Origin of the sequence: Legionella fairfieldensis ATCC 49588, assembly GCF_000621525.1 — a bacterium.
Classification (GTDB): domain Bacteria; phylum Pseudomonadota; class Gammaproteobacteria; order Legionellales; family Legionellaceae; genus Tatlockia; species Tatlockia fairfieldensis.
On sequence record NZ_JHYC01000004.1, the window covers coordinates 57,672 to 115,342 of the forward strand.

Below are 57,671 nucleotides of genomic sequence, written 5' to 3' on the forward strand. Positions count from 1 at the left end.
ACTGGGCAATGCTTTAACAATCGCTTTTAATACACTGGCTTTATTCCCTACAATAACCGAACCAATCGCCGCTCCGGCAATGATGAGTAATTCAACAGGCTGAATAATGGCTGCCAGATGACCACCAGCTAATGCAAACCCCCCAAAGACTGACAGTAAAATTACCGTATACCCAAGCAAAATGAGCATTTATCATCCCTAAATTAACTATCTAATTGATTTTGAAACATAAATTTAAACAATTCAACCTAAGCTAACCTATTTTCTCTGATTTATGGAAAATTTTTTCACTTTAAATAGTCGTGTACCACATGGCCATAGGGTAAAGTCAAGTCGGTCAAAATATGCGCCGAACTCACTATTTTCTTTACTGGCAGCTGGGCAACAGGGGCCAGGGCGTGATGAAATAGTTGTAATTGAGCCGGCCCCGTCCATGCTCCCTTGATCGTTACATCCTCTAATTTATATTCGACCAGTTCACAAATCCGAGTACTGCCATCAACGTGAGGAATTATTTTTAATAAATAATTAGAGCTTAACATCGATTCAGTAATCGTCTTTTTATCAAGCGTATCAAATTTATAGCCCATTGTGGCTGTGGCAATGCGGCTATCGCCATAATCCAGAGTGCCTACCAGGGTATCTTTCTCGATAGCCAGGCGAGGTTGCGCCAGTTTTTTGGGAAACCCCCAGATTTCCCGGCCACCAAAGATAGGAGGTTGATCATCAAGATACATCGCGTGAGTATAACTGCCTTTTTTACCTTTATAATAAACGGAAATAACCTGACCTGACTCGGTATAGTCACCAAAACCTGTAGAGTCTGGCATCCTTATTACCTCAAAATGAACCAGCGGTTCGGCGACCTCCAGAGGAGCAGGCACAACGTCTCGAAGAAGCTCCATATCCGTTTCATAAGTGATAATAAAATATTCCCGATTAACAAAGCGGTAGGGTCCGCGTGGATAAGAAGGGCTATTTATAGGCATCGCAAATGCTTTTTTTCTTACTTGCGCCTCATCCATGGCAAATATCTCCTCTATGATGTGCTTTTGTTTAATAATTGGTTATTATTGAGACTCTTACTCCATAAACCAGCCATGACTTACAACAAGCGATTGCCCTGTTAAGGCATTGGAGCCGAACGATGCAAAAAATAGTGCGGTTTGAGCAACGTCATCGACCGTTGTAAATTTGCCGTCTACGGTGTCTTTAAGCATGACTTTCTGGATGACATCATTTTCGCTTATCCCCAGTTCTTTTGCTTGCTCCGGAATCTGTTTATCTACTAAAGGAGTACGGACAAAACCCGGGCATATTACGTTGGCGTGAACGCCATAGGCCGCACCTTCTTTAGCGACCACCTTACATAAACCCAATAAGCCGTGTTTGGCGGTGACATAAGGGGCTTTCAGTTTGGACGCTTCTTTGGAGTGAACAGACCCCATATAAATAATGCTACCTCCTTTTCCTGCCGCGTACATGTATTTCAGGCAGGCTTTGGTAGTAAGAAAAGCGCCGTCCAAATGAATGGAAAGTAATTTTTTCCAATCGGCATAGGCAAGTTTATCAATAGGTTCGATAATTTGTATGCCCGCATTACTTACGAGCACATCAATACCCCCAAACTGGTTGACTACGGCGTCTACACCTTGATTAACTTGCGATTCATCAATAACATTCATTTCAACAGCCATTGCCTGGCCTTTCATTTCATTAATATCATTCGCAACCTGTTGCGCCTGTTCAAGATTAAGATCGGCAATAGCAACTTTTGCTCCTTCTTTTGCGAAAACGAGAGCGATTTCTTTTCCAATTCCACTGGCGGCTCCCGTTACGATGGCAACCTTATCTTTTAATCGCATGACTCACGTCCTTGTCAGATATTGTTTTACCAGTATAGCAGTGAGTTTTCGATTTTGCCTGATATAAAAAAACCCTGACGGTCATCAGGGTTTGAAGTGTTTTAAGCAAGGTATTATTAGTAATAATAGCCACCGCGATAATAACTATTACGATAATACCCTTTGCGGTATCCAGGCGTGTTATAGCTATTGTAATAACGTTTATAACCATTGCGATAATATCTGCGATCTTGTTTTCCGGCTTGATAGCCCACAAGAGCACCCACGCCCCCTCCAAGAACAGAGCCTACAGCGCTACCACCTGTAGCCACGTAACCTAAACCAGCTCCTGCCGCACCGCCCACTCCTGTACCAACCTGAGTGGAAGTACAAGCACTGAGAGTTAAAGTGGTTAAACCAGCAAAACATAAAGTAGCAATTGTTTTTTTCATGATTGTTTCCTTTTTTTGTTTGTTGTTCCCTCAAACAGTATATTAGTACAAAATAAACAATATGCTTAATATTGAATCATTTTTTTTTGTGAATTATTTAATGCCAAGAAGCGATGCATTGACAAGGGCTGAAAATTTGGAGAGAGTGGGGGCCTATTGGTAAATAGATTTAAACGTCATTGTATTTGATAATTTTTTGATTGCAGGTGAAAGGCTTTATACCGAACAAAAAGTAGCTATTAACGCAAATTGCCAACTTTCATGGGCAATCGGTACTCTTTGAATTTTTTGCCCGGTACAAAGGGATAAAGGATTTACAGTGGTTCAGCTAAGGATAGATTATGAATAAACCGATTTTTTTAACGGGTTATCTTTTAGGGGCTTTTATTTTTTTAAATGGCTATATTCATGCCGGGACCAATGTGTGGGGTTTAAGTAATATTCATAAGGTTAACAGTAAATCGCCAGCGCCCTATACTGTGTACATTGGAGCTTATGTAAATTATAACAATGCACAGAGGATGAAACTCACGCTTGATGCTAAAGGGTATAAAGCCAGAATTAAAAGAAAAAGAAATTTATACCTTGTATATATTGGTCCAATTACCACCCTTCGAGTACTCCATAAATTGACCACTCATACGCATAATCGTTCACAAGTAATGGTGTTTAAACCTACAAAACCCCATCATGACAAGATAACTACTTCAGTACACAGTAAACAAGTTGAGCAAATTCAATCAACCGCACAGCATTTTAAAAATGACAGCAGGTGTAAAGATTGTCGCTTGGATGGCAGCAAGTGGTTTGTTCAGTTACAGGGCGGTGTGTTCTTCCCTTTAATGGATAGGCAAATCTTAATCGATAATGGAGCAGATGTTCCAGCGCCTGGAAATGTAGATATTTATTCAGTGAAACAGTCAAATCCGGGAACTATTGCATTAACAGTGGGGCATCGAATGACCACTCAATTGTCCACGATAGACCATTATACTTTCAGTGGACGATTACAATATGTATTGCCTGCTAATGTAGGTAAGACCATCATGCAGTATAGTATCCCGGAGTTTCTAAATTACAATTATAATTGGAAACTTTCTGCTTTGGCATTGACTGCGGATACTAAATTAAATTTATTTAATTTTTCAAATTTTTTACCCTATATAAATGGTGGGCTAGGTGTTTCTTTTAATCAGGCTCGTTCTTACAGGGAAACTGCTTTGCCGGAGGTGACACCACGAGTCAGCCCTGCTTACGCAAATCACACATTAACTCATTTTACCTATCATGTTGGAGCAGGTTTGGATTTCTTCTATGCCCGGCATTGGTTACTTTCTGTAGGCTATGAGTTTGAATCGTTAGGTGATTTCTCCTCAGGAAAAGGCCAGAGTACATGGTTTCCAGAATCGCTATACCTGGGTACTTATCAGGCAAATACTCTTTTATTTAGCGTCACTTATCTCATTGACTAAAGGAAGCAGGATGAGTAAAAATAACTTTAGAAGCCTAATCTTTTTTTGTGGTGTTTCTTTTCTATCTACAGGCTTTGCCGGATTAGATCCGGTTGCGTGGAGATTAACCCCTTCGACTAATTTCGTTAATATTCAAGCCGGTGAACAGGCATCAGCTATTTATACGTTAACCAATCAATTACCTTGGCCAACGAGAATCACCACTATGATTCGAGCGTCAGGTCTCTCGCTGACCTATTTTGATCAATGTAACCAAAATACTTTAAAGCCAGGTGGCAGTTGCAATATTAATGTATTTTTTAATCCAATAGTGGCAGGAAGCGCAACATTTCAACTCACCTATCAATATAATCGGGATGTTATTCCTTTACCGGTCTGGACTGCAATAGCATCCCCATCAAGTCATTTTTCAATAACAGGGCAGTTTTCTGAACCAGCTCCTTTTCCCAGTTTATTCTATACTAATCAGGCGCCATTTATTACCGCTCAATTCAGCAACACGGGAAATAGGCCGCTCACTCATTGTAGAGCGGGAACAGCGCCTGGACAGAATCAATTAACCATCAATCCATTGTCTGCAGCTATCGTGACAACGGATGTTCCTGCTATGGGAACCTGCGGAACGGTGAGCTCTCCTGTAACTCTTAATCCTGGTGATCCACCATGCACTATTTATGGTCAGTTAAGCAGTTTGCAAAATACAAATAATGCCACATTAACCGCGCAAGTGACTTGTGATCAAGCAACTGCCGCAATCCAAAAATCATTTGCAATTCAAACTCAATCTGGCTGTACCTCTGCAAGTGTGAACGCCCTGTTACCTTTACCAACAAGCACATACTTGTATGCGGATAATATGGTAAAATTTCAGATCACAAATACATGCGCTACTGATAATATCAGTTTAGGCACAGTAGCAATTACGGCAACAACAGGGAGTGCCACTATTACCGGTACAGTTGCCCAACCCCCTGCAACGTATGATAATTGTTCAAATGAAACATTACTACCCGGTCAAAGTTGCACCATCACTGCATCGGTTATTCCTGCACCACCGATTAATGCAGCCGGTTTGACAGTGACTGCAAGCGTGCCAACAGGAGGCTCCTCTCCTGCAACAGGTAATACCACTGCAACCACTGTGAATTCTAATAATCAACCGACTCATCACGTTGTATTTGTCAATCAATGTCCTTTTGACGTTTGGTATGGTGTGGCAAATGGTGGTAATAGTAGTTGTCCAGGACCAGCTTGTGAATCACAAGATCCTAATTTAACGACCTACCCAAGCGGTGCGCCTGCCAGCGCTTATTACCTTGCCGCACAAACTTCAAATGTCGCACCTTCTACCATTGATGTCTCCATGACAAGCTATCAAAATGGCGCATTTTGGCCGAGAACGGGGTGTACTATGCAAAGTGGCCAATTTAATTGTGCAACTGGAACCTGTCAAACAATGGCTAATAGCGCAACTTGTCTTTCACCGCCAGATGGAGGAAGTGGGCCAGTACAGCCTCAAAGTCCTTTCACCAAGTTTGAGGCAACTATTGTCAGTACACCTGGCGGAGACGGAGTCTATGATGTTTCAGTGATCAACGGGATGACTGTTCCTGTAGAAGTCAAAGCATTTGGACCAAGCACTGGTAATACACCAAGTACCGTGTATAACTGTTCTGGCGCAGGTGCTTTGCTTCAACCTGCATCCAATAATACGCTTGGAAATTGTTCTTGGGATTTAAATCCTGAATCGACTATCCCAATTTCTTCAATTAATAGTGACTTTTACTGGGTAATCCCCGGAGCCGATGACGGGTGTACTGACGGGATCAATTGTGGCATGTCCTATAGCCAATTTCCTCAATCCAATGGAAATTCACCGGGGCCGATTAATCGACGCCAAGGTGGTTTTCTGGGCTATAATCCCTTAGTTAATGATGCAGCCTACATTAACCTTGCTCAATGGGGAAGTAGAAACTTATTTACACTCTATGGCATGGGGATTGAAATTGCAGGTCAAACCGGTGGAAATAATTATGGTACACAATTAGTAAGTGGGACCAATATTGTTTTACCAGGGAACACCTATCCGGCATACAATGTGTTATTGTCTATCCCTGGTATAACTAACAATGGATCGCTCAATTCATGTTACCAAATTGGGAATTCCTTTTTTGCACACTGTGGAGGATGTGTCGATTGGAATATTACTTTACCTGCTGAACAATGTGGAAATGGTAGTCCAAATTATCAGCCTGATTGGAATTTAGACTGGACAACTAATCAAATCGCAGCACCTATTGGTAACTATACGCCACTCCAAGCGATTCAATGGTTAAAACAGGCTTGCCCCACCGCTTATTCTTATCAATTTGATGATCCATCCTCATCTTTTCAATGCACTGAAGATAATGGCACTCCCTTGTTAACCAGTTACCAGGTCACATTTTGTCCAGGTGGTGTCACGAGCTTACCCTCAGGGGCAACCGAAGGACGTAGTACCTCACCCTGATTAAAAAGGAATGATTACAAGAAGTGAATAGTATAATAGTGACTATTCACCATTATGAGGCTAAAGTTTTTAAAAAAGTCTTATAGAAAAAGTGGGTATAAAATTCATAGAGTATTCAAAATTACTCCACTTTTCGCGATAGCAACATGCGTAGAAGAAAAGTGACTTAAATAATGCAGAATTTTTTATCTTGAGAAAATAGTTATCCCCCAGTAGTATTGGCAAATCATTTTTAGAAAAAGAGGGCATTATGTTTCGAGGGAGTATCGTCGCTTTAGTAACACCGATGCTTGATGATAAAGTGGATGTGTCTCGTTTACAGGAGCTGGTTGAATTTCATATCGCAGCAGGAACACATGCGCTTGTTGCAGCGGGAACAACGGGTGAAGCGGGAACATTATCCCATCAGGAAAAAATACTGGTCATAAAAACCGTAATAGAACAGGCTCGTGAACGAATTCCAGTTATTGCAGGTACGGCAGCAAATGCTACCCGAGAATGTATTGCCTTAACTCAAGAAGCCATGGAGTGCGGTGCCCATGCTGCATTAATTATGACGCCGGCTTATATTAAGCCTACGCAGGAAGGACTTTATCAGCATTATAGTCACATTGCCAATTCAGTACCGATACCTGTTATACTCTACAATGTTCCAAGTCGTACGGCCTGTGATTTGTTACCTGAAACGGTAGTAAGACTTGCCAAAATATCCAATATTGTGGGAATAAAGGACGCTACGGGACAGATGACACGTTTGCAGCAACTAATGCGCGGTTGTGAAAACAGTCTGGATGTATTTAGCGGTGATGATTTAACTGCAGCGCAATGGATGTTGGCAGGGGCGAAAGGTGTGATCTCGGTAACAGCCAACGTAGCACCCCGGCAAATGGCCAAATTGTGCGATGCGGCTTTGGATGACGACCACGCGGCTTGTTTGCGAATTAATGAACAGTTAATGCCGTTGCATCAATTATTGTTTATCGAACCCAATCCCGTTCCTGCAAAATGGGCTTTAAGCAGAATGGGTTTGATGAGTGGAGAGCTGCGTTTGCCTTTGACAAGGTTATCAAAAGAACATCATCCTGCGTTAGAACAGACGCTTCGCTCACTACAGCTTATTTAAATGAGGAATCGTTGTGAAAAAAAAGGTATCCTTTCTTGTAGTCACCCTGTGTTTAACGTCTTGTTCTCAGTATATCAGCAATGGGGAAAGGCGATATTTGCAAAGTAAAAATGGCGTTAATATTATAGTACCACCGCCTTTAACTGATACTAATATCAGTCATTTTTATGATCTGCCACCACAAAATCAAAATGCGCTGATAAGTATTGTACCGCCGGCAGATCAGGCTTTAAAAGCAAAAGCTGACTAATACGAAAGGTTGGAGAATGTCGACAGAATCAAACGAGTTGAGAGTCATTCAGGAATTGTCCCGGCGTATTGTAGAGGCGCAAAGCAAGATACGCATTCTGGATAGTATTAAATGGGATGATTCCATCAAGCAGGATTTTTTTCGCCATCAAGGGCAGCGTATGCCTGCTGTGGACAAAACGTATTACGACAATAAACCATTACCTTTCGATGCAGTAACCAAGCAGGAAGAGTTTCGTTTAATTTTACGGGATGCCCATAATGAATTGGGACAGTATTCGGCAATTACGCGACTGATTAAGCGTCAATGTGAAGAGTATTCACGTGCAGCACAAATGTTAGCGGCTCGTGGAACACCTGCTTTTAGCGATCTGGCTAAAGAATTATATGGTAGTCCTGATGATGCATTTTATTCTGGTGGTCCTCGTTTGTCGGAGTTAGGGACGCTTCTTTTTGATGTGCTGACTGCTTTGGATGTGCAACTTCAATCGGATGCAGATATCAAGCGCTATACGCCTGCCCAGGCGCAACACCTGTTACAGGAGCGTTTAAGTCATTTTTTTGATAAACATCCTGGTAAAATTACTGTGATGGTTAGTGACGATATGGTAGCCGATGCAGCAGCCGGTGCCGATAATATCAAATTGAGCCAGCAAGCGAGATTTAGTGATCGCGATCTTCGATATTTGGAAGTTCATGAAGGATGGGTTCATGTAGGCACGACGTTGAATGGTGCTACACAACCCTATTGTTTCTTTTTATCAAAAGGTTCTCCCTCCAGCAGTGTGATTCAGGAGGGTTTGGCAGTCATAACAGAGATAGTAACGCTGTCCTCCTATCCGGGTCGAGTGAGACGAATAACCAATCGTGTCATTGCTCTTGATATGGTAAGGCAGGGTGCCAATTTTATTGATGTTTATCGCTATTTTATCGAGTGCGGCTTGAGCGAAGAAGACAGTTACAACCATACTGTTCGTATTTTTCGGGGGAGTACGCCGGAGGGTGGGCCATTTACCAAAGATTTATCTTATGCAAAAGGATTTTTATTGATATATAATTTCATGCGTTTTGCAATTAGTCAGCATCGTATTGATGCCATTCCCTTGCTATTTACCGGCAAATTAGTCCTTGATGATCTACCCTTGTTAACCGAATTGCGTGATCGTGAATTACTTATATCCCCTGTTTATTTACCGCTGCCATTTCGTGATCTTGCTGCTCTTGGTGCGTGGATGAGTTTTTCTCTTTTTTTGAATAAATTCAGTTTAAATGAGATTCAGAAGAGCTTTCGTTTTCTTTTAGTCTAAGATAAATAAAAAGGGGTGCTGTCAAGGAGATATCATGGGACTTTTGATAGAGGGTCAATGGCACGATAACTGGTATGACACCAGTAAAACAAAAGGTACCTTTAAAAGAGAATCTGCTCAATTCAGAGAAGCTATTTTACCCGATAAAAAGGCCAGATTTCCGGCGGAAAAAGATCGTTATCATTTGTATGTTTCATTGGCTTGTCCCTGGGCGCATCGCACCCTTATTTTTAGAACATTAAAGCAGCTGGAACCTTATATCAGTCTTTCCATTGTTCATCCTCATATGTTGGAAAATGGCTGGGAATTCAAGGCTGAACGAGGTGCAACAGGGGATAACCTGTATGGATTGCGTTATCTTTACGAGCTTTATTGCAAGGCTAATCGGCATTATACGGGACGAGTTACGGTGCCGGTATTGTGGGATAAAAAAGAACAAACTATCATCTCTAATGAATCAGCAGAAATTATTCGTCAATTTAATCAGGCATTCAATCATTTAACCGGCGATAAACAGGATTTTTATCCACAAGCGTTTGCCGGGGAAATTGATGCAATGAATGATAAAATTTACAATGCGGTTAATAACGGGGTATATAAATGTGGTTTTGCGACCACTCAGGAAGCCTACGAAAAAGCGTATTATGAGCTTTTTACGGTGCTGGACGAATTGGAAAAACATTTAAGCAAACATGATTATTTAGTCGCTGGACGAATCACTGAAGCGGATTGGCGTTTTTTTACAACGTTAATTCGCTTTGATGCGGTTTATTTTAGTCATTTCAAGGCTAATCAACAACGAATCAGCGATTATCCTGCTTTACAAGCCTATTTGCTGAAGCTTTATCATCATCCCGGTGTTCGTGAAACTGTGGATTTCTGGCACATCAAGCAACATTATTATTTTAGTCATAAAACAATCAACCCTACGCAGATTGTCCCTGTGGGTCCAAAATTACCTATCAATTAATTTTAAATACAGTTTGTTTAAATATTGACTTAAAAGCGGATTTGATTAATAATTTACCTATCAAAACTAATTAAAATGGTTCATTTATGAATGAGGGTCTGCTGAAAGCGGCAATTAGTGCAATAGAAAATAAAGATTATGAAGCTCTTTACCAGGTATTGAGTGAAGAAGATCTGGATATTAACAGTTTCGTACCTGGCAAGATCCCGACTTTGTTATTTTACGCTATTGAGAAGGAAGATAGTAAATTAGTGGAAGTGTTTTTAGAGATGGGAGCAAATCCTAATATTCAGTTCCATTGGTTTTTCAAAGAGAATGATGAGGCACGTAAGACTTCTCCTTTAATGTTAGCTGTGGAAAAACAGAATATTGATATTGTAAAGATTCTTCTAAGCGATCCACGCACTAGAGATTTTACTTCGAAAAGAGGGCCCTTGAGTATAGCAGCTAATTTGGGTAATAAAGAAATTGTCGAAGTACTGCTAGAAAATGGATCTAATTTAGGTTACCGCCGAGCAGGATCCAGGAAAAAACTCTCAGAAATAGCGATGGAAAATGGTCATAAAGAATTAGGGGCTTTGTTAAGGACCCATGAAGTGTTATCTTTAAAAAGTCAATTAATCAATAAAATGAATAGAGATACTGTAGATAAAAAGTTTCTATCAGATTTTTTCACTCCCGAACGAGAAAAAGAGATATCTCATTTAAATCAAGATATTATTGACTTATTAGAGCAAAAGAAAAATAGAGAAGCTATCAGGCATGATGAGGATGGAGCTTTGATGGTTAAAGCCATCAAGAATGGTGACTCATCGGCGCTCGTGAAGTTGTTTAATGACGGGGCTGTTTATACGGATAAGGTGGGTGATTTTGAAATGTCCGGTTTTTTTATGGCTGCTATAGAGGGCAACTTTGAGATAGTGAAGATGCTCGCAGAAGAGGGGGCCTCTTTAACGGTGACGGATAAAGTTGGTCTTACTGCGGCCCAAACAGCGAGGAAGAATGGGCATGAAGAGATTGCTTCCTGGCTGGATGAGTTAAAGATCAAGCAAACCGCTATATTTAAATCGCATTTGGAGGAGTTACAGGCGGATGCTCATGTAAATTCTAAACATTTCAGATAATAGCCTTATGGATTCATCAATTATTTCTCAAAAATAACATTAATTTGATCGAATATTTTTATAAATTCGCATCAACACCAGGAAGTCTGGTAAAATCGGCCCTGTTTATGCTTTAATAGTGTTATTTTTAAGGCTCAGGGTTTTTATTATGACCTTTGTTATTACTGAAAGCTGTATTAAATGCAAATACACAGATTGTGTGGAAGTGTGTCCTGTTGATTGTTTTTATGAAGGTCCTAACTTTCTGGTTATTCATCCTGATGAATGCATTGATTGTGCGTTATGTGAGCCAGAGTGCCCTGTGCAGGCGATTGTTTCTGAGGACGATTTAACGCCTGACCAACAACAGTTTCGCGAACTTAATGAAGAACTTGCCAAAGTCTGGCCCAATATCACCTCTAAAAAAGAAGCGCCCGAGGATGCGAAAGAATGGGAAGGCGTTAAAGATAAACTCGGCTATTTGCAAAAAGAGTGGGAGAAGTAAGTGGAGGTTGTTGATGATGTGGTCGCGCATTGTCAACGGGTATTAAGTGAGAAAGGCAGACTTACTACAGCGCTTCCTGGTTTTGTGGCTCGTAAGGCGCAAATTGAATTAGCCTCAGCTATCGCTCAGACTATTGCTGATCGCGCCATGCTGGTGGCGGAAGCCGGAACGGGTACGGGAAAAACGTTCGCTTATTTGATACCCTGTCTTCTCAGTCGTAAAAAAGCCTTGATTTCTACGGCAACCAAGACATTACAGGATCAATTATTTCATAAAGATTTACCCATGCTTGTTCGTGCGATGGGTTTATCCTTACGGGTACAAAATCTTAAAGGCCGATCGAATTATCTTTGTCGCTATCGCATTGCTTTGCATGCAGAGGAAGGTCATTTTTCCAGCCCACAATCGGCGCACGAGGTGTTGCACATACGTGAAAAACTGGCACAACTTACCGAAGGGGAGCGCTCTGAATTACCGGAAATTAGTGAGGACTCACCGGTTTGGCCTTATGTGACTTCGATGACTGACAATTGTTTGGGTAGTGAATGTGAACATTACCAGAATTGTTTTTTGGTTAAAGCGCGAAAACGGGCATTGGATGCGGACGTTGTAGTCATTAATCACCATTTGTTTTTTGCTGATTCACGATTAAAAGAAGACGGATTTGGTGAATTACTGCCCGGCGTCGATGTTGTTATTTTTGATGAAGCGCATCAACTTGCAGAAATTGCTGCTAATTTTAACGGTGAACGATTAAGTACACGCCAACTTCGGGATTTAGTGAACGATTTATTGCGTGAATGGCCTGTTCTTGATTTGGCTAACCGGCCTTTAAAACAATTAAGTCATCAAACTGATCAGATTATTTCCCAATTGATACTGGCGTTGCCTTTGCGTGAAGAACGTGTTGCCTGGCAGGAACTTCAACGTAATACCTCTTTTATTGAGACATGGGAGTCTTTGGCAGCCTTAGTTGACGATTTTTTGAAATGCATCAATGAAGCAGGTATTGTCGATCATCCGGGTTTAACCCGCTGTATGAAACGGTTAGAGGCGTTCAGGGAAGGTTTATCCCATTTTACTCAAACCGATAAGGCTTATATCCGTTGGTTAGAACGTTTTAAACACAGCCTGACTTTTCATGCCACGCCGTTTGATATCGCTGATTTATTCAGCGGACTTTTAACACGACAGCAATGTGCTTTTATTTTTACTTCAGCGACCCTGACTATGGCTGATTCTTTTGATTGTTTTACCAAACCGCTGGGTTTAACCACCGCTAAAACCTTGACGTTGCCAAGCCCTTTTGATTATCAGCAGCAAGCGTTATTATACTTACCCCGCAATATACCTGATCCGAAAGATGCCCGCTATTATGATTCGTTGTTAGAAAAAGCATTGCCATTAATAAACGCTTGTGGTGGACGCTGCTTTTTTCTATTTACCAGTCATAGAGCTTTAAAACAGGTTGCTCAACGACTAAACAATACTTTAAACTACCCGCTATTAATTCAGGGTGATGAAGCAAAACCCATTTTATTAGCGCGTTTTCGCCAGTTAGGTAACGCAGTTTTATTAGGAACGGCAACATTTTGGGAAGGGGTTGATGTGAAAGGCGAGGCTTTATCGTGCGTAATCATTGATAAGTTACCTTTTGCCAATCCTTTTGATCCGGTAATGCGGGGGAAAATGGATTATCTTAAATCAAAGGGTTTATCAGGCTTTGATGAATTGTCTTTACCGAATGCCATTTTAGCGTTGAAGCAGGGGGTTGGTCGGTTGATTCGTGATAGTAATGATCGGGGCGTATTAATGATAGCTGATCCCCGTTTGACTGCCAGAGACTATGGTCGTCTTGTTTTTGCCAGTCTCCCTTCACTGCGTAAAACCCGGAATGAGCAAACGGTATTAACTTTTATTGAGGAATTGGCTTTAGAAAATGAACCTGTTAGCAATTGATACATCGACAGAATGCGCTTCTGTTGCTTTGGCCAGCCACGAAAGCCTGTTCAGCAAAGAACAGGAGGGGCCGCGGCAACATGCCCAATTTATTCTCCCCATGATTGAATCGTTGCTGGCGGAAGCTGAATTAAGTATGAATCAGCTTGATGCGATTGTGTATGGTCGTGGGCCTGGCAGTTTTACTGGTCTGCGTATTGCTTGCAGCGTTGCAAAAGGTCTGGCTTATGCCCATGATTTACCTTTATTTCCGGTGAGCAGTCTCGCCGCGATTGCTCATGAAGTACTCTATACTGATAAGACTCTCAAAAATGTCTCGGTATTAGCCTTGATTGACGCTCGTATGAACCAATTATATTGGGCATGTTTTGATAGGCAGCTTAATGAAGAGGTGAAAGAGCAAGTCTCTGATGTAACCGATATTCTGCCGGAAGGCAAACAACCGCTCGTTGTAGCGGGTGTCGGGTATGAATCTTATTTGCCAGGATTGTCTTCTGCGGTTCATTCCCGCATGATCAATCATTTTACTATTTACCCCAGGGCGCAGGCGATGCTTCGTCTTGTTCTGGCAAATAAAATAAAACCGGTCAGTGCTATTGATGCATCACCTGTTTATATTCGTAATCAAATCACCCAAGGAGAACCTCGTGGATAAGCGTTTGCTGGAAATCCTCGTTTGCCCGCTTTGTAAAGGTAAACTGCTTCTTAAAAATAATGAGTTAATTTGTCGCTTTGATCGTTTAGCCTATCCCATCCGCGATGAGATACCCGTTATGCTGGAACAGGAAGCAAGGTTAATTCCTCTGGAGGAAAAAGAGCAATTATGAATGCTGGTTTTCACGTCATCATCCCTGCTCGGTATCAATCCACACGTTTGCCTGGCAAATTATTAATGGAATTAGCCGGCTATAGTGTGTTGGAAAGGGTGTACAAACAGGTTCTCAAGGCCAATCCTTTATCCATTACCGTCGCTACGGATAATTCGGAAATAGCGGAGCATGCGGCCCAATTTGGCGCAGCAGTACAAATGACGGCAACTAATCATCAGACAGGCACTGACAGGATTGCCGAAGTGGTTGCTAAAGGACATTTTACATCCCACGATATTATTGTAAATGTTCAAGGGGATGAACCTTTAATAGCGCCGGAATTAATCGTTCAAGTAGCCAGGAGCCTTGCGCATTCCCCCCATCAAATAGCCACGTTATGTTGGCCTATTGAAAATGAGGAACAGTTAAATAATCCCAATGTCGTGAAAGTTGTGCGGGACTGTTATAATGATGCCCTTTATTTTTCAAGAAGTGCAATCCCTGCATATCGTGATAAACCGGGTAGTATGACTCCCCAAGCCTTTCGTCACATTGGTTTATACGCCTATCGTGCTGCTTTTTTATTAGAGTTTGTTAGTTGGCCTGTCTGCGAGCTTGAAACTTACGAAGCGTTGGAGCAGTTACGGGTATTGTGGGCAGGAGGCAAAATCAGGGTGGATGTTGCTTCTACTTTACCATTACAAGATATTAATACCCTTGGTGATTTGATGTTAGCACGTGAGTTGCTAATTGCTATTAAATAGCAAGAAATCCCGGAAAGGATTAATGCATTAGGTAAACGGCGGTTCAGTGCTTAAGAAATGGCTTATAAGCACTGAGGTTAACGCTTTATTGATTAAGGTGTAAGTTTTCTTTTCCTGGTTTGGCCTTGAGCATAGGCAAGTGGATTTAAACTGGAAGAAGGTAGTGAAGCCCATGGGTTTTGGAAGAAATGGCAGGGATTCTCTGCAACGAAGGCTGCGCGAGTTTGACCAGACCTTGTTTTATTGGCATTGGCGCTATTAAGACTGCTTTTTTCCCAGGGGATAGAATTATTTATTGAATAAGGACGAGTCACCGGTGATTGGGTGGCGACAACAGAAGATGCATTGTTTTGCGGTGTTTTTGAAGCAGGTAAAGTGGGTTGATTGAGTGGGTTCTCTTCTCTCTCTTGATTATTAAGCTGAGGACTGGGAGTGTTATTTGCTACCTGAATTCCATAGTCATTATTTTTTTGGTAACTAGGGTTATCGGGAACTGTACTTCTTTTTTCTGTCTGCTGAAATGGATGAACAGGCAAAGCCATTCCTCCATCAGAATGAGTCAAATCATTATCATTTTCCTGTCTTAACGAAGGAAAAGTGTTTGTTGTTACCGTTGAATTTGGAGTTAGTGCTGTGTATGAAGTGTTGCTCGTTTCCAATGAGGAAAAATTATCCCCTGTATTATCGTTTTCTAAATTGGAATGAGCAGGAGAGGAGCACTGTACCAGCGTTGCTGGTGATTCCTGGCGAGGAGTAAAAACGGGTGAGTAATTTTCTTGACCAGATGATGCAGGAGACGAGACGTTTTCTGGATGTTTATTCATTAGAGCATCCAGCATCTTTTTTGATATTCGATCTGGAAGAGAAGCAAAATTAAGACCTTCTTTAAAACCATTTAAAAACTCAGGTTCATGCAAAATTTGACTTTTACCGCTATTTGCAATGAATTGTAATTCCTCCAACTCTTTTTTTCCAAGACGTTCAGCGAGCACACCCAATTTTATTCCTTTTAGGCGGAGAGGCTCTTCTGAGTTAAGTAAACTAATCGTATAGCCTTCTTCATAGCCATTTAAGTAACAGGGCGTATGCTTACCAATATTTTTACCAGCACAACTCCTCTTTTTGAAACATCCTTGCCCGTGCTTTTTTCCTTGTTTATATGGCTCCGAGTATAAAGAGTGGTTAATTTTCTTTTTTTTATTTTTCAATCCTTGTTCAAACCCTGATAAAAATTCAGGATTGTCTCGGATTTGACTATCGCGACTGTATTGAATAAAGTCCATTTCTTCCAGACTTTGCTTTTTAAGACGTTTTGCAAGTACACCTAATTTTTGGCCTTTTTCCTGATAGCTTTTTGAAGAATTAAGTAAGTTAATTGTATAGCCTTCTTCATAGCCACTTATGTAATCGAGAGAGTGTTCAGCAATAATTATGCCAGGATAATGATCGCGTTTAACACTTTGTGTACTTATTTCTTTTCCGGTTAGATATTCTTCTGTTAGCAAAAGAGAGGGTAAATTATCTATAATTTTTTGTCTTATTTGCCGATAGTTGCTTTTGATTGGTTGATGACACCATTCACCCAGTAATGCGGCTGCTTTTTTAGGATGAATTTTTTTTAATTCTGTAGCCGTTAGATTAAATCGAGATTTAATAAATTTTTTACAAACTTTATGATCTATGCTTAAAGCTTCAGAAGCTTCTTTTACTGAAGAATTATAAATCATTACATGTAATTCAAAAAAGGTTAATTCATCCAGACTCATGATTTAATTACTCAATAAGATCAATATTTTTCTATTTTATCATTGATATCTTATCAAAAAATTAACTGGTATTATTTTTTTAGGTAATTATGTTCATTTAATAACCTATTTATTAATGAGTGCAGCGAAGTCAAGGTGGGTTAAAATCGGCTCGTACTCGTGGAAGAAAATGAGGTAGGCTAAAAGGAATGTCAAAAACTGCAATGGAAAAGCGGCTATCGCCGAAGCACTTTATAAAAATGGGTCAATTCCGGTGAAAAAAATTGCTGGGCAGTTAAATAGTTATAAAACAACATGGTATCTTATTTGCGCTCTTGAGAGGTTAGTATAGGACTCATCACTTTTGATTTCTGCTTTTTTTAAAGGGGCATAGGAGCCAAAGGCTGTTCTTTTACCTCAATTTCTCTTTCATTGTTAGCACTGAAAAAGATTATTTTTGAATGGTGTTTCTCGACAGTACTACGGTGAGCAATACTGATAATAGTGGTATTTTTTAATTGTTTTACAGCACTATAAACATATTCTTCACTTTCTTCATCAAGAGAAGAGGTGGCTTCATCTAAAAAGAGCCAATCCGGTTTTTTTAATAGAACGCGGGTAAACGATATTCGTTGTTGCTGTCCTCCGGACAATTCTTTTGACCAGGCACGCTTTTCGCTCAGTTTTGGAATAAAATCGTCCATTCCACCTACAGCGCGTAACGCAGTGATATATTGTTCTTCGGTGTAAGTCTCTACTGGTTCTGGATAGGCTAAAACGGCCTTTAACGTATCACAAGGCAGGGTAGGTTTTTGCGGTAAAAAATAGAAAGACTTGCCTGCGGGGATTGAAATTTTCCCATCACCATATTTCCAGGTTCCTGATATTGCCTTAAAAAGAGAACTTTTACCTAAACCGGACTTGCCTTTAATCAGGATGTGTTCACCAGGTATTAGCTTGAGATTCAGGTTACGCATAATATACGTTGTACTTGCATTTTGCGGGTAAGCAATAGTTAATCCTTTAATATGGAGTGATTCTTTATTTCTTATTTTTCTTACCATTGATTTAGTATTAGTAGCCAGCCCTTCTTTAGCGAGGGTTTGTTGTAATTCGGAAATGCGTGCGATACTTGTCTTATAAGTGGATAAATTTTCATAACTGGTAGAAAACCAACTTAATGACAGGTTGACTTGAGTAAAGTACATCCCAATTTGCATTAACTGGCCAAGTTCAATAAGTCCTGTAAAATAGAGAGGAGCAGCAAGTAGACTAGGTAAAATTTGAATAAGTTGAGAATAGAAATTTTGAAAAGTAAGTAGTTTTGTTTGAGTGCCAAGTTTTTGATTAGCAGTTTCTTTGATCAATTGAATTTTATTGTCTATCGTGGTTTTATAATAATTTTCGGCATGTTCTTCGGCCGCTGTGGAGACGAATCGACAAGCGACTTATAAACCTGATTACCTGTTTCAACTAGTTCTTTTTCCGTTTTACAGGCACCAAGGGTAGTAAAAAAGCGATGAGGTGATTTTTTTTCTATAATCTGATGTTTTAAATTCTGTAAGGGTTTTAACACGCTTTTTCGAATCCATTGAATAAACGGGGAACGTATGCCTTCTGAAAGATCTTCCATGTGATTATTGTGAATGTGCGTCTCTACATGTTTTATCAGATGATTCAAATAGCGTTCGTTATTCATGGCGTGTAGGTTAGTGTTGATATATTCTGTATTAGTTTGTTTAAATTGATAACTTATTGATAGTAATTTATTTAATCTCGGGTCAATAGTGTTTAATAATTCCATATCAGGTGGAGTATGAGCCGCAAGAAAACTGGCAGGATTAGTTTTAATACCGTTTAAACGATCTTTTTTTGCAGGAAATTTCTCAATTGCCTCATCGATATGGGCATTAATAATGCGAATATATTCATTCTCGAGTTTCTTAATAATTCGAAGCGATGTTAAGTAATGAGGTGATCTTAAACGAATTTCAATAATACCTGCTTTTTCACAAAGCTCTTCGCGTTGTATAAGGATCTCATCGCCTGTTAGCCTGATTGCCTCATTCAGATCAGGAACAATTTGCGCTAGTCGCATGGGAGGAACCGTATTTATTGATTGATAAAGCGTTTGTAGTTTGGCAACTTCCTGCGTTTCACGGTTATATGCACGGTTAATTTCATCTTTAAAAGGGTTTTCCTGGCTTAGAGAGGAAAAGAAAGGTTGAAATAAAAAGTTACCGTGTTTATCGTTAATTCTTCTTATACTATTCTGATAGTCTGCTCTTAATCTTACTCTTGTTTGTGCAATGTGTTCATTGAGAACATGAATAGCCAGCGTCACTTCTCGTTTCAAAGCAGTCAGACTTTTAGTTTGATTCCGTGTTCTCAATTCATTCGTCAATATTTTTTTTTCAGAGACAATCGGGTCGTCGGCGTTTTCAGGATAGATAAGCAAAGTAGCTTTGGCGTCGTTAAGGGTTTGTTGCAAATGTTGACCTAATTCGTTTTTTATTGAAAAATACTCTCTATTGAGTTTCTCTATATTACTCAATGCCATTTTTTTCGTTCCATCCTGGTGATTATAGAATCCCTGCAAATCATTCAATTCGTTTAATAAATTCTTTTGAATGATTGTCATGTTGTCTAAATATTCAATATACTGTTTTAATTCTTCTTGCGTTGGATTTTCATGCAAGGAGTTACAAATAGATTTTTTTTGTAAATATTCATTTTCTATTTTAACCAGATAGTCTTGTATATTTTCCAGCTCGCTTAAAGAGTGATTGCCGTTTATTCGTTCCGGCCTGTTTAAGAATTCTTCTCCATAAAATTGTAATTCTTTTTTTAGTGATGCGGCCAGGGATTCAATATTTCGTTGCATTTCCTCCCTAATTTTTTTAATAGTTTCGTGTTGTTTATCCATGAGTTTTGTAAAGATACAATAATCAGCGATCCTGTTAACAGGAAAGTGCTGTAATTTAGCGCATAAGTGATCATTTACTGCGATTTGATTTTTAATCACATCCTGATAGGAATCTTTTTTAACTAAATTGCCTAATTTGCTCTTAAATTTTGCGGTGAGTCCGCCAGGATCTGAATCCAATAGTTCTTTCAGTATTGAATGAACGTCATCAAGTTCAATACGACAAGGTGGAACGTTCTGCTTGAATAAACGGATTGTTCTTTTTTTACCTATATGTAGGAGTAGTTTTTGGCGAAATTCTTCAATTTTATCGCTATTAAGGGGGATCTTTTCCAAATTATCAACTAACTCGCTTATAAAAGCGATCAACTGCTCAACTAATATGTGGGTATCGTTATTCCTTTCTATATTATTTAAATCAATTTTAATGAAATGTAAAAGAAATTGTTCCAGTGAGTTGTGTAAGTTTTTTAATAAAGCAGTAGCCACTTCTTGAGGATCAAAAGTAGCTACAATGCGTTTATTATCATGCGGTTCAATAATAGCTATCCGTCTTTTTTTATTTTTAGACGATTTTTCCTTTAACTCTTTTTTGCTCTGCATAGGTACCTACAACAGATTTCCGATTTTTATTGTAAGGCACTTTATCATTTTAATCTTAAGAAAGCCTTAAATTCGTGACTGTTATTTATGCATTAATTTTGTGCCGGACAAGAACCATTAACGCGAATTGCCGAGGTCGGCATGCCTTGTTAAGGCTCCCCCCTCGATGCTTCCAATTAGCCTTAAGTTTTTCTTAACCTTGCTAATCGCTTATGCACAGCAGTTGGAAGAGCCTTCGTTCAGAAAGGCTATCCATGATCCCAAGTCAATTTTAAAGTCCTTCAACTGTTTTTCTGTGCTGTATTAACTTTGCCTTACCAAGTTTGGCCTGATTTAGTTTTTCCTGTTCTTTGGCAATGATGTCAGCGGGTGCTTTACCAGTAAATTGAGGGTTATTTAACTTGGTTTCAGCCAGCGTGATATCTTTATCCAATTTAGTGATTTCTTTATTAAGACGCACTAATTCAGCTTCTTTATCAATGAGTCCTGCCATGGGAATAAGCAGCTCCATTTCACCAATAACCGCAGAAGCTGATACAGGGATTGCTTCTTGCTGCTCTATATAGTGAATTTGGTTTAATTTACCCAAGACCATTAAGGTATTACGGTATTTTTCAATACGCTCTTTAATAGAAGGAAGCACATTGCGTAAATGAAGAGGAATTAATTTAGCCGGAGAAATAGTCATTTCGCTGCGAATGGTACGTATAGTCTGTGTGATTGTTTTAAGCCAGGTCAGTTCTTCCTCTATTTCCGGATTGATAAATTGACTGTCAACCTCAGGATAAGTGCTTAGCATAATACTTTCACCATTCTGGCTGGTCAGCTTGCTGGTGCGTTGCCAGATTGCTTCGGTAATAAAAGGCATAATAGGATGTAACAACCTTAGAATACGATCGAGCACGTGAATTAATGTTCGGCGTGTACCACGTTTCATTGCGGCCAGAGCCTGCGTGTCATAAAGCACGGGCTTGGATAATTCAAGGTACCAGTCACAATATTCGTGCCATACAAAGTCATATAGCAGGTTAGCTAATAAATCAAAACGGTAGGTTTCAAAGTAATGGTGGCTTTGCATAATAGTATGTTGCAAACGGGAAAGTATCCATTGATCAGCCGGACTGTATTGAAATGCGCCATCACCAAAATCAATGTGTTCTTCATTCGCGTTCAACAATACATAACGAGAGGCGTTCCACAATTTATTACAAAAATTCCTGTAGCCTTCAACCCGACCAAGGTCAAAACGTACATTGCGGCCCGTTGAGGCCAGAGAACAAAAGGTAAAACGCAGTGCATCGGTGCCAAAAGCCGGAATACCCTCGGGAAATTCTTTCCGAGTCGCTTTGGCAATTTTATCGCGCACAGAAGGTAATATCAGGTTAGAGGTACGTTTTGCGACCAGACTCTCAATATCAATTCCATCGATAATATCAATAGGATCCAGTACATTCCCTTTTGATTTGGACATTTTATGGCCTTCACTGTCACGAATAAGGCCAGTAATGACTACCTCGCGGAAAGGTACTTTTCCGGTAAATTTCAGCCCCATCATAATCATGCGCGCGACCCAGAAGAAGATGATATCAAAACCGGTTACAAGGACCGATGTGGGGTAAAATTGTTCCAATTCAGGGGTTCGCTCAGGCCAGCCCAAGGTTGAGAAAGGCCAAAGAGCCGATGAGAACCAGGTGTCCAAAACATCATCATCTTGTCTTAAAGGAGTGGATTCTTCTAATTGATATTTAAAACGTACGTCATTTTCACTATAGCCAACATAGACATTTCCTTGATTATCGTACCAGGCGGGAATTCGGTGTCCCCACCATAATTGCCTGCTGATACACCAGTCTTCAATATTTTCCATCCATTGAAAATAGGTTTTAGTCCAGTTTTCAGGAGTAAAGCGTATCTCGCCTTTTTGTACGGCTTCAATGGCTGGTTTAGCTAAAGGGGCTGTTTTTACGTACCATTGATCAGTGAGCAAAGGTTCAATAATGACGTTGGATTTTTCCCCGCGTGGTACTTTTAATTGATGCGCTTCGGTTTTAATTAATAAACCTGCCTTTTCCAAATCATGAATAATTTGGTCGCGCGCTACAAATCGATCCATACCTTGATAATCAAGAGGGGCGTTTTTATTAATGGTTCCTTTTTTAGTAAGGATATTAATCAATGTTAAATGATGACGTTTACCTACTTCATGATCATTGAAATCATGAGCGGGGGTTATTTTGACACAGCCACTTCCAAACGCTGGGTCCACATAATCATCGGCAATAACTGGAATAACACGATTACATAAGGGCAGGTGAACTGTTTTACCAATTAAATGCTGGTAGCGTGGATCGTCAGGATGAACAGCTACTGCCGCATCGCCAAGGAGAGTCTCCGGCCGGGTAGTAGCAACGATCAACGATTCATCGGAATCCACTAAAGGATAGCGAATATGCCATAAAAAACCGTCTTCTTCTTCAGAAATAACTTCCAGATCAGAAACAGCTGTTCCCAATTTAGGATCCCAGTTAACCAGTCGGGTGCCGCGGTAAATTAAACCGTCCTCATAAAGTTGCACAAACACTTTTTGCACGGCAGCGGATAAACCTTCATCCATGGTAAAACGTTCTCGTGACCAGTCAACTGAAGAGCCGATGCGGCGCATTTGTTGGGTAATCTGGTGGCCTGATTCTTCTTTCCATTGCCAGATCCGTTCAAGAAATTGTTCACGAGTCATGTCTTTGCGGGATAAACCTTCGGCATCCAACTGGCGCTCCACGACAAGTTGAGTAGAAATGCCTGCGTGATCAGTACCGGGTTGCCAGAGTGTTTTCAAGCCCCGCATCCGTTGGTAGCGAATCAACGCATCCATTAATGTGTGTTGAAAGCCGTGTCCCATATGCAGGCTGCCAGTAACATTCGGGGGGGGCAGCATAATACAATAACTCTTGCCCTCACCGCGTGGGGCAAAATAATGGTGGGTTTCCCATGCTTGATAACAGGACTGCTCGATTGCTTGTGGAGAATAGGTCTTATCCATAGTTTAGTCTGTACTAATGAAAGCGAGGGATTTTAACATAACCTGCTGAATGGATAAATCATTGTTATATCTTTAAACCTTTCTGTTGGGTATCTGTTTCTTCCGGGGTATTTTTTGACGTTAATGCCCCTTTTTCATCTACCTTGTAATTTTCAGGATTTTTACGATAAGCATCAATTTCTGCTTTAGTCCCCTGCACAATTGATCCGTTGCCATCGGAGAAAATACAATGATCTCTGGTCGCGCAATAAACAGTAAATGAATGGCCCTTGGTGGCCTGCTCTTTGAAAAAAGAGACTGCATCATTTTGTGTTTTGAAAGTGAATGCTACTCCTTTATCAGTTTTATCAGGCTCCTTGCCTGTTTTCCGTTTGTAATCTTCAAGCATCGGTTTTAAATCATCTTTAATTAAATCAGATGTAGTTAAATTTGTTTTATTTAAAGGAGGCTCTTTAAAGTATATCAGGTGTTCAGTCTGAGGCCGAAAAGCGCTTGGTGCTGTCAGTATTTCTTTTTCATACATAGCCAATAAATGCTTATATTCTGCTTTTTCTTCTTTTGTCATTTTGTTAACTTGCAGTCCATGAAGTTCGATGAGTCTTTTAATATCCTGTTCTTTTTTTTGATTTTCTTCTTTGATCCTGTCTTCTGGCGTGCTCATTATTATTTCTCCAGTAGAGTAAATAAATTGGTTTATTTTTAAGCATAGCAGATTTATGAAGATCCGGTTGATTTGAACGTTGTATTGGTTTTTATTGCATCAATTCCGGATTTTTTAATTATTCTCGGTCCATATTTCTCGCTCAGCTTTTTTTGCCAGCCAATATTTCTTTATATTTTCTATAAAGTTTCCGGCGGGATCAGACGTGTTATCTCGCTCTTGCCGATGATCAGCTGCAATATAATAATACATAGTTGGTACCACAAAGAGAGTAAAACCAGTACCTGCTAACAAGCCTGTGGAAATGACCAGTCCGATATCAAAACGGCTAACAGCGCCTGCACCATCAGCAATCAAGAGAGGCAATACACCAAAAACCATGGCCGCGGTAGTCATTAAAATAGGGCGTAAACGAATAGCTGCTGCTTCTTCAACGGCGGCTCTACGATCCAGGTTCTTTTCTCGCTGTAGCTGGTTCGCAAAATCGACAATTAAAATACCATGTTTGCTGATTAACCCTATCAGGGTAATTAAACCCACCTGCGTATAAATATTCATACTGGCAGCGCCCAGATTAAGAGGGATTAGAGCGCCACAAATGGACATGGGCACACTGATTAAGATAATTAAAGGATCTCTAAAACTTTCATATTGAGCAGAAAGAACAAGGAAAATAACAATAATAGCCATAAAGAAAGCAAAAATTAAGGCATTACCTTCCTGAATAAATTGTCTGGATTGTCCGCCATAATCATAAGTGAAACCTTTGGGTAAAAGTTCGGATGCTTCTTTTTGCAGGAAGGCCAGCCCTTGCCCCAAGGTTGTGCCTGGCATCATAACCCCTTGAATAGTCGCTGAATTAAGCTGTTGAAAATGAGCTATTGCGTTGGGTTGTACCTTTGCTTTAGGAGTAACAACAGTAGAGAGCGGAACCATCATGCCGTGAGTCGTTTTTACAAAAATTTGCCCCAGTTGTTCTTTTGTAAGCCGATACTGTCGTTCCAATTGAGGAATGACTTGATAGCTGCGTCCTTCCAGGTTGAAATAATTAATATAATTACCTGATAAAGCGCTGGTTAAACTGCTACCCACTGCTTGCATATCGAGTCCTAATTCCGAAGCTTTGGAACGATTAATCTGAAACTCAATCTCAGGCTGGTTAAATTTGAGGCTATTATCCAAATAGACGAAAAGACCACTCTGTCTTGCCTTATCCACTAACTGGTTGGAAACTTCATATAAGGTTTGAAAATCATTAGTTGTTTTAATTACAAATTGAACAGGAGTCCCTTTCCCTCCACCGGGCAAAGGGGGAGGAATAACCGCAAAGGATTTAAGACCCGTTACCTCATCAAGTTTTTGCTGGAGAGCGCTTTTTAACTCAAACTGAGTGCGTTTGCGTTGATCCCAGGGTTTTAAAACCAGACCGGAAATGGGGGCGTTTGTATTGACAGTAAAATAATGTTCAGTCTCAGGAAAGCTTTTATAAATAGCATCAAAGGATTTGGTGAACGCTTCGACATAATTGATAGTAGCGTATTGAGGAGCTTGAGAAGCGATAAAGAAGAAACCCTGATCTTCTTCAGGAGCAGTTTCTGCAGAGGTATGATTATATAAATAAGGTAACATGCATAACACAGTTGCCGCCAGGATCAGGATCAGTGCCGGTGTTTTTAAAAGACTATGCAGGCTGCGTTGATATCGGATTTTTAGTTGATTGAATTTTTTATCAATAAATTGTACAAAACGCCCACTGGACATATCAGCAGTTAAAATTTTAGAACACATCATGGGGCTAAGCGTTAAAGCAATAATGCCTGAAATAATGACTGCGCAGGCCAGGGTAAAAGCAAACTCTTTGAACAATGCTCCTGTAAGTCCTCCCATAAAACCAACCGGAGCGTAAACAGCAGCAAGAGTAATGGTCATTGCAATCACAGGCACAGCAATTTCACGCGCCCCTGTTAAGGCCGCCTGCCAGGGGGTTGCTCCTTCCTCCAGATGCCTGTGGACGTTTTCTACGACCACAATCGCATCATCCACAACGAGGCCAATCGCTAAAACAAAAGCAAGCAGGGTCAGAAGGTTGATGGAATAGCCTAGAAAGAGCATTAAGGTGCATACGCCAATCAGGGATAAAGGGATGGTAACAACGGGGATAATAACCGAACGAAAAGAACCCAGAAATAAATAAATGACAAGAATGACAATGATTGCGGCTTCAACAATAGTATGAATGACTTCATTGATAGAAGCCCGAATAAAATCAGTTGCATCGTATACAATTGTTCCTGATAAAGAGGGTGGAAATTCATGCTGAATAGAGGGCATTATTTTTCGCACATTGGTTATTACTGTCAGTGGATTTGCCGTTGGGGTGGGGGTAATGGAAATAAAGACAGCCTGTTTACCATTGAAGCGTACTGACGTATTGTAATCTTTTGAACCTAATTCCACTCTGGCAATATCACGAAGCCTGATAATAGAGTTTTTGTCAGATCGCACTATTAACTGACTAAATTCTTCTGCTGTATTCAAATCAGTTTTGGCGGTCATATTGAGCGCGACATATTCGCTTTTGGTATTGCCTGCTGCGGTGAGAAAATTATTATGAGCAAGAACCGTAGCAATGTCTGTGGGAGATACTTTAAGCGCTGCCATTTTGACAGGATTCAGGAAAATACGCATTGAATAAGTAGCCCCACCGAGAATATCTGCTTTTGCTACACCTTCTGCGGTTTGAAGTTGAGGTTGTACGACACGAGTGGCATAGTCAGTAATCTGTTGGGGTGTCATCTCCTGGCTATCCAGACTGATGTACATCAAAGGCGTGGCTGTGTCAGAGCTTTTTATAATGACCGGCTGTTGTGCTTCGGGGGGTAGCTGATTAATGGTTTGCTGCACTTTGGACATGATATCTGTAAAGGCAATTTGCGGATTAAAGTTTAATTTAAGTGTTAGTGTAATAGTGCTTAAGCCTTGCATACTCGATGAGGTCATGTAATCAATACCTTCAGCGCTGGCAACGGCCGCTTCCAGAGGAGTAGTAATAAATCCTGCGATTAATTTGGCATCGGCGCCTGGATAACTGGTTGTTATGGTAATAACCGTATTATCCATACGGGGATACTGACGTATCTGCATCGTGGAAATCGAATTCAAACCAAATAAAAAAATGAACAAACTGACTACTGTAGCAAGAACAGGGCGTTTGATAAATAAATCGGTAAACTTCATGAGTATCCTGTTATTTCTATTGATCTGACTGACCAAGCCTATTGGTATCATCAAGTTTTACATGGTTATTGATGACTACGGTGGCTCCATTTTGCAACTTTAATTCGCCTGAACTTACAATTTGCTGACCCGCTTTTACCCCTTTTTTAATGACCGTGTAATTGCCTTCCTGTTCCCCCGTTTCCACAAACACACGTTTAACTCGTAATCGATCATGACCTTGTTTATCTTTTTTGACATCCTTTTCGATAATAAAAACGGAGTTACCATACAAACTATAGGAAATAGCGGTTGATGGTAGAACAATCACTTCAGGAATAGAAGGTTGCTCCACTGCAATAGAAGCAAACATGCCAGGTATAAAGGCGAACTGTTTAATATGATTGGCTGTATTGGTTTCCGTGCTGCAATTAATAATGGTTTTTTTATTATCAGGTTGATTTTTCAACTGGATTAGCGTTGAATAACCAGGATTTTTTAGTGCGTCTGATGGACAGTTTGGTAAAGTGGCTTGTATAAGAATATTATGAGTTCCAGTATCAACTTTAGCATTAATCGCAGTAATTTTACCTTCAAACACCTTATCGGGAAATTCTTCAATACTGAATTGAATAGGCTGATTAATGTATAATTTTTGCAACATTTGTTCTGGCAAATAAAATTCCAGATAGAGCGGATCAAGCGATTGCAAAGTGACAATTGCCGTTTGTCCCGGCATAACATATTGACCAAGGTTAACCTGGCGGATACCAAGCTGCCCTGAAAAGGGGGCAATGATATGTTTTTTCTTTATTTCTGCTTCTGTTTGCTCAACGATTGCCTGAGCCTGTTGAAGCATTGCAGTGGCTTCGTCAAGCGCAGAACTGGATGTGGCTCCTCGCTTAAACAGATCATCCTGACGTTTATAATTCAATTGTCTTAATGCAAGTTCAGCTTGATGGGATTTAAGCGCTGCCTGGTCAACTCGGTCATCGATGTCAATTAAAGGACTGTCTTTCTCAAGATATTGGCCGGAGTCAAAATGAATTTTAACGACATTACCTGACGATTGGGCATTGACATCTACACCATTAATAGCAACGAAATTACCCACCGCTGCAATATAGGGCTGCCAATTTTTTTTGCGGGCTGTTACAGCAGAGACACTGACAGGAGGGGCTTCATAGTTGGCAAAAAAGCGCTTAATCATGAAGCTCTTGAAGAGATTGAAGCCGACAATACCTCCAAACACAATTACTAAAGCACTGAGCATGATGATCATGCGTTTTTTCATTGGACCCTCTAACAACCCTCTAAGCTGGCCTCATATACTATCTCTGTTCACTCAAAAAAGTAAGTGCAGAGTAATGGAAATGATCTTCGTGAACATAAAAAAAACCTATTGACTAAGTAAAATGCTTTGTTACTATTTGGCTTCCACTTATTACGAGGGGTCATTAATGAAATTGAAATTCTTGCTGTTTGTTTGTTGTCTTGGTTTGTTTTCGTTTGCATCCGCTGATAACAGACATGTTCATCCAAAGGCAGATATCAAGGGTAATACTAATAATAAATCAGCTGCGAAAGGAGCCAGGTGGCCTGGTTTTTGTGAAATAGAAATAGTTAATTATAGCTATGATGATGTTCGTGTGTTTGGCAAGTTTGACGATGGCACAACGCTGGAGCCTTTTGTCATTTATCGCTATGGTTATGACACGCCGCAAACTATTAGCCTGTATTATTATGAGTATTGTCATTCTGGAATGAACTTGTATATTGATAGTATCAACAGTGGGTACCGTCTCTATGCAGGTTATACACCAGTGCAGCAAACTATTAAAATTCTTCCCATGTACGCAAAGAAATCCAAAGTCGAAGTCCATGCCAAGTAATTAATTGATTTGTCCTGAAGCATGCCTTGGTGTCGGATAATTTTTGAAACCCTGTTATTCCCCAACTTCGCGGGAATGACAGAGCTATTGTCTGGCACAAAGAAGCATGATTGAATTGTGCTCCTTTTGATTTAGAGGTTTTATTATGAAACGTTTGTTTGTCTTATTATTTTTGCTGCCTTCGTTGGCTGTATGTATGACAGAAAGAGAGCATCATGGGTATTACCGTTCGCCTTTGCCCTATGTTAAAGTAGTTTCTCATCCTGTCCATCGTCATCATCATGTAACACCTCCTGTGGCTCCTCATCATCATGGGCATCGCAGAGAAATAATTGTTATACCAGGTAAAGCATCTCGTCATGGGCACCGTTCCGTGATCCCCTCTACTGGTAAAGCGATTATAAGAGGAGGCCATAGCCGAGCAAATCCCTCTGTTCACGGTCATGACTAGTTTGAGACACTGTGATAAGCTTGTGTAATTTCATGGCAGAAGTTACTAACGTTTCAATTAGCCTTAAGTTTCACTTGATTTTAACAATGCCTGCGGTGTTCAAAGAGGTATGCTGGTTTCTTCCTGCCGTGAACAATCACGGTCGAATGTTAACAAATACGTTAAGTTAATTGGAAGCTAATGCCTCTATGTGGTTCAAGGAGTTTGCAGGAAAGGAATAATTCAGGTAACAAGGCTGTTTGAGCAAGTTCTATAATTTAGAGAGACAATTACAGGTTAAGGATTGTTATGTTTGATCGAAATTACACAATTGCGGGTTTTGATGAGGAACTTTGGCAGGCTATTGAATCTGAAAGGATGCGTCAGGAAGATCATATCGAACTGATTGCCTCAGAAAATTACGTGAGTCCTCGTGTCCTGGAAGCTCAGGGTTCAGTTCTTACTAATAAATATGCGGAGGGTTATCCCGGGAAACGCTATTATGGTGGTTGCGAATATGTCGATATCGCGGAAAATCTGGCTATTGCGCGCGCTAAACAATTATTTGCGGCAGATTACGTGAATGTGCAACCGCACTCCGGTTCGCAAGCTAACGCAGCGGTTATGATGGCTTTGCTTTCGCCTGGCGATGTCATTATGGGAATGGCATTATCGCACGGAGGCCATTTAACTCATGGCTCCAAAGTTAGTTTTTCCGGAAAACTATATCAATCGGTAGAATATGGTTTAAACACCGATACTGGTTTAATCGATTACGATAATTTGGAACAATTAGCTCTCACTCATCGCCCTAAACTTATTATTGCCGGATTTTCTGCTTATTCACAGGTTCTTGATTGGGTAAGATTCAGAGAAATTGCTGATAAAGTGAATGCTTATTTAATGGCAGATATTGCTCATGTCGCAGGTTTAATCGCAGTCGGTCTTTATCCTTCTCCATTGCCTTATGCGGATGTAGTAACCACTACAACGCATAAAACGTTACGCGGGCCACGCGGGGGAATGATTATGGCACGTGCTAATGAAGCAATTGAGAAAAAATTAAGTTCCATGGTTTTCCCAGGTACGCAAGGAGGGCCTTTGATGCATGTTATTGCGGCAAAAGCAGTTGCTTTTGCAGAGGCGTTACAACCTGAATTTAAACAATATCAGCAGCAAGTGTTATTGAATGCCAGAATTATGGCGAGTATTTTGCAGGAACGTGGATATCCTGTTGTATCAGGCGGCACAGCGAATCATCTTCTTTTAATTGATTTGATTAAAAAAGAGATTACGGGTAAAGAGGCGGACGCTGCTTTAAGCCGCGCCAACATTACTGTGAATAAGAATTCAGTGCCTAATGATCCACGCTCACCCTTTGTAACAAGTGGACTTCGTTTAGGGACACCGGCAATTACTACGCGCGGATTTAAGGAAAAAGAGGTGAGTTTGTTGAGTGAGTGGATAGCTGATGTACTTGATAATGTGCATGACGAAACAGTCCTGATGCAAGTAAAGGCAGCTGTGTTGGAATTATGTCGTAAATTTCCGGTCTATGGCTAATCATGTATTGTCCATTTTGTCATGCAGAAGAAACCAAGGTTGTGGATTCACGTCTGGTTGCGGAAGGTGCTCAGGTGCGCAGAAGACGGCAATGTCTTGTCTGTCACGAACGTTTTACCACCTTTGAAACCGCAGAATTAATCATGCCCCTGATCATTAAACGTGATGGACGAAGAGAGCCTTTTAATATTAATAACCTGCGTGCAGGTATGTTGCGTGCTTTGGAAAAACGGCCTGTCAGCGTTGATGCACTGGAGGAAGCCATTGTAAGTATCATGCAGGAAATCCGTCGCAGGGGAGAACGCGAAATTGATTCGCGAGAGGTTGGTGAGCTGGTTATGAAACAGTTGTATCGTCTTGATCATGTTGCTTATGTTCGGTTTGCTTCTGTTTATAAGCGCTTCAAAGATGTCAGTGATTTCAGACAAACTATCGATCAGATGAAAGACGATAGAAATTCATGAGGTAGTTGTGGAAAAACAATCAATTAAAGGTAAAAGGCGTGCCCGAAAGCTTGCTCTGCAAGCTCTCTATCAATGGCTTATGTCGGGCCATGAATTATATGAGGTGGAAGCGCAGTTTCGGGTCGCAAATAATATGGATAAAGTTGATACGGAGTATTTTTGCCGTTTGCTTCATGGCGTCCCTGGGCATATAAAAAATCTGGAAGAAAATTTAATCCCTTTTCTTGACAGACCTATTCAAAGCTTAAACCCGGTGGAGTTAACTGTTTTGCGTCTGAGTGCTTTCGAACTGTTTCATTGTGCTGAAATTCCTTACCGCGTTATATTGGATGAAGCCATTTCTTTAACCAAAGCGTTTGGTTCTCAGGATGGTTATCGTTATGTGAACGGTGTGCTGAATAATCTGGCTCAGAAAGTCAGAGCAGTGGAGATTAGTCATAGCAATGAATGAATTTTCATTAATTGATGTCTTTTTTAAAAAAACTGCTCACGGACGTGATGACGTGATTTATGGAATAGGGGACGATGCGGCGTGTGTAAGGGTAGCTACTGGACAGGATTTATTAATTAGTACCGATACTCTGGTTGCTGAGGTTCATTTCCTAAGCACGTGGGATCCTTATGACATGGCCTGCAAAGCAGTTATGGCAAATGTTAGTGACATGGCTGCTATGGCAGCAAAACCGTGCTGGTTAACATTGTCGCTCACACTTCCTGAATTTAATCAGCGCTGGTTGGAGCGTTTTTCTCAAGGGTTACATGATTCATTAAAGCAATTTAACATTGCTTTAATTGGCGGTGATACAACTTGCGGACCGTTAAGCATCACAATAACTATTCATGGGCTGACACCGGCAGGGAGGGCAATACGGCGCTGCGGTGCCAAGCCAGGCGATAAAATCTATGTAAGTGGCATGTTGGGTGCTGCGGCTCTCGCTGTTTCTTTTTTACAGCGTAAGGATATTGAGGATGAAGACAGGCAAATAGCAATGCGAAAACTTCAACGTCCTTCTCCTCGTGTGGATCTGGCGGACATTCTGCAACAATATGCTTCTGCTGCTATTGATATTTCTGATGGCTTAAGTGCGGATCTGAATCATATTTGTACGGCAAGTCATGTGGGCGCCTCTCTTTTTTCCGATTCCATTCCAATTCATGCCTTGGTGAAAAAGTATCAGAGTTCAAATGCAGTTAATTTTGTCCTCGGCGGGGGTGATGATTATGAGTTGTGTTTTACCGTTTCCGCGCAAAAAGAAGAAATGTTATCCAGGTTAATGGCTCAAACCGGATTAATCTGTTATCCGATTGGATATATCGAAGAAAAAAAAGGATTACGTTTAATCACCGAAGAGGGTCAGGTCAAAAAATTAATACCAAGGGGATATAGTCATTTTTAGTTATCCAACATAACATACAGGGGCTGTTAATTTTTCTTGTCAATATGAAGGTTCAATGAAAACTATCAATATAGCAGAGAGGGTGTGGCAAAATCCTGTGTATTTCCTTGCGTTTGGTTTTGGTAGCGGTTTAATGCCTATAGCTCCCGGTACCTGGGGAACATTGGCGGCTATTCCAGTCTATTTATTAATTGCTCAACATTCTTTATCATTGTATTTATTTTTTACTTTTTCTGCTTTTTTATTGGGTGTTTGGGTTTCGGAAAAGGTATCACGAGATTTGGGTATTCATGATCATGGTGGAATAGTTTGGGACGAAATTGTAGGATATCTAATGACTATGATCATGGTTCCAGTTAGCTTGGGATGGATGATTATTGGTTTTTTATTGTTTCGTCTTTTTGATATCTGGAAACCACAGCCTATTCGTTTTATGGATGAGCGAGTTTCAGGCGGTTTTGGGATTATGCTGGATGATGCTCTCGCAGCAATACCTGCCTGTTTAATTATGCAATTACTTGTTTGGGGTTTTGCAAAATGAATGAAAACCATAAGGAATTAATTAGCATCGGCTTAACAATTGGTATCGTATTATTTGCTTTATTCATTGTTCACCGTTTCATTCCTTCTATTATTTGGGCAGCTATTATTGTGATAGCGACTTATCCACTTTATAAACGCTGGCGCCGTTTTTTTGGTAAGCATGATGATTGGTCTGCGTTATTGTTTACGGTGGTTTTGGGTCTGCTGCTTCTTGTTCCGTTGAGCTGGTTAGTAAGTATTCTGGTTACTGAACTACAGTTATTTATAAATTATTTACAGTCTATTAATAAAGAAGGCGGCCCTGCTCCTGAGATTCTGAAACAATTTCCTATTGTGGGTAATGAATTAGTGACCTATTGGGACGTTAACATTGGTCAGCCGGGTAAGGTCAGGAATTTCCTGTCCAATCTTCATCTCTCCTTGACTCCCGCCAGTTATTACATCAAACAGGTCGGCGTTAATCTTGCACATCGTGGATTTCAATTAGGTTTTACGTTGTTAACTTTATTTTTCTTTTACCGGGATGGGGATAAATTATTTCAGCAAATCAGCCATATTGGAGGTTTTTGTTTGGGTGAGCGTTGGTTTCGCTACGCTGATCGCTTGCCTTCAGCCTTACGTTCGACGGTCAATGGTACTATTGTAGTGGGTCTGGGCGTCGGGATTTTAATGGGTTTTTGCTACTTTTTAGTGGGATTTCCTGCCCCAACGCTGGTTGGCTTTATAACAGCATTTGCTGCAATGATTCCTTTTGTCGTGCCAGTTGTGTTTATTATAGTTGCGTTGATCCTCTTGATGAGTGGTTCGATGATTGGCGCTATTATAGTCTTAATCTGGGGCACTGTTGTCATGTTTGTGGCGGATCATTTCGTTAAACCTGTTTTAATCGGTGGGGCGATTAAGCTACCTTTTCTTGCTGTGCTTTTTGGCATTTTAGGTGGCGTAGAAACGTTAGGGTTGCTCGGTTTATTTCTCGGCCCTATTATTATGGTCCTGTTTATAACATTATGGCAAGAATCGCAAGGAATGGATAAGTCAGCAATATTGGACAAAAAATGAAACAATATATTGAAAATATATACAGAATATGGCAATATAGTCATTGATTAAATGATTAAGCCTTGTAATTTTTTTATTAGACCCAATTTGTCCCAATGTAAATTTTCCACTGGCTATTATCAGGAAGCGAGGGTATTATGAATAAAAATTGGCCAACAAAAGCTAAAGATATGAACATTGCTCTGCGTATTATGGAAGAGTATGCGAATGAGCAAAATACAGATTCCCTGGGATTATTTGAAATAGTTGTCAATCAGGCAGAAAAACGCATGGATTTTCGCTTATCTTCGTGGGTAATGATTCTGGCTGAACACTTCAAATCACTGTATGGAGCAAGCAAAGGTGATTTTATAACTCGGCAAATTATTAGTTCCTGTATTACAAATGGTGAAACTTTACACTAAAAAATACCGTTCATATTAAACTGTTAGCTATTTTGGCAATTTTGTTTCAAAAATAGTAATTCTGTTCTTTAATGAAATAGATTTTTTATGTGCAATTTCACGGCGGTAAGGGTTCACGGGATATGCAAATTTTCTCTTCCAGACTTTGTTCCATGACTAGTCTTTCCCGACTGCGCGGGAAAGACATTGACGTTATATACTTCTTAATTCTCTATTCCGTGAACACTTACTCACGGAGATAGATAATAGAAGAGCGTAGAACCTGGAATCTGGTTCAAAAACACAGCTTTCCAGAGAATAACTTTCTTAGTCAACACACCGGTAAATCAACAAAACCTGATCCGACAAACTGTCAGATTATATAGAAAGATTATTCTCACCAATTCCAGGCTCTTCTGGCATAGAAAAGCAATCCACTAATTTAGTGACCCTATTGAATATCTCCGAAATAATAGTAGCTCCAGAACGAGTAAAAATAGATGCTAAAGCTAAGGGATATAGAACTGTTACAACTACAGCCGCTAAAGCAACTATAGCCGCCATAGCTGCTATGGATGCTAATTTCCTTGCACTCGAAAACATCATGTTAGTTTCTTTAAAATCGTTTTCTTTGAGATCCAGGAAAAAAGAACGGGATGTCAGTACCAAACTTGCTATGGAGCCGACAGTAGCTGCTGCACTAATAATTGTTGCAATTCCAATAGTAAGGCTTACAAACAGGGGCAGATTAATCACAATTGCCCATGCGCGGCAAAATTCTCTGAAACCTTCTTTATAGGGTGTAAAAAATCCATATGTTTGACAAGAATGTATTATGTACGTTTTCGCTTTAGCCATTTCATTACTACATACTTCACCTTGTCCAAAAATTAACTTGTTAAGGTTCGGTAGTTCAGGTTCTTGTTTATCTTTCATGGTAATATATGCCTCATTAGATCAAAATAAATACATACTATTAGAAAAAAAACATCCTGTCAAAAATAGATTCGATTTATCTATCCCCCAACACGCATACGATACAGTATTCCTTCTACTGTTTTTCGTAAATTGGGCTTGTCATAAATCCCTTGTTCGCGCATTATTATTATTGTCCGTAGATTTTCTCTCTTTATGAATTTGTGTACTCCCAAGGATTGAGTAACTCTACCCCTGAATCTTCGAAATCTTTTATATTTCTTGTTACAACCACAAATCCATGAACTAAAGCTGTAGCAGCAATTAATGCATCTCTTTCTGACCGAGGATCAGGTATATGGAGCTTAGCGCATCGTTGTGCTACTGCAACATCTATGTTTAAAATTCGATCTGCAAAGGCAGGAAGCACATGGGTGTTAAGCCACGTGCGCAAAATGGCACCCTGAGAGGGATCTACACGTTCCTTCTGTAAAATCCCCATTTCTATCTCAAGTATGCTAATTACTGATAAAAATAAAGATGCCGTAGACTCGGCTTTTGCCCACGATATTACATTAATATTAGCGTTCGTGCCTTTTCTTATTTCTGATACAACATTTGTATCCATTAAATACATTAATCAAACTCCTCCGTACGATAAATATTTCCTTTTAGCTTTGGTGCCTCAAAGTCTATATCTGTTGTATCAGGCATAGCTAACAAATCGACTATTGTTTCTTTAGTTTTAGATAATTTTAAATAGTCTTCAATGGTTAAAAGTACATGAGCTGGATGTCCTCTATCAGTGATAAAAACAGGCCCCTGCGCAGAAGCCTTCTTTATTTTACTGACGTCTTGATTAAATTCACGGCTAGAAAAAGTTGAAATTGCCATTGCCAACCCTTGACATGTAGTTACATATCTACAATATAGAACAAATGTAGGTACTTGTCTACATTTTTTATTATATTTCTACTAAAATCTACTACTGGAAGTAAACTCAATGTAAAAATTAATTATTAATTGGGTAGATGAGTACATTGCGGATAATAAAGGTAATTATGATTAGTCTTTATCTTTAATAATCCTGTATGAAAGCAAGATAATTAATATAATTTTCGTATACCTTTTTCCTATTTTACTCCATATTCATACATCTTCCGTTAATTCCTAAAGTGATATTTATTTTAGATTTTGGAAAAAAGAGAGTGGGGTCTTTCTTATGGCAATTACCCAATGACAACCCCCTTTCAGTAGCTTCATCGGAAAGATCAATTTCTCAAATTCCCCTATCGAGTGAATAAATTTATTGATGCTTATATCTAACCAATTTTTAGATAAGAAAATCAAACCCAATTAGTAGAAGCAGCCGATCAGGCTTTGTATGAGTCGAAAAAAACGGCCGTAACCGGTCACGGTGGCACATTAGCGTGTATGAGCAGTAGCGAATACGAGATAACTATTTTCCACATAACGCTGTGCTCCATGACCGGACTACAATTAAGGAGTAAAAGATCGGGTACACCTGATTCGAACGCCGTTTAGCTTAGAGTTTGTAAGCTGGACGCCAGCGAGGAAGTCCTCAATCCAGGCTTGGTTCGCAGGACTGGCAGAAGACTCGGTAGAGCTCCAGTAGCCGGCGCCGCTAACGTTAAAACCGCCAATGGCAAAGCGATTAAGAAATAAGCAAAAGAGTTGGTTTTTGGCAGGCAAAAACCAATCGTTATAACAGGCATTTCCCGCCTGGCAAGGGGTATTGCCTTGTGAATCCACTTCGAAATCATTACAAATTTGAGCCGCATAAGTACCAGCACCTAATACGGTAACAATGGTTGTGGTGTTGGCTGCGCCATCGGTGTCGCTTTGCGCATTGGTTATCGTACCAAAACCTCCCCATTGAATACCTGAGCCGTTATCGGCAGTGGCTGCAAGCAGATTTTGCAATCCGCCTTCAAGACAGGCAATAGTCCCTCCTCCTGAGGATTGTCCTACTGCAGTGGCTACATAAGAATACCCGCTGGCAAGTGTCGCTCCGCCAGCAGGCGTGTCAATGACTACATCCACCGAACCGGCAGCATGGGCAGGCGTTACTGCGGTCACGGTGGTGGAGCTGACTATGTTGACACTGGTTGCCGCTACGCCACCAAAGGTCAGCGCGGTTGCTCCAGTCAGGCCGGTTCCAGTCAATGTCACGCCAGTACCGCCTGCTGCAGTTCCTGAGCTTGGGTTAATGGCTGTGAGAGTACTCCCTGACTGGATGGCAATGGCTGCTGTCGCTGTATTGGTATTCGTACCCTGAATAGTAAAGTTCGTTTGCCCTACCATCGTAGTGCCTGGCGCATAAGTCAGCGTGCAACTACCACCAGGTGGTACATTAGCACAGGTATTGTTGACTTCTGTGACATGGCCATCCAATGCCGTTCCGGCGAAATCTGAAATAATGTTGGTAGCTGTTATTTGCGTCGAAGTGTTGTTAATTGTGAGTTGACCGTTTGCACCATTCACAGTCAAGGTCAAAGGTGATCCCGTAACGGAAATGATGGCATTGGTTGTCGGTGGTGCCTGGGTGATATGCAAAATATTCACGGCGCTGGGTCGATAGCATTGGTTGGTGGAGCCTTGTTGGCAAACCACGGGGCTATTGGTAATCGGGTTAGTTAACTGCCCGCCATTTATCGCTAAAGACAGAATACAGGAATTCTTGCTCCTGAGCACAAAAGGACTGCTGCAAACACCTGGCCCCGTGGTGATTTGTGCAATACCCTGGATCGGCTGCATGGACAAAGTATGTGGCCTGTTTGATTGGTTGGTAATACGGTATTGCACCAAAGCGGTACCATTCGAGGGTACCGGCATATGCGGTTATCAACATTAACCCTGACCACAGGGAAGCCCCAAAAAAACAATGCTTCATAAACACTCCTTGCCTGATGAAACAGATTATTCAATAAAAATAAACGACACCTGGTGACTATGATCATTTAATCCATCGATACCCACTTCTAGGTAACGCTTGTGCCACTTTCTCAGTGTAGGGCGAGAAATGCCATATTTACGACAAACATAACCTGCATCCTTCGTTTCAAGATATAGATTTACCCACGTTAACCTGGCTTTAATCTGCTGCTTCATAAGGTGGATAAGTCTATCAATTAATTGAAACAATGTCTATGAATCACACAATTCAAGCACTGGAGAAGAATCGCTACTCGATATGACCGTTGTGATTCCATTTTTATCTCGTCCATTGCTCTTGCTGCCATTGCTATTTGGGCAGAATTAAATGGTGATTCAACCTAGGGGGGATGAAAACTCAGCTCTATCTATAACTGACATGATATAAATTGACGTTAATTTATTTTACGTCTCCATGCTTTCTTATAGACAACTCCGTGGACGCAAATTCAGCAAAGATGTTGGCTCAGTGATATTTTCCTTGGGTTTTTTGAAGGTAAAAAAATTCAATCGTTGGTTTATTGATAGTTTATGAACGGGCTTTTTAATGAATGTGAATTTATTTTTGTCCTCGTAATCAGCAGTAACGAGTTGGCCTTGAGCATTATATCCTGTAGTTAGCACAAGTCGTCGATTAAAAGGATCTCTGGCCGTGACTGCGGTATGGTAGACTCCGGGTTCAACTTTATCGATGTGTTTTACAACAGCAGGAAGTGGCACATGGATGAATTGTGTTTTATATTCATTATCGCCAACACCCAGTTGACCGAACCTGTTATCTCCAGTCGCTGCGAGGAAAGGCTGATTATGTTTATTCCTGCCATTAATAATGACATGGGAGCCACCTGATTCAATAGTATTGATTTTCGCCAGGTCAGGAGGAAGTAAACAAGGGGTAAAATGAAGTTTTTGCTTCGTGTCCCCTGTGGAAAGCTGACCGTAAGTATTTTCCCCTACGGCAAAAACCAGTGGCAAACGGTTGTCGTCATGGCCATAGATAAAACTAAATTCATGACTTATACATCCCCCCTCAATCGTGGTAATTCCCTCAGGAAGCACACAGCGATAAAAATGATTGTCCAGTCGAGTATCGGGGTAGTGAAAAGGATAGTCTCCTGCCATAGCGATGAAGAATTGATTATCTTTATCTCGGCCATAAATGATCAGGCTGTTTTCAAAACGTTGTACGTCAATAATGTATCGCAACTGACTGGGTAGTGGTAGAAAGGTATATTGGTTTGAATCACGAGGATGATTTGTTTCCACAAGTAACGGTCTGTTGAATTGATCTTCACCGTGTATCAAGACAGCCGATTTATATAGTTTAATTCCATTAATTTTGATCAGCCGTTCTGGAAGTTTGCCCGGTGAAAAAGAATAATAATTGTTTAAATCCTGCATGACTAAAAAAGGCTTAAGAAAACGGTCATTAGACATAATAAATTCGTTGGCGTTATTACTTCCAGCGAGGAAGAGCATCAGTTGATTATTTTTATTTCGACCCCAAATAATCGTCCGTTTAAGGCCCGCTTTTATGCCATCAATACAAACTATCTCTTTTGGCAGGAAACAAGGAGAGAACAAATTGGTATTCATACTAAAATATTGTCCAATGCCCAGTTCACCATAACTATTTTGACCTGCGGCAAAAAGCATGAGATTACTTTGCCTGCGTAATAAAACAAATGTTTGATAAGAACCCACAAAGATTTGGCTGTATGCGAGAGTTCTTTTCCGGTTTAATTCGTCATCAGGTGGTTTTTGACCGAATAGGTCATTTAATTTTTTATTCAGTTCATACAAAGACGCAATATCTTGAGGATTAAGATAGGAGAATAGAGTAGGCCACAGCCCCGACAGGAATAGCGTATTGATTAAGTCTGGACATTTATCCCTCTGAATCATAGAGTTTTGCCATTTATTTAAGTTTAATTTGAGCTTCTTTTATTAAATTACATTTGGAGTTTTACAGGGATTAAAGCCATTGCCAAGCTTATCCGAATATTTTTATGAGACTAGCATTCCTGAATAGTCTGGACAAGCTGCGACAGGCAAGTTTGGGGAAATATCAATTAATGTTTATTGACGGGGGTGAAGCGAGATCGGCATACAAATCGTAGTCATCACTATTGGTGATGACTACTTCTACCAAATCGCCCACTTTAAGGTTATCCGTGTAAGGTAAATAAACCAGACCGTCAATTTCCGGAGCATCACTTTTACTGCGGGCAATAATGTGTTTATCAGTAATTTCATCAATAAGCACGTTTTGTTTCGTGCCGATTTTTGCTTCCAGTTTGTTGCGGCTGATCTCGGCCTGTAATTGCATAAAACGGTGATAACGTTCTTCTTTTATTTCATCAGGAACAGGATTAGCCAGTTCATTGGCTTTTGCTCCTGCAACAGGTGAATATTGAAAACAACCAACGCGATCTAATTGGGCTGCTTCTAAAAAAGCTAATAGTTCTTCAAATTCTTCTTCTGTTTCGCCGGGAAAACCTGTAATGAAGGTAGATCGTAAAGTAATATCAGGGCAAATTTCTCGCCATTGGCCAATACGTACCAACGTATTTTCGCTACTGGCCGGACGTTTCATCGCTTTTAAAACCCGTGAATTGGCATGTTGCAAGGGAATGTCCAGATAAGGCAAAATGAGGCCATCGCGCATCAAAGGAATAATCTCATCGACATGAGGGTAAGGATAGACGTAGTGCAGACGCACCCAAATGCCTAATTCACCCAATTGCTGGCAAAGATCATAAAATTGCGTTTTGATGGTTTTACCTTTCCATTCCACGGGTTGATAGCGCGTATCAACTCCATAGGCACTCGTATCCTGAGAGATGACTAATAACTCTTTTACACCGGCCTCTTTTAATCGTTGGGCTTCGCTTAAGACTTGAGTCAGTGGATAGCTTTGTAATTTACCGCGCATGGTCGGAATAATACAAAAGGTACATTTCTGATTACAGCCCTCGGAAATTTTCAGATAGGCATAATGCCTGGGCGTGAGTTTAATCCCTTGAGGGGGTATAAGTTGCGTAAAAGGATCAGCTGGTGGTGGTAAATGACGATGCACCGCGCGTACAACTTCTTCGTAAGCATGGGCGCCACTGATATGCAAAACATCGGGACAGGCTTCACGAATAATCTCTGCTTTAGCGCCCAAACATCCGGTTACAATAACACGGCCATTTTCAGCCATTGCTTCTTTAATCGTGTCTAATGATTCAGTGACTGCCGCGTCAATAAAACCGCAGGTGTTAACGACAACAACTCCCGCATCCTGATAAGACGAAACCAGTTCATAACCCTGCGCACGTAATTGGGTGATAATCCGCTCTGAATCCACCAATGCTTTAGGACAACCCAGGCTTACAAAGCCCACTTTATGATTCATAAATTTTTGACTGCAAAAAAAGTGGGCGGATTATAACGCTTTCCCGTCAGTCTTGTCTAATCCCAACACCAGGTTTAACTGCTTTAAAAATTCGTTGGCTGAGGTTTCACCAACCATTCGTAGATGCGATTGTTCATTGCCTTCTTTATTGAAAAACAAAAAAGTAGGAGGCGCAATGACATTGAATTGGTTTAAAAGTGCTTTTTCCTGCGCATTATTGGCTGTAATATCGACTTTTAATACCACAAACTTTTTCAATGCTTTTTCAACACGAGGATCTTTAAAGGTAGTTTTTTCCATTACTTTGCAGGAAGTACACCAATCAGCATAAAAATCCAGCATAACAGGTTTACCTTTAGCATTTGCAAAGGCTTTCTCCAGGTGATCCACTGTTTTAATTGTTTGAACAGGCAAGGTAGAGGCGGAATTGGCCACTGACTGAAACCCTGTAAGTGGTTGCAAGGGATTGGAACTTCCCATGCTGGCGCCTATCAAATCCAGAATGCCATAGCTTAGCAAGATAAGGCCCAAGCCTTGGCGTAATTTATCGAGATTACTGGCTGCATAGGTTAAGGCACCACAATAAAGACCTGAAAAGATAAGCAGGCTGGCCCATAAACCCATTACAAAAGGGCCAGGTAAAATTCGTTCCAGTAAATAGATAGCTATTGCAAGTAGCATGACACCAAAGAATGCTTTAACGGCATTCATCCATTTTCCAGCTTTTGGTAACCATTTTCCGGCAGAAGTGCCAATCAAAAGCAAAGGTGTCCCCATGCCCAAGCTTAAAAAAAACAAGGCTGAAGCGCCTAGAATGATACTATTACTATGAGCAATATACCCCAAAGCACCGATTAATGGTGCTGTAACACAAGGTGATAAAATTAAAATGGATAATGAGCCCATGATGGCGGCACTCATATAATGTCCGCTTGCTTGATGACGGGTTGCATTTGCTAATTTGGCTTGCCAGGATGTGGGTAGACGCAATTCATAAAAACCAAACATTGATAGGGCCAAAAGGACAAACAGGAGACTGAATAAACCGATAACCCACGGTATCTGCATGGCAACCTGAAAATTACTACCCAATTGGGCAATAGCTGCACCTGCCAGAGCATAAGTGAATGACATGCTTAAAACATAACTTAGAGAAAGAAAAAAAGCTTTGCGGGTAGAAAGATTTTTACTATGACCGACAATAATGCCCGATAGAACGGGAATCATCGGTAAAACACAAGGTGTAAATGATAATAATAAACCAAAACCGAAAAAACTTAAAATAACCATTATCCAATGATTATTCACAAAGAGTGCTTCGATATCATTAACCGGTTGCTGGTTGACAGGGGAAGGGGATATAGCTTCCAGGCTGGCATTGCTGAGAGTCAAGTCCTTGCTAATTGTTAATTTGATTTGTCTGGTTTCTGGCGGATAACAAAAACCAGTATCCGCACAACCCTGAAATTGCACGGTAATTAATGTTTCTCCGGGATGCTCACCCAGCACTGCAACAGGCAATTCCACTTGATTTCTATACACGGGATAGCTGCGCCCTTTAGGGTCTGTTTTTTGCGAAGTAATAGGGAAGTAGGCAATACCTAAATGAATTCCTGATTGGGTGGGGGGGATTAATTTAATGCGCTCGCTATAGAGAAAATAGCCAGGTTTAATCTCCCAGTTAACTGCAAAAGTATTGGGATCAATACGTTTAGCGCTTATCTGGAACACTTCTTCAGCAGGAAGTGGATTGGCGTAACTAAGCCATGAAGCAAGACAAAAGAGTAAAAATACAAACCATTGTTTCATAATTTGTTGAGAACCTGTAAAAATTGTATAATATTGTAGTTGTTATTCGAGAAAAACCAAAATTTTTTGATGTCTCCCCTTGAAATTCCTTTTCCGCCCCCCATCTGGCAGTTTCATCAGCGTTGTAGATTATCAGGCAATGCTAAAAAGTCAGAGTTTACTCTGAATAGTATAGGTGATTAACCACATTAGGAGAAAACAAGTATGAAAATTCGTCCTTTACACGATAGAGTTGTTGTTCGTCGTATGGAAGAAGAGAGTACCACAGCAGGTGGTATTGTGATTCCGGATCATGCTAAAGAAAAGCCCTCAAAAGGTGAGGTTATTGCTGCGGGTCCTGGTAAGCCTCAGGACAATGGTGATACTCGTGCCCTGGCAGTAAAAGTGGGTGATATCGTCCTGTTTGGCAAGTACTCTGGTACTGAAGTTAAAATAGGGGGTCAGGAACTGGTCGTGATGCGTGAAGATGACATCATGGGCGTGGTTGAGAAGTAATTTAACAAGATTTTAGGAGATCATTACAATGGCTAAAGAATTACGTTCTGGTGACGATGCACGTCAAAAAATGATTGCCGGTGTGAACATTCTGGCAAATGCGGTACGTGTAACAATGGGTCCACGTGGTCGCAATGTGGTATTGGAAAAATCGTTTGGTGCTCCTACTGTCACGAAAGACGGTGTGTCTGTTGCGAAAGAAATTGAACTGGAAGATCGTTTTGAAAACATGGGTGCGCAAATGGTTAAAGAAGTTGCTTCCAAAACTTCTGATGCTGCTGGTGACGGTACCACTACCGCTACCGTATTAGCTCGTTCTATTCTGGTTGAAGGTCATAAAGCAGTAACTGCCGGCATGAATCCTATGGATCTGAAGCGCGGTATTGATAAAGCAGTGATTGCTGTGACTAAAGAATTGCAAGCAATGTCTAAACCTTGCAAAGATAGCAAAGCGATTGCTCAAGTGGGTACTATTTCTGCTAACTCTGATCAATCAATCGGTTCTATCATTGCTGAAGCAATGGAGAAAGTAGGTAAAGAAGGTGTGATTACTGTTGAAGATGGTAATGGCCTTGAAAACGAATTATCAGTTGTTGAGGGTATGCAGTTTGATCGTGGTTACATATCACCTTATTTTATCAACAATCAGCAAAACATGAGTGCTGAGCTTGAACATCCTTACATTCTTCTGGTTGATAAGAAAATCACTAACATTCGTGAAATGTTATCCGTATTGGAAGGTGTTGCCAAAGCAGGTCGTCCTTTATTGATCATCGCTGAAGATGTTGAAGGTGAGGCGCTGGCTACTCTGGTTGTTAATAACATGCGTGGTATCGTGAAAGTATGTGCTGTTAAAGCGCCTGGTTTCGGTGATCGCCGTAAAGCGATGTTACAAGATATTGCTATTTTGACGAATGGTCAGGTTATTTCTGAAGAAGTAGGTATGACTCTCGAATCAGCTTCCTTAGATCATTTGGGTACTGCAAAACGTGTTGTTGTCACCAAGGAAAATACCACCATCATTGATGGCGAAGGTAAAGAAAGTGAAATCAATGCACGCATTACTCAAATTCGCGCTCAAATGGAAGAAACTTCTTCTGACTATGATCGTGAGAAATTACAGGAGCGTGTTGCCAAGTTAGCAGGCGGTGTTGCCGTTATCAAAGTTGGCGCTGCGACTGAAATTGAAATGAAAGAGAAAAAAGCTCGCGTTGAAGATGCATTGCATGCAACCCGTGCTGCTGTAGAAGAAGGCATTGTTGCTGGCGGTGGCGTTGCTCTGATTCGTGCACAAAAAGTATTGGATGGTTTAAAAGGTGAGAATGCTGATCAAGATATGGGTATCAACATTCTGCGTCGTGCGATTGAGTCTCCACTCCGTCAAATCGTTGCCAATGCAGGTTACGAATCATCTGTTATCGTTAACAAAGTAGCTGAAAACAAAGACAACTTTGGTTTTAACGCAGCGAGCGGTGAATACGGTAATATGGTTGAGATGGGTATCATTGATCCAACTAAAGTAACTCGTACTGCTTTACAAAATGCAGCATCTGTTGCCAGCCTGATGTTAACCACTGAGTGCATGGTTGCTGATCTGCCTAAGAAAGAAGAAGGCGGTATGGCCGGTGCTGGTGATATGGGCGGCATGGGCGGAATGGGTGGTATGGGCATGATGTAAGCCTCAACCCCTTCTAAAAAACCCGCCAAAAGGCGGGTTTTTTATTGTCTTTTGGAATTGAGAATCAGGTATGAAACTCAGATGTATGTCAGCAAAAACCTCTATAGCACTGCCCACTAAATTTTATACTGCGTCGTCAGCTCTTGGCTCAATCGTGGACTCGTTTGTACATTCCTTCGCCTCTTTCACTGACGCCTGTCTATAAATTAACACTCTTCGCTCTAAATAGATCATAAAAAAATCTATATTAGATCATAATTTAACTATTGAGATTAAAAAATAATCAATATATAATGGTTTATTTAACAAGAGAACAATATAAAATGACCACATTACAGCTCGCAAAAAGAAAAAGAGACAATATTTTTGTAGCTCATCCATTAACAGATCAAAAAGGTTTACCATTGGGAAAAACGGAGGAAGTCTTTTTACCCAACCTCTTGGTTGAGATTGAGTTAGAACTCTATAAACTGGGAGATGAAGAATTCTTTCTATGGAAAGATCCCCAGAAAACGCCTGAAAATCGATTTTTCAAATCCACTTCGTCTGATTCGAAGCTTGTTGAAATTTGTGACATCAAAGAATACAACCGCTATGATTATATCATTGCGTGCTTATCATTACAGGCTACTCTGGCTAAAACTAACCATAACAAGCTAAGAAAAGCCGCTCAATCCGTCATGGAAGAAGTAGAAAACTGTACAGCCGCCTATTCTCCTTTTGATCCTGCCTTAACCAAAATATTGGTTAAGACCCAAGACTTGTTAGAAGAACCCTATACAGAAGAAAGGGTAGAGAATTATAGGACGGAAACCAATAAACTAATTAATTCCAATTCTATAATAGGGGTAAAAGCATTGCGTCGGTTGAATTTTGCGATACTCGCTTTGGCTGCCATTGTAACTGCTATCGCTGTTCTTTCTTTCCCACCAGTCGCTGCTGCAATAGGGGTAACGGTTTTATCATTATCTTCTACCCTTCTTGCGGGAGGCGTTGTGGCTGGTGCTTCAGTAGCAGGTATCAGTCTCTTTCGCTTACCGTCATTACAACAACGTTCTAACTTATTAGACTCACTCGATGAGTTTTCCCAGCAATGTAGCAACAGTGTTATGAAGATATAACAAAGGAGAACATCTTGTTATCGAATCGCTATTAAGCTTTTATGACCTGGGTTGGGCCTTGGTCCAACCTTGCTTTCTTTTATCTGGCACAAAATTAACTCAGTATTAAAATGCTATCCTGGCTAATATAAGTTATATTGAATCAATTGCTTATTTGGAAGGGAAATCCATTCATGTGGCAAAGACACTTTTATATCATTTCATTACTTGTTTGCTTGTTTATTGTTACTATTTCTTTTATCTGGAGCAGTGGGGTCTATTTATTTATAGTAATTATTCCTCTTATTTTTCTCGGTATTCTGGATACACAGTCAAAAAATAACGTACTGTATAATTATCCGGTTATTGGTCATTTTCGTTATTTAATGGAATTTATTAGTCCCGAAATACGACAATATTTTCTTGAAGATGACAAAAATGGCCGTCCTTATAACCGTGAACAGCGTGATTTAGTAAAAAGCAGAGCGCGTGGTGAACGAGGTATCCATCCTTTTGGTACAGAGCAGGATATCGATAACGCCGGTTATAATTTTGTTTTGCATTCGATGGCTGTCAAGTCAGTGCCGGAAGATGCTGCCCGCCTAACAATAGGAGGGCCTTTCTGTAAAAAGCCGTATAATAGTTCCCGACTGAATATTTCAGCAATGAGTTTTGGTTCATTAAGCTCTCATGCAATTCTTGCCATGAATAAAGGAGCCAAATTGGGAGGATTTTCTCAGGATACAGGAGAAGGGGGATTAACACCTTATCATCTTCAATATGGCGCGGATATAGTCTGGGAAATTGCTTCAGGTTATTTCGGTTGTCGTACACCGGAAGGACGATTTAATGATGAAGAATTTCAGGAAAAAGCCAATCGGGAATCAGTAAAAATGATTGCTATTAAATTATCGCAGGGCGCTAAACCCGGCGATGGTGGACTTTTGCCGGGTATAAAAGTTACCCCGGAAATTGCTTTGTACCGCGGAGTTCCGGTAGGGGTTGACTGTAAATCGCCTGCTATTCATCCCGAATTTGACACACCTCGCGGATTATTGGAATTTGTTCATCGTTTACGGGAATTATGTGGCGGTAAGCCGGTGGGCTTTAAGTTATGTATTGGCCGCCGCAGTGATTTTCTAGGGATATGTAAGGCCATGCTTGCAACAGGAATTTTGCCTGATTTTATTACTATTGATGGGGCAGAAGGAGGAACAGGGGCAGCACCCACTGAATTTTCTGATTATGTAGGGCTTCCAATTGATGAGGCATTACCTTTTGTTCATGCGAGTTTGGTAGGTTGTAATCTGAGAGATAAATTGCGTCTTATTGCGAGTGGAAAGATAGTAGGTGGTTTTGATATGGTGCAAAAAATAGCGCTGGGTGCAGATTTGTGTAATGTAGCTCGCCCGATGATGTTTGCGGTAGGATGTATTCAGGCTTTACGCTGTGACACGGGTAGCTGTCCAACGGGCGTCACTACTCAAGACCCCAGACGAGTGAAGGCTATTCATATTGATAGCAAAGCGATTCGTGTTAAAAATTATCATCAGGGAACCATCCAAAGTTTTTTGCATCTTGTAGGAGCATTAGGGGTTGATCATCCTGATAAACTTTCTCCCGATATGATTTGGTATCGATTGGAAAATCACAAAGCGAAAACCTATGCGCAATTATACCCCGGTTTGCAACCGGGTGCTCTCTTGGGTGATTCTGTTCCCAAGGATTTTGTTAAGGATTGGGAAGAAGCGAATGCTAATTATTATGTTTAGGGAGTGTTCTTAATCCCCGCCCTGGATGCGTTCACTGATTAAATTAACGCAATGTATTGAAATTTAATGTTATAGGCTGTATTACTAATCCATCTTATTGTGAATCAGGGGTATTGAATGAGTAATAACACAGTTTGTCCCGAAGATATTATTCCCGATGGCGCAGACTATACGCAAATTAATGGTGTATCGGTAAGAAAAGGTACCGTTGCGGCTTTTATTGCAAACATCGATTTATTGGAAAACCCGGATTCGTGTTTGGATACCAGAAAACAGGCGTTAATTGCTCTAAAAGAACTTGCGCCTTTTATTATAACCATTGGGTTAGATCAACATGTCATTTTCAAAAATACTCAAATCCAGGATATCCTGGCTGAAAGTCGAGTGAGTTAAACATTTTTTTGCTGCGCCTGTTTTTAATTATGATACATCTTTTGGCGGTGTTTTATTAATGCTTGCCTGGCTTTTATTGGAGGTCTTTCTAAAAATTAAAGGATTAAGTGACTTGCCATAATGAATTAACAAAATAATGTCTTGGATCTTTATAATTCTTAATAAGATTACATTGCGAAAAATAAGCCAGTTTTTCTATTTGTGATAAACAATATTTTTGTGAAGTTTCTACGTGGATGGGTTCCAGTTTTTTAAACCCAAAGGATTTATTCAGTGCTTCAATATAAACAATTTGTGCTTTATTACTTAATAAATAACTTTCCATCGCGTGCGTGTAAACATTATAAGTGCCGTAGTGATAAAAAGCATCGAGATTAAAATTGGCACCTAATTCATTATTTATGCGTCTGAGTAAATTTAAATTAAATTCCCGAGTAATTCCATCTCGATCGTTATAAGCTTTAAGCATGACGTGAACATCTTTTAATAGATCAAAACCAATAAACAGATAATCACCTGGATGAAGAAAAGAACGAATGGTTTGCAAAAACTCTTTTGCAGTATGGAGATGATAGTTGCCTATACTTGATCCCAAAAATAAAAGAAAATTACGTTTTTTAGAGTTTAAACCAAGCCATTTTATACCATTTAAATAATCGGAATTTAAAGCAACCGTTTCAAGTGTAGGTAGTTCGTTATCAAAATTTTCAATAAGGTGATTTAAAAATTTTTGGGATACATCGATGGTATAATAAGTAAACGATAAATTGTCCTGTAAAAATTGATCAATGAGCAGACGCGTTTTTACCCCTTCGCCAGGGCCTAATTCAATAAGATTAAACGATTCATTTTTTAATAAATTTGATAAATCTTGTTTATAGAAATTGATAATATTTAATTCACAATTCGTGAGATAATAATCAGGGTGGCGAGTAATTTGATTGAATAACTCACTACCTCGTTCATCATAAAAATATTTTGAAGGAATTTGTTTATTGACTTTAGAAAGACCAGTTAATACATCATTTTTAAATTGCTGTTTTTCATTATGTGTAGAGTGTGTCTTTTCATTGGTCAGAATCTGGAGTTTGCCTGTCATATTTTCTCCTTTAATTCGCTAAACGAATGCCGCTAAATTGCCAGCGTTTATCCGGTTGAAAAAAATTACGATAACTGGCTCTAAGGTGAGATTGGGCGCTCACACAACAGCCACCCCGTAAGACCATTTGATTTGCCATAAATTTGCTATTGTATTCCCCTAACGCACCGTTAAGCGGTTGGTAACCTGGATAAGGTGAATACGCACTGGCAGTCCATTCCCAAAGATCACCAAAAAATTGTTGGGGATCGTTTTCATCAGAAACAGCAGATTGCGGATGATACAAGCGGGTTTCCATGAAATTGCCTTTTTCGGGCGACAAATTCCTGGATATTACGAAATGTTCCCATTCCTCTTCCGTAGGTAATCGCGCTTTTCGCCATCGTGCATAAGCATCGGCTTCGTAATAACTTACATGAGATACCGGTTCTGATGGATTAATTGCAGTAAGGCCATGGAGAGTAAAGATTTGCCATTCATTAGCAACGTGGTACCAATATAAAGGCGCTCGCCACTGATTTCTTAAAACACACTCCCAACCGTCAGCAAGCCACCAGCAAGGTTGTTGGTACCCTCCTGCCTCAATAAACTCTAAATAATCACCATTTGATACGAGTTGATTAGCAAGCGAAAACGGTCTGAGGAACGTTTTGTGGCAAGGTAATTCGTTATCAAAACAAAATGTTTTTCCCGAATGACCTATAGTGACTATCCCCCCTTTTATTTCGCTAAAATCGGATTTGTACTGTCTATGAGCTGGGAGGTTAGGGGGCGAATGGTATGCTGGAAAATCGGGATTAAAAGAAAAATTATGTTTAATATCCATTAATAAAAGTTCTTGATGCTGCTGCTCGTGATGCAATCCTAACGTTATAAGTCGATTCAATTTTATAAAATCCGTATCGGATACCTGTTCAAGTAAAGCCAGGATATGATTATCGATATATTGACGATAAGAATAGACAAGTTCTACAGTGGGTCGTGACAATAATCCTCGCCGGGCGCGCGGATAAGGAGTTCCAATACTTTGATAATAAGAATTAAACAAGTGATGAAAAGAGGAATGAAAAACGTTATATTTTGGGAATTGCCTGGTTAGAATAAAGGTTTCAAAAAACCAGCTGGTATGCGCCAGATGCCATTTGGGAGGGCTTACCTCTTCGATACTTTGGATAACATAATCTTCAATAACCAAAGGCTGACAAAGTCTCTCGGTTTGTTGTCGTATGGTTTCAAAAGCCTGGATAAGTTTTTTCCTTTTCATTAACTAGTTCCTCAAATGAGTGTTGTACTAATTGAAGAACGCGATTAGTAATTTTTCTAAATAAATTAATTATAGCCCGAATTTTTATTAATGATGGATTTGTAAACTTTAAAGAAGGAAAATGAGTAGGTTATGAAATGCTACACGAACAGAAATCTTAAACTTGTATATAAGTAAGATCCAGTGTAATTTTTGATTGCTGATATTGTGGAATGGAGCTGTTTTTAAGGGACTATCTTATGCATGCGAATGAATTTTTTAAGTCTGGTGATTTATTAGATGTCTCAGCAACATTTAATAATTGTTTTTTTCATTGTTATATACTTTATTGCCTGAGCCGTCATTTACCCTTGCCTGAAGATTTATTCACGTTCAGGTCTCTTTTAGGTCGATATAGTCCCGCCTCTCAATTACAGACTATTTTTACCAGTGAAGAATCACTGTCTCTCTTTTTAAGCAACGCTGTACCAGCTTCCAGCAGTGTATTCGAAAAAACCTTGATTTTGGGCGTTTTATTACGAGAATGGTGTGCCACTCAATTATTAAATAATATAGAACTTAAGAAAAGGATGTTTGGAGGGGAATCAGGTGTTTGTCAGGCTTTTTTGCAATACAGGGAGTTTAAGTCTGTAATGACTGCAAATGAGTTGTTTGCAAGTGAGCAAGGGTTACTCTACGAAGCAAACAAGGATTTTTTAGAATATTTTTGTTTATCTTCCAGAAACCGATTATCTTTGAAAACCAGTAAATTTAACCCTTATTTTAATGTGAACGAATCAGAAGAAAAAGCGCTTGAAGCTTATTGGCTAGAGGAAGGTTATGCATTATATTGCCGACGTTTTGCTACGTTATTTGTCAAGTTAACGCCGGGTGAGGTATCAGCTATTTTAATGGGGTTAGGTCAACCTTTTATCATTTATAATTATGAAGGCAGCCTGTTAGCTAAAAGCAGGAATGAGAATGACTCGCCAGTCTTCGGTTTAATACTTAATAGTGCAGAGGGACATTATTATTTATCTCAAGAAAATAATCAGCCCACTTTAAGTGACTATGAAAAGACCTATCAGCAGTATAAAAAGGATCGAATTGTTTTTCTGGAACAGCCTGACTATGTGGGTAATTCACTATTAATAGGGGCAATTTGCCCGCAGGAAGTTCTTGGCCGCAATCCTTTTCATGCAATGATTGAAAAAATAAGACAAATACAGGCTACAACAAAGTCTGGATCTAAAATTAATTTCAATTTTTTATTAAAAGCAGGAGTGGTTTTTGCTGGGACGGCTTTCACGTCTCTTATAATGGTTAGTATTGCTACAATGACTGAACAATATGATCCGGGGGAAAGTTATAGGGAAGAAGGATTGGCTATAAGTTCGATAGCAGCCTGTGCTACAGCAACGTATTCTTTTTGTCATTTTTTTAAATCCCCTTCCCTTCGGCAAACCAATACAGAAACTTATCCTGGCATGAGAGTGAAAGATTACTAACGATTAGGCAATAGACTTTTCTTTTTCCCAATGTTTTAAAGGCGACAGATGGGGATTATCCATCGCACTGACGGGCAAATAAAAAGTTTGTTCCAATAAATATTGTCCTCCCAGTGCGGCATGAGAAACCTGATCAGTAAAAACAATCCAGGTACTTTGAGCCGGAAAGTCAACTCGCTGTTTCGACACGGAGTGTTGATAATTATCATTGAGTTTCATCTGGTCATGTAAGTGCAGTTGATAGTGATCATAGGCAGAACGCAAGGTTTTTGTTGCTTTAAACCAATGCAATATTTTGGCGCGATTTAAATTATAAGCTGGAATGGATGCGGCAAAACGAGCAATTACCTGGTCAAACCGTTCACCTAAATGCCATATTCTGGGTTTTCCATAAGGGTTGATATTCGTAAAAACGCGTAAAATTCGTCGCCCGTTGACTGGCGTGGCGGGAAAAGAATCTACATGCAGACGCGTGTCATCTTTACGTTTTGAACTGACTCGTCCTTTGACTTCAGCAGGTCTGTAACTGGTTCTTCCCCATTGTAAAGCATCTTGATACTGAGGAAAGAGAGTCTCTATGAGATTTCTGGCAAACGTGGAATAACGTTGCATAAAAGAGTGGAGGATAGCTGTTAAAGAGTCATTATTTTGTTGATGAAAGCCTCCCAGGCGCTGCTTTTGGTAGTCAAAACTGACATTTTTATGTTTGCCATCGAGTATATTGTCCGTCAGCAAGGTGTTTTGTTCGCTAACCTGTAAATTAAAAGAATAACCAGGAAAATAAACAACCTGACCACATTCTAAAGCATTTAGTGCCAGATGCTTCTCCTCTTTAGTTAATACAGTTAAATTATTGACATCCAGAGTATATAGGCGTTCATCCACGATTGTTTCACCATTTAATTAAACAAACAATTCTAACAAATAACCAACCGATTGAGGATCTAAATAAATATTATCACCCGTTAATTTTTGCTGGGGAACTGGAAATTAAAATCAGATTCATTTATCTTGATAGACCGGTTAAAAAATAGTATTCACAAGAATGTTGATGAATGCAAAATAGTTCGTGTTTCTTTTGTTAGTGCCAACAAAGCAGTGCTTCATTGCGGTTGTCACTTAAGTCGTGAAATGGAACTGCTATCAGGAACTAAGGATTGGTATGAAAAAATTACAATTATTATTTTGGACTTTTATTCCTGCTATTAGTTTAGCGAATGTTCAGACGGATGTTCAACAGATGCAAATTCGTATAGGACATCCCACCGTTATTTTAGGACCGGCTCCCAACATCGTTGATAATTTCTTTAACTCCATGCGATTGGAAGATGGCTCCTACTTATGTTCAACGGCAAATGCTACCAGTTATCTGATGAAGGGAAAAGATTCTCTTTGTACCGATAGTGCTTTAACGCCCATACTCGGACCGGTAAATAATGGATATGCCGATTGTGGTTTGTGGATCAACGATATTATTCAGGATGTGCACAACTCCAACCATTTTTATGCTTTTGTCCACGAAGAAACCGGGTGTAATTATCAAGTGGATCAAACGCATAAATCCATGGGGGTTGCCCAATCGTTTGACGGAGGTAAAAGCTGGTCTTTATTTGGACAAACCATTACTGGTACGGATTCTCCGGCAGGAGGAAAAATCACGGGGGAAGGTGATTGTACTACAATAGCTGATGATAAGTACTACTATACCTATTGTTATAGAAATACAGATTATAAAACCATTGTGGCACGTGCCTCCAAAGGTTGTCCTCCTATAAGCGGTATGTGGTTTAAATATTTAAATGGTACGTGGAATTCCCCCGGTCTGGGAGGGGAGGCAACGCCACTGAATGTTTATGGTTCTCCTTCAAGATGGGCTGAAAAAGACTATATTATGATGGTAAGTATTCCTTCAGGAAATAGCGGTATGAAAGCTGCTTTTTCTTCCGATAGGGTTAATTTTTTCAATCTTCCTGATCCTCTCCTTATTAGTGATAACGCAAGCTGGGTTAGAACACCAGATTCCAGTCAATTGGAAGCCTACGCCTCTGTAATTAGTTCAGAAGGTAATCGAACATGGCATAATGGTTTTTTTAAACTCACCTATATGTATTTGGCACCAGGGGCAGGGTTTTCTCAACGCTATCTGATCAGTCGGGACGTTAGTCTTTCTCTTGATGCTGTGCCTGATAACGAGGGAAATCTGCCTCAAGTGGGAGTCGAATTAAGTCGGTGGGAAAATGGTTCAGGTTCTACTCCGGCAAAAATTCAGACTACTAATGCACCTGTTTTAAATGGTCTGACCTATCAAGGCAAGCTGGGTTATTTGATGACACGTCAATTATCCGGAAAAAATTCACCGGCTACTATAGGAATTGAAGAGTGTGTGAGTGACTGGCAAGGGGCTGGGGCCAGCGATTATATTATTACCCCCAACGGAACGTGTGCGGCGGCGGGTTATAAGCGTTTGCGTACATTAGGCTGGTTATACAAGACCAGGCAGGCCAATACTACGGCGCTTTATCGATGCTGGAGTCCGGCCAGGTATAAATCCCATTTTGTTTCTACTCACTCTGATTGCGATGGTGAAATAATGGAATATATTTTGGGATATATTTTAATCAGTTGATTGATGACGTCGGTTAAAAAGTCTCTCACTTAGCCAGCTTCTTACGGGATGCTGTGGGCAAGCCACAGCACGCAGGCTTTGCGGGTGTCAAGGAAAACTTAAGGTTAATTGCGAGGTAAAACCGATTTAACTGCACTTAAAATCGCATCGCGGGGATCGATAAGTTAATTGACAGGTAATGAAGCCTTTTACTATGATAGCCGCAAATTAAAATAAGAGTTCTCTTCATGAAAAAAATAATGGATTATCACACTTTTAAGGACATCATCAATAATCTATATGCTTATTATGCAGGCTATGATAAACGGCCTACTTTTTTTGACATTGAAAAAACGTTTCCTTCTTTAAACCAGATCACCTTAAATTTTCCTTCTATAAAACAAGAGTTTGAAAATGTATTAGCGAATACCAGCAAATTACCGCGTTATCATGATATTGATCCGGGTGAAGCAGAGATCTCGGATACAACACAAAAAAACTGGAATGTTTTTGTATTATATCTTCTCGGTTATCAGTTAGAAAAAGCGCAAGCTTTATGTCCTGTTCTTTGTAATCTGGTCAAAGGCATACCCCATTTAATTCAGGCTTTTTTCTCCATCCTGGAACCAGGGAAGTCTATTCCTCTGCACAAAGGCCCATATATTGGTTATTTACGATATCACCTGGGTATTCATATTCCAAAAAATAATCCACCACAAATCATTATTAATAATCAACCGTATACGTGGAAAGAAGGAGAGGCCGTATTATTTGATGATTCCTGGCCGCACGAAGTAAGAAATGAAAGTGATGATTTTCGCGCCGTATTGATCATTGATGTATTACGTCCCATGCCAATGTTTCCTCACCTGATTAATCAATTTGTCACACAGGTTCTTGGACGTTTTTTCTACGGACGCAAGGTAGTGAAGCGTGCTTTACAGTTTGATGAAGATCTTAAACCTTTGGCGCAATAGCGCTTGCAAGTTTGCAATGATGCTTTCATTCGAAAACAGATAATTTACCTGTGACACTCAATGACTCATGGAGAATAGAATGCCTCTTACAGAAGAGTTTAGGAAAAAAACTGAAAATGTAATTTTAAGTAAGGACAGCGAACAAATTAAGTCTGTGTTTGCAGAAATTAAAAAAGCAGGTAAATTTGAAGATAAAAAAGATAGTTTTTTGCTCCTTATAAAGAAAGGCACCCCGCAACAAATTATGGACGTTTATTCACTATTTTTTTTGAGGCGCCTTCCACCCCGTGGTGCAGCCTTCTCTATTGAATATTTCGCATTAAAACAAATAATAGCAACAGGCAATAAAGAATTGCTGAAATCCACACTCGATAAAGTGTCGGAAATAAATGATGCGGATTCAATTATAGCCTATTTTAAGCTGCTAGTAGAAAACAAAAAGACTGGTTTATTAAGCCCTACAAACGAAACAACTTATTGTCATCGGCAGTACAATTTAGCCGAATTATTTTGTGAGCAGCCTGTTTATAGTAAAACATTATGGGAGCTGTTCAAGTTAAATATGTTAACCCTTCCATCCCCAAAAACAGATCGTTCTTCATTTAAAACCACAGGTGAATATTTTAAAAAATTAATTACTACAAATCCTTATGAATTATTTTTAACGTTAGCCAAGTATCCAGATCTTATCAGGGAGCAAGACGAGAACGATAATACTTTGTTGCATGTTTTTTATG

The 57,671-nt window shown here is 40.1% G+C and carries 51 protein-coding genes and 2 pseudogenes (2 of these 53 cut by a window edge); 30 read left to right on the forward strand and 23 right to left on the reverse strand.

Annotation, left to right across the window (positions count from 1 at the left end):
- From motA to T345_RS13230, 4 genes are all read right to left on the reverse strand, one after another.
- A protein-coding gene (gene motA / locus T345_RS0101245) for a flagellar motor stator protein MotA (protein WP_028387735.1) crosses the window boundary here: on the reverse strand, positions 1-189 show its beginning. It extends 669 nt beyond the left edge of the window; only the first 189 of its 858 coding nucleotides appear in the window; its start codon is at positions 187-189; its stop codon lies beyond the left edge, outside the window.
- A gap of 98 nt (positions 190-287) precedes the next feature.
- Positions 288-1,025 (reverse strand): acetoacetate decarboxylase, encoded by a 738-nt coding sequence (locus tag T345_RS0101250; RefSeq protein ID WP_028387736.1) that lies wholly within the window; start codon positions 1,023-1,025, stop codon positions 288-290.
- 57 nt (positions 1,026-1,082) lie between these two features.
- The gene (locus T345_RS0101255; protein ID WP_028387737.1) at positions 1,083-1,865 is read right to left on the reverse strand and encodes a 3-hydroxybutyrate dehydrogenase; all 783 of its coding nucleotides are present in this window, start codon (positions 1,863-1,865) and stop codon (positions 1,083-1,085) included.
- A 116-nt stretch (positions 1,866-1,981) separates the two neighbouring features.
- Entirely contained in the window at positions 1,982-2,296 is a 315-nt protein-coding gene (locus T345_RS13230; protein WP_084273704.1) for a glycine zipper domain-containing protein, read from the reverse strand.
- 341 nt (positions 2,297-2,637) lie between these two features.
- Here T345_RS13230 and T345_RS0101265 point away from each other — a divergent pair, with 341 nt between their 5' ends.
- The 12 genes from T345_RS0101265 (at position 2,638) to kdsB (ending at position 15,066) form a co-directional block, all read left to right on the forward strand.
- On the forward strand, positions 2,638-3,768 hold the full coding sequence (locus T345_RS0101265) for an SPOR domain-containing protein (protein ID WP_028387738.1): 1,131 nt from the start codon (positions 2,638-2,640) through the stop codon (positions 3,766-3,768).
- A gap of 10 nt (positions 3,769-3,778) precedes the next feature.
- Positions 3,779-6,277: a thaumatin family protein gene (locus T345_RS0101270; RefSeq protein ID WP_028387739.1), complete on the forward strand. Its 2,499-nt coding sequence runs from the start codon at positions 3,779-3,781 to the stop codon at positions 6,275-6,277.
- Between the two features lie 250 nt (positions 6,278-6,527).
- A complete protein-coding gene (dapA, locus tag T345_RS0101275; protein ID WP_028387740.1) occupies positions 6,528-7,400 on the forward strand; it encodes a 4-hydroxy-tetrahydrodipicolinate synthase in 873 nt (290 codons plus the stop codon).
- Between the two features lie 13 nt (positions 7,401-7,413).
- Positions 7,414-7,650 carry a hypothetical protein gene (locus T345_RS0101280; protein ID WP_028387741.1) on the forward strand — a complete coding sequence of 79 codons (237 nt, stop codon included), beginning with the start codon at positions 7,414-7,416 and terminating at the stop codon, positions 7,648-7,650.
- A gap of 16 nt (positions 7,651-7,666) precedes the next feature.
- Positions 7,667-8,956: a flavohemoglobin expression-modulating QEGLA motif protein gene (locus tag T345_RS0101285; RefSeq protein ID WP_028387742.1), complete on the forward strand. Its 1,290-nt coding sequence runs from the start codon at positions 7,667-7,669 to the stop codon at positions 8,954-8,956.
- A 34-nt stretch (positions 8,957-8,990) separates the two neighbouring features.
- Positions 8,991-9,926 (forward strand): glutathione S-transferase family protein, encoded by a 936-nt coding sequence (locus T345_RS0101290; protein WP_028387743.1) that lies wholly within the window; start codon positions 8,991-8,993, stop codon positions 9,924-9,926.
- A gap of 86 nt (positions 9,927-10,012) precedes the next feature.
- Positions 10,013-11,050: an ankyrin repeat domain-containing protein gene (locus T345_RS0101295; protein WP_028387744.1), complete on the forward strand. Its 1,038-nt coding sequence runs from the start codon at positions 10,013-10,015 to the stop codon at positions 11,048-11,050.
- A 148-nt stretch (positions 11,051-11,198) separates the two neighbouring features.
- On the forward strand, positions 11,199-11,534 hold the full coding sequence (gene fdxA, locus T345_RS0101300) for a ferredoxin FdxA (protein WP_028387745.1): 336 nt from the start codon (positions 11,199-11,201) through the stop codon (positions 11,532-11,534).
- Entirely contained in the window at positions 11,535-13,493 is a 1,959-nt protein-coding gene (yoaA, locus tag T345_RS0101305) for a DNA repair helicase YoaA (protein ID WP_028387746.1), read from the forward strand.
- Positions 13,474-14,148: a tRNA (adenosine(37)-N6)-threonylcarbamoyltransferase complex dimerization subunit type 1 TsaB gene (gene tsaB, locus T345_RS0101310; RefSeq protein WP_028387747.1), complete on the forward strand. Its 675-nt coding sequence runs from the start codon at positions 13,474-13,476 to the stop codon at positions 14,146-14,148. Before yoaA ends, tsaB begins: the two co-directional genes overlap by 20 nt.
- Positions 14,141-14,320 carry a Trm112 family protein gene (locus tag T345_RS0101315; RefSeq protein WP_028387748.1) on the forward strand — a complete coding sequence of 60 codons (180 nt, stop codon included), beginning with the start codon at positions 14,141-14,143 and terminating at the stop codon, positions 14,318-14,320. Before tsaB ends, T345_RS0101315 begins: the two co-directional genes overlap by 8 nt.
- On the forward strand, positions 14,317-15,066 hold the full coding sequence (gene kdsB, locus T345_RS0101320) for a 3-deoxy-manno-octulosonate cytidylyltransferase (RefSeq protein WP_028387749.1): 750 nt from the start codon (positions 14,317-14,319) through the stop codon (positions 15,064-15,066). The genes T345_RS0101315 and kdsB overlap by 4 nt, the downstream gene beginning before the upstream one ends.
- A 92-nt stretch (positions 15,067-15,158) precedes the next feature.
- Here kdsB and T345_RS0101325 read toward each other — a convergent pair whose 3' ends face one another.
- The 7 genes from T345_RS0101325 to T345_RS0101355 form a co-directional block, all read right to left on the reverse strand.
- Positions 15,159-16,832: a hypothetical protein gene (locus tag T345_RS0101325; RefSeq protein WP_028387750.1), complete on the reverse strand. Its 1,674-nt coding sequence runs from the start codon at positions 16,830-16,832 to the stop codon at positions 15,159-15,161.
- A gap of 359 nt (positions 16,833-17,191) precedes the next feature.
- Positions 17,192-18,178, reverse strand: coding sequence for an ATP-binding cassette domain-containing protein (locus tag T345_RS13235; RefSeq protein WP_051555075.1), 987 nt, complete (start codon positions 18,176-18,178; stop codon positions 17,192-17,194).
- A 14-nt stretch (positions 18,179-18,192) separates the two neighbouring features.
- The gene (locus tag T345_RS14450; protein WP_028387751.1) at positions 18,193-20,340 is read right to left on the reverse strand and encodes a hypothetical protein; all 2,148 of its coding nucleotides are present in this window, start codon (positions 20,338-20,340) and stop codon (positions 18,193-18,195) included.
- Positions 20,341-20,611: 271 nt separating this feature from the next.
- Positions 20,612-23,377: a valine--tRNA ligase gene (locus T345_RS0101340; protein WP_028387752.1), complete on the reverse strand. Its 2,766-nt coding sequence runs from the start codon at positions 23,375-23,377 to the stop codon at positions 20,612-20,614.
- Between the two features lie 64 nt (positions 23,378-23,441).
- Positions 23,442-24,038 carry a hypothetical protein gene (locus T345_RS14455; RefSeq protein WP_051555076.1) on the reverse strand — a complete coding sequence of 199 codons (597 nt, stop codon included), beginning with the start codon at positions 24,036-24,038 and terminating at the stop codon, positions 23,442-23,444.
- Positions 24,039-24,152: 114 nt separating this feature from the next.
- Positions 24,153-27,275, reverse strand: a complete 3,123-nt coding sequence (locus T345_RS13245) for an efflux RND transporter permease subunit (RefSeq protein ID WP_051555077.1) — start codon at positions 27,273-27,275, stop codon at positions 24,153-24,155.
- Positions 27,276-27,291: 16 nt separating this feature from the next.
- Positions 27,292-28,548, reverse strand: coding sequence for an efflux RND transporter periplasmic adaptor subunit (locus tag T345_RS0101355; RefSeq protein ID WP_028387753.1), 1,257 nt, complete (start codon positions 28,546-28,548; stop codon positions 27,292-27,294).
- A gap of 166 nt (positions 28,549-28,714) precedes the next feature.
- Between T345_RS0101355 and T345_RS0101360 the strand changes: the two genes are divergently transcribed.
- From T345_RS0101360 to T345_RS0101400, 9 genes are all read left to right on the forward strand, one after another.
- Positions 28,715-29,146 carry a hypothetical protein gene (locus tag T345_RS0101360; protein ID WP_028387754.1) on the forward strand — a complete coding sequence of 144 codons (432 nt, stop codon included), beginning with the start codon at positions 28,715-28,717 and terminating at the stop codon, positions 29,144-29,146.
- A gap of 145 nt (positions 29,147-29,291) precedes the next feature.
- The gene (locus tag T345_RS0101365; RefSeq protein ID WP_028387755.1) at positions 29,292-29,597 is read left to right on the forward strand and encodes a hypothetical protein; all 306 of its coding nucleotides are present in this window, start codon (positions 29,292-29,294) and stop codon (positions 29,595-29,597) included.
- A 288-nt stretch (positions 29,598-29,885) separates the two neighbouring features.
- Positions 29,886-31,139, forward strand: a complete 1,254-nt coding sequence (glyA, locus tag T345_RS0101370; RefSeq protein ID WP_028387756.1) for a serine hydroxymethyltransferase — start codon at positions 29,886-29,888, stop codon at positions 31,137-31,139.
- A 2-nt stretch (positions 31,140-31,141) separates the two neighbouring features.
- A complete protein-coding gene (gene nrdR, locus T345_RS0101375; RefSeq protein WP_028387757.1) occupies positions 31,142-31,603 on the forward strand; it encodes a transcriptional regulator NrdR in 462 nt (153 codons plus the stop codon).
- A gap of 7 nt (positions 31,604-31,610) precedes the next feature.
- Positions 31,611-32,054 (forward strand): transcription antitermination factor NusB, encoded by a 444-nt coding sequence (gene nusB, locus T345_RS0101380; protein WP_028387758.1) that lies wholly within the window; start codon positions 31,611-31,613, stop codon positions 32,052-32,054.
- A complete protein-coding gene (gene thiL, locus T345_RS0101385; protein ID WP_035917913.1) occupies positions 32,047-33,000 on the forward strand; it encodes a thiamine-phosphate kinase in 954 nt (317 codons plus the stop codon). The genes nusB and thiL overlap by 8 nt, the downstream gene beginning before the upstream one ends.
- A gap of 55 nt (positions 33,001-33,055) precedes the next feature.
- Positions 33,056-33,541 (forward strand): phosphatidylglycerophosphatase A family protein, encoded by a 486-nt coding sequence (locus tag T345_RS0101390; RefSeq protein ID WP_028387760.1) that lies wholly within the window; start codon positions 33,056-33,058, stop codon positions 33,539-33,541.
- Positions 33,538-34,602, forward strand: a complete 1,065-nt coding sequence (locus tag T345_RS0101395; protein WP_028387761.1) for an AI-2E family transporter — start codon at positions 33,538-33,540, stop codon at positions 34,600-34,602. The genes T345_RS0101390 and T345_RS0101395 overlap by 4 nt, the downstream gene beginning before the upstream one ends.
- A gap of 137 nt (positions 34,603-34,739) precedes the next feature.
- Positions 34,740-35,006: a hypothetical protein gene (locus T345_RS0101400; protein ID WP_028387762.1), complete on the forward strand. Its 267-nt coding sequence runs from the start codon at positions 34,740-34,742 to the stop codon at positions 35,004-35,006.
- A 357-nt stretch (positions 35,007-35,363) separates the two neighbouring features.
- Here the strand turns inward: T345_RS0101400 and T345_RS0101405 are convergent, their stop codons facing one another.
- The 9 genes and pseudogenes from T345_RS0101405 to dsbD all read right to left on the reverse strand — a co-directional run bounded on the left by T345_RS0101405 (position 35,364) and on the right by dsbD (position 44,064).
- Positions 35,364-35,921: a hypothetical protein gene (locus tag T345_RS0101405; protein ID WP_028387763.1), complete on the reverse strand. Its 558-nt coding sequence runs from the start codon at positions 35,919-35,921 to the stop codon at positions 35,364-35,366.
- Between the two features lie 86 nt (positions 35,922-36,007).
- Positions 36,008-36,085 (reverse strand): annotated as a pseudogene (locus T345_RS14950) (IS5/IS1182 family transposase); the annotation flags it as partial.
- Between the two features lie 29 nt (positions 36,086-36,114).
- Positions 36,115-36,537 (reverse strand): type II toxin-antitoxin system VapC family toxin, encoded by a 423-nt coding sequence (locus T345_RS0101415; protein WP_028387765.1) that lies wholly within the window; start codon positions 36,535-36,537, stop codon positions 36,115-36,117.
- On the reverse strand, positions 36,537-36,794 hold the full coding sequence (locus tag T345_RS0101420) for a type II toxin-antitoxin system Phd/YefM family antitoxin (RefSeq protein WP_028387766.1): 258 nt from the start codon (positions 36,792-36,794) through the stop codon (positions 36,537-36,539). The genes T345_RS0101415 and T345_RS0101420 overlap by 1 nt, the downstream gene beginning before the upstream one ends.
- A 606-nt stretch (positions 36,795-37,400) precedes the next feature.
- Positions 37,401-38,756 carry an IPT/TIG domain-containing protein gene (locus T345_RS0101425; RefSeq protein ID WP_028387767.1) on the reverse strand — a complete coding sequence of 452 codons (1,356 nt, stop codon included), beginning with the start codon at positions 38,754-38,756 and terminating at the stop codon, positions 37,401-37,403.
- Positions 38,757-38,864: 108 nt separating this feature from the next.
- A pseudogene (locus T345_RS14705) lies at positions 38,865-39,032 on the reverse strand (helix-turn-helix domain-containing protein); the annotation flags it as partial.
- Positions 39,033-39,278: 246 nt separating this feature from the next.
- A complete protein-coding gene (locus T345_RS0101430; protein ID WP_028387768.1) occupies positions 39,279-40,760 on the reverse strand; it encodes an RCC1 domain-containing protein in 1,482 nt (493 codons plus the stop codon).
- A 163-nt stretch (positions 40,761-40,923) separates the two neighbouring features.
- Positions 40,924-42,255: a 30S ribosomal protein S12 methylthiotransferase RimO gene (gene rimO, locus T345_RS0101435; protein WP_028387769.1), complete on the reverse strand. Its 1,332-nt coding sequence runs from the start codon at positions 42,253-42,255 to the stop codon at positions 40,924-40,926.
- 30 nt (positions 42,256-42,285) lie between these two features.
- Positions 42,286-44,064, reverse strand: coding sequence for a protein-disulfide reductase DsbD (gene dsbD / locus T345_RS0101440; protein ID WP_028387770.1), 1,779 nt, complete (start codon positions 44,062-44,064; stop codon positions 42,286-42,288).
- A 204-nt stretch (positions 44,065-44,268) separates the two neighbouring features.
- Between dsbD and groES the strand changes: the two genes are divergently transcribed.
- From groES to T345_RS0101465, 5 genes are all read left to right on the forward strand, one after another.
- Complete coding sequence (groES, locus tag T345_RS0101445; RefSeq protein ID WP_028387771.1) at positions 44,269-44,559, forward strand: co-chaperone GroES; 291 nt, start codon at positions 44,269-44,271, stop codon at positions 44,557-44,559.
- A gap of 28 nt (positions 44,560-44,587) precedes the next feature.
- A complete protein-coding gene (gene groL / locus T345_RS0101450; RefSeq protein WP_028387772.1) occupies positions 44,588-46,237 on the forward strand; it encodes a chaperonin GroEL in 1,650 nt (549 codons plus the stop codon).
- 323 nt (positions 46,238-46,560) lie between these two features.
- Complete coding sequence (locus tag T345_RS0101455; RefSeq protein WP_131777664.1) at positions 46,561-47,358, forward strand: hypothetical protein; 798 nt, start codon at positions 46,561-46,563, stop codon at positions 47,356-47,358.
- Positions 47,359-47,531: 173 nt separating this feature from the next.
- On the forward strand, positions 47,532-49,109 hold the full coding sequence (locus T345_RS0101460) for an FMN-binding glutamate synthase family protein (RefSeq protein ID WP_028387774.1): 1,578 nt from the start codon (positions 47,532-47,534) through the stop codon (positions 49,107-49,109).
- A 117-nt stretch (positions 49,110-49,226) separates the two neighbouring features.
- Positions 49,227-49,502 (forward strand): hypothetical protein, encoded by a 276-nt coding sequence (locus T345_RS0101465; RefSeq protein ID WP_028387775.1) that lies wholly within the window; start codon positions 49,227-49,229, stop codon positions 49,500-49,502.
- A 103-nt stretch (positions 49,503-49,605) separates the two neighbouring features.
- Here the strand turns inward: T345_RS0101465 and T345_RS0101470 are convergent, their stop codons facing one another.
- Together T345_RS0101470 and egtB are read right to left on the reverse strand one after the other, a co-directional pair.
- Complete coding sequence (locus tag T345_RS0101470) at positions 49,606-50,601, reverse strand: L-histidine N(alpha)-methyltransferase (RefSeq protein ID WP_051555078.1); 996 nt, start codon at positions 50,599-50,601, stop codon at positions 49,606-49,608.
- Positions 50,602-50,611: 10 nt separating this feature from the next.
- Positions 50,612-51,865, reverse strand: coding sequence for an ergothioneine biosynthesis protein EgtB (egtB, locus tag T345_RS0101475; RefSeq protein ID WP_028387777.1), 1,254 nt, complete (start codon positions 51,863-51,865; stop codon positions 50,612-50,614).
- A 239-nt stretch (positions 51,866-52,104) separates the two neighbouring features.
- Here egtB and ceg23 point away from each other — a divergent pair, with 239 nt between their 5' ends.
- The gene (gene ceg23, locus T345_RS13250; protein WP_051555079.1) at positions 52,105-53,352 is read left to right on the forward strand and encodes a Dot/Icm T4SS effector Ceg23; all 1,248 of its coding nucleotides are present in this window, start codon (positions 52,105-52,107) and stop codon (positions 53,350-53,352) included.
- A gap of 3 nt (positions 53,353-53,355) precedes the next feature.
- Here the strand turns inward: ceg23 and kdoO are convergent, their stop codons facing one another.
- Positions 53,356-54,237 carry a Kdo hydroxylase KdoO gene (gene kdoO, locus T345_RS0101485; RefSeq protein ID WP_028387778.1) on the reverse strand — a complete coding sequence of 294 codons (882 nt, stop codon included), beginning with the start codon at positions 54,235-54,237 and terminating at the stop codon, positions 53,356-53,358.
- A gap of 277 nt (positions 54,238-54,514) precedes the next feature.
- Between kdoO and T345_RS0101490 the strand changes: the two genes are divergently transcribed.
- The 3 genes from T345_RS0101490 to T345_RS0101500 form a co-directional block, all read left to right on the forward strand.
- A complete protein-coding gene (locus T345_RS0101490; protein ID WP_028387779.1) occupies positions 54,515-55,978 on the forward strand; it encodes a hypothetical protein in 1,464 nt (487 codons plus the stop codon).
- Positions 55,979-56,205: 227 nt separating this feature from the next.
- Complete coding sequence (locus tag T345_RS0101495) at positions 56,206-56,934, forward strand: aspartyl/asparaginyl beta-hydroxylase domain-containing protein (protein ID WP_242604532.1); 729 nt, start codon at positions 56,206-56,208, stop codon at positions 56,932-56,934.
- A gap of 79 nt (positions 56,935-57,013) precedes the next feature.
- On the forward strand, positions 57,014-57,671 hold the 5' portion of the coding sequence (locus T345_RS0101500; RefSeq protein WP_028387781.1) for an ankyrin repeat domain-containing protein. It continues 605 nt past the right edge of the window; 658 of the gene's 1,263 nt are visible here — the first part of the coding sequence; it begins with the start codon at positions 57,014-57,016; its stop codon lies off the right edge, out of view.

Excerpts from the sequence above, each read along its gene's own strand:
- T345_RS0101250 (WP_028387736.1), bottom strand. The coding sequence starts at position 1,025 with ATGGATGAGGCGCAAGTAAGAAAAAAAGCATTTGCGATGCCTATAAAT.
- T345_RS0101255 (WP_028387737.1), bottom strand. The coding sequence starts at position 1,865 with ATGCGATTAAAAGATAAGGTTGCCATCGTAACGGGAGCCGCCAGTGGA.
- T345_RS13230 (WP_084273704.1), bottom strand. The coding sequence starts at position 2,296 with ATGAAAAAAACAATTGCTACTTTATGTTTTGCTGGTTTAACCACTTTA.
- T345_RS0101265 (WP_028387738.1), top strand. The coding sequence starts at position 2,638 with ATGAATAAACCGATTTTTTTAACGGGTTATCTTTTAGGGGCTTTTATT.
- T345_RS0101270 (WP_028387739.1), top strand. The coding sequence starts at position 3,779 with ATGAGTAAAAATAACTTTAGAAGCCTAATCTTTTTTTGTGGTGTTTCT.
- dapA (WP_028387740.1), top strand. The coding sequence starts at position 6,528 with ATGTTTCGAGGGAGTATCGTCGCTTTAGTAACACCGATGCTTGATGAT.
- T345_RS0101285 (WP_028387742.1), top strand. The coding sequence starts at position 7,667 with ATGTCGACAGAATCAAACGAGTTGAGAGTCATTCAGGAATTGTCCCGG.
- T345_RS0101290 (WP_028387743.1), top strand. The coding sequence starts at position 8,991 with ATGGGACTTTTGATAGAGGGTCAATGGCACGATAACTGGTATGACACC.
- T345_RS0101295 (WP_028387744.1), top strand. The coding sequence starts at position 10,013 with ATGAATGAGGGTCTGCTGAAAGCGGCAATTAGTGCAATAGAAAATAAA.
- fdxA (WP_028387745.1), top strand. The coding sequence starts at position 11,199 with ATGACCTTTGTTATTACTGAAAGCTGTATTAAATGCAAATACACAGAT.
- tsaB (WP_028387747.1), top strand. The coding sequence starts at position 13,474 with ATGAACCTGTTAGCAATTGATACATCGACAGAATGCGCTTCTGTTGCT.
- kdsB (WP_028387749.1), top strand. The coding sequence starts at position 14,317 with ATGAATGCTGGTTTTCACGTCATCATCCCTGCTCGGTATCAATCCACA.
- T345_RS0101325 (WP_028387750.1), bottom strand. The coding sequence starts at position 16,832 with ATGAGTCTGGATGAATTAACCTTTTTTGAATTACATGTAATGATTTAT.
- T345_RS14450 (WP_028387751.1), bottom strand. The coding sequence starts at position 20,340 with ATGCAGAGCAAAAAAGAGTTAAAGGAAAAATCGTCTAAAAATAAAAAA.
- T345_RS0101340 (WP_028387752.1), bottom strand. The coding sequence starts at position 23,377 with ATGGATAAGACCTATTCTCCACAAGCAATCGAGCAGTCCTGTTATCAA.
- T345_RS14455 (WP_051555076.1), bottom strand. The coding sequence starts at position 24,038 with ATGAGCACGCCAGAAGACAGGATCAAAGAAGAAAATCAAAAAAAAGAA.
- T345_RS13245 (WP_051555077.1), bottom strand. The coding sequence starts at position 27,275 with ATGAAGTTTACCGATTTATTTATCAAACGCCCTGTTCTTGCTACAGTA.
- T345_RS0101355 (WP_028387753.1), bottom strand. The coding sequence starts at position 28,548 with ATGAAAAAACGCATGATCATCATGCTCAGTGCTTTAGTAATTGTGTTT.
- T345_RS0101360 (WP_028387754.1), top strand. The coding sequence starts at position 28,715 with ATGAAATTGAAATTCTTGCTGTTTGTTTGTTGTCTTGGTTTGTTTTCG.
- T345_RS0101365 (WP_028387755.1), top strand. The coding sequence starts at position 29,292 with ATGAAACGTTTGTTTGTCTTATTATTTTTGCTGCCTTCGTTGGCTGTA.
- glyA (WP_028387756.1), top strand. The coding sequence starts at position 29,886 with ATGTTTGATCGAAATTACACAATTGCGGGTTTTGATGAGGAACTTTGG.
- nrdR (WP_028387757.1), top strand. The coding sequence starts at position 31,142 with ATGTATTGTCCATTTTGTCATGCAGAAGAAACCAAGGTTGTGGATTCA.
- thiL (WP_035917913.1), top strand. The coding sequence starts at position 32,047 with ATGAATGAATTTTCATTAATTGATGTCTTTTTTAAAAAAACTGCTCAC.
- T345_RS0101390 (WP_028387760.1), top strand. The coding sequence starts at position 33,056 with ATGAAAACTATCAATATAGCAGAGAGGGTGTGGCAAAATCCTGTGTAT.
- T345_RS0101395 (WP_028387761.1), top strand. The coding sequence starts at position 33,538 with ATGAATGAAAACCATAAGGAATTAATTAGCATCGGCTTAACAATTGGT.
- T345_RS0101400 (WP_028387762.1), top strand. The coding sequence starts at position 34,740 with ATGAATAAAAATTGGCCAACAAAAGCTAAAGATATGAACATTGCTCTG.
- T345_RS0101405 (WP_028387763.1), bottom strand. The coding sequence starts at position 35,921 with ATGAAAGATAAACAAGAACCTGAACTACCGAACCTTAACAAGTTAATT.
- T345_RS0101415 (WP_028387765.1), bottom strand. The coding sequence starts at position 36,537 with ATGTATTTAATGGATACAAATGTTGTATCAGAAATAAGAAAAGGCACG.
- T345_RS0101420 (WP_028387766.1), bottom strand. The coding sequence starts at position 36,794 with ATGGCAATTTCAACTTTTTCTAGCCGTGAATTTAATCAAGACGTCAGT.
- T345_RS0101425 (WP_028387767.1), bottom strand. The coding sequence starts at position 38,756 with ATGCCGGTACCCTCGAATGGTACCGCTTTGGTGCAATACCGTATTACC.
- T345_RS0101430 (WP_028387768.1), bottom strand. The coding sequence starts at position 40,760 with ATGATTCAGAGGGATAAATGTCCAGACTTAATCAATACGCTATTCCTG.
- rimO (WP_028387769.1), bottom strand. The coding sequence starts at position 42,255 with ATGAATCATAAAGTGGGCTTTGTAAGCCTGGGTTGTCCTAAAGCATTG.
- dsbD (WP_028387770.1), bottom strand. The coding sequence starts at position 44,064 with ATGAAACAATGGTTTGTATTTTTACTCTTTTGTCTTGCTTCATGGCTT.
- groES (WP_028387771.1), top strand. The coding sequence starts at position 44,269 with ATGAAAATTCGTCCTTTACACGATAGAGTTGTTGTTCGTCGTATGGAA.
- groL (WP_028387772.1), top strand. The coding sequence starts at position 44,588 with ATGGCTAAAGAATTACGTTCTGGTGACGATGCACGTCAAAAAATGATT.
- T345_RS0101455 (WP_131777664.1), top strand. The coding sequence starts at position 46,561 with ATGACCACATTACAGCTCGCAAAAAGAAAAAGAGACAATATTTTTGTA.
- T345_RS0101460 (WP_028387774.1), top strand. The coding sequence starts at position 47,532 with ATGTGGCAAAGACACTTTTATATCATTTCATTACTTGTTTGCTTGTTT.
- T345_RS0101465 (WP_028387775.1), top strand. The coding sequence starts at position 49,227 with ATGAGTAATAACACAGTTTGTCCCGAAGATATTATTCCCGATGGCGCA.
- T345_RS0101470 (WP_051555078.1), bottom strand. The coding sequence starts at position 50,601 with ATGACAGGCAAACTCCAGATTCTGACCAATGAAAAGACACACTCTACA.
- egtB (WP_028387777.1), bottom strand. The coding sequence starts at position 51,865 with ATGAAAAGGAAAAAACTTATCCAGGCTTTTGAAACCATACGACAACAA.
- ceg23 (WP_051555079.1), top strand. The coding sequence starts at position 52,105 with ATGCATGCGAATGAATTTTTTAAGTCTGGTGATTTATTAGATGTCTCA.
- T345_RS0101490 (WP_028387779.1), top strand. The coding sequence starts at position 54,515 with ATGAAAAAATTACAATTATTATTTTGGACTTTTATTCCTGCTATTAGT.
- T345_RS0101495 (WP_242604532.1), top strand. The coding sequence starts at position 56,206 with ATGAAAAAAATAATGGATTATCACACTTTTAAGGACATCATCAATAAT.